Consider the following 56,016-nt stretch of genomic DNA (forward strand, 5'->3'; position numbering starts at 1 on the left):
CCAGCAGGTCGTGGAGCGCGATCAGAAAATTGCGCAAGGTGAGATGCGATAGACGCGTCATCCGACGACCGATGAATATCCCGTTAGGTGCAACCTGACCGCGCTGATAACCCATCTCGACCGGACTTGCCAGCCGCGCGGCCGCTCAGGAACCGGCTTCCCCCACCTTCGCCCCGCCCTGTTGTGCCTGGAGCACGATGCCGCCGGCGACACCGACGCCGATGACGTACATCCAGCCCTCGTGGAAGTCGAACAGATGGGAGTTGAACAGCGAGGTGAAGATATTCTGCACGACGACGAGAAGGCCGACCCAGTTGGCAAGCCCGTCGCCACGAAACAGGAGAAGATGGAGGATCCAGATCGCGTAGAGGACGACGACGCCGATGACACCCCATTGCACGGCGACGTTCAGCGTCTGGTTGTGCGGATTGCCGATCACCTCTGCGGAAGCCAGGTACTGTCCGCTGGGTGTCGCGGCGCGCTCGAACAATCCGCGCGTTGAACCCGTGCCGTGTCCCACGATCGGCGCCTCAACGAAGAAGCCGAGAGATTTGCGCCAGAACTCGAGCCGCAAGCCCGCCGAGGTCGGCTCGCCCTTCTCAACATAGCGCGTGTACTCGTCGGCAAACCTGTCGGCGGTCTTGCGCAATTGCGGCGAGGCCTGCCAGGCGAGAACGGCGCCGGCGATCAGAGCGGCCGCGATGATCGCGATGCTGCGCCACCTCAAATGAAGCAGCGCGAATACGCCGACCATGATCGGAACCGTGACGAGCGCGGTGCGCGACACCACCACGAAGGCCATGTTGACGAAGAAGCTCAGCGCCAGCGCCGCGAGCAGCCCGGCGAACCAGTAGCGCTTCTGGCGCAGCAGCATCACGATCGGATAGGCAAGCGCCACCGCGCAAAGCGTGAATTCCTGGCTCTGGTCGATGTAATTCTTGACGAAGATGCCGCGTTCAACGCGGTCGCTCTTCAGCGCGAGGTCCGGGTAGAAGGCGACGATCCACGACATCACCGACAACAGCGCGCAGGACACCAGGAAGGCGATGAATACCCAGTTTCCGCGCCGCGAGCGCTCGAAATGATAGAGCAGGACCGGAAGCACGAGCAGCTTGACGGTCGGATTGACGGCATAGAAACGCGCGCCCCAGGTGGCGTCCGACCACAGCGTTCCCACCAGCGCGAGCAGGACCAGCGCGATCGGCGCAACGCAGATCGGACGCTTGAGCGACTGCACGAACGCGCGGACGTCGAGGAACGGCACCATGCACAGCAGCATCAGGGCGTTGAAGATGCCCGCAAGCGACGTCGACCAGGGCAGCGAGGCCGCGGTGAGGATGGCAAACAGATCGACGGTCTCGCTCCAGGCCGCCGGGCTGCGCAGGCGCCGCCACAGCATCTGGCTCGCCGTCTCGCGGGCAAGTGCCGTCACTTGGCCCCTCCCCGCGCGCGATGCACCAGCGCCGTCGTGCTGAAACCCTGGAGGATGTCGACCAGCACGACCACACCGCCGGCGGCCTCGACGACCTCATGGCCGACCACCTGCTCGAGGGTGTAGTCGCCGCCCTTCACCAGCGCAGCGGGCTTGATCCGGGTGATCAGGTCGATCGGCGTGTCCTCCTCGAAGATGACGACGAGATCGACCGCTTCGAGCGCGGCCAGCACCTCGGCACGGGCGCGCTCGTCCTGGACCGGACGGTCGGCGCCCTTCAGCCGCCGCACCGAGGCGTCGCTGTTGAGGCCCACGACCAGGCGGTCGCAGGCGCCGCGCGCCGCGGTCAGCACCTTGACGTGGCCGGGATGCAGGATGTCGAAGCAGCCATTGGTGAAACCGACCCGCAAGCCCTGCGTGCGCCATTCCGCGAGCTGCGCGTCGAGCGCCGCCGGCTCGAGCACGATCTTCTCCTCGGCCGCGAGATAGGCGTGCGGCAGGATCTTTCGCCGCAGCTCGGCTGTGCTCACAATGGCGGTGCCCAGCTTGCTGACGGCGACGGAAGCGGCGGCATTGGCCACGCGCAGCGCCGTGTCCCAGTCCGCGCCCGCCGCGAGCGAGACCGCGAGCGCGGCGGCGACGGTGTCACCGGCGCCGGAGACGTCGCGCACCTTCACCGGGACGGCCGGAACGTGAACGGCCGCGCCGTTGCGCGGCACCAGTGTCATGCCGTGCTCGCCTTGCGTGACGAGGATCGCCTCGCAATCGGCGAGCCGCATTACGTCCTCGCTGGCATCGACGATGCTCTGCGGCGTGTCGGCGCGGCTGCGGGTGGCCTCGGCAAATTCCTTGCGATTGGGCGTGAGCAGCGTCGCGCCGCGATAGATCGCCCAGTTCAGGCTCTTGGGATCGACGATCACCGGCTTGCCGAGCTTTCGTGCGGCGTCGATGGTGTGGCGGATCACCCGCGCCGTCAGCACGCCCTTGGCGTAGTCGGACAGCAGCACGATGTCGGCGCGCGCGATCTGCGGCAGGATCGCCTCGATCAGCTTCGCCTCGACCTCGTCGGAAGCAGGCTGCGCCTGCTCCCAATCCGCGCGCAGCATGTGGGTGGAGAAATGCTCGGAGACGAAGCGGACCTTTCGCGTGGTCGGCCGCGACGGATCGCACACCAGCACGCTTTCGATGGCAGCCTGGTCCGCAAGCGCGGCCGCGAGCCGCTTGCCCGCATCGTCCTCGCCGACGAGGCCGACGAAGATGCAGCGCGCACCGAGCGAGGCGACATTGCGCGCGACGTTGCCGGCGCCGCCGATATGGATCTCGCTGCGCTGGGCAACGATGACCGGCGTCGGCGCTTCCGGCGAAATCCGCGACACCTCGCCATAGACGAACTCGTCCAGCATGATGTCGCCGATGCAGAGCACCGTGCGGCCTGAGATCGTTTGCGCGAGGGCGTCGAAATCGAGAATGGGCGTCGGCATGATCCTGGAGCCTCAGCGGAAGCGGTCGGGCCGGTCGAGATAATCCCCGACATAGGCCTTCACCGCATCCTCGAGCGTCGTGAAGCCGCCGTTATAGCCGGCGCGGCAGAGGCGATCGACCTCGCTTTGGGTGAAGTATTGATAGCTGTTGCGGATCTGTTCGGGCATGTCGATATATTCGATGTTGGGCCTCGCCCCGAGCGCCGCATAGGCAGCCAGCATCAGATCCTTGAAGCTGCGCGCCTTGCCGGTGCCGACGTTGAACAGCCCGGACACCGAGGGCGTTGCCAGCAGCCACATGATGACGCGCACGACGTCGTCGACATAGATGAAATCGCGGCGCTGGTCGCCGTCGGCAGTGCCTTCGCGATGCGACTTGAACAATTGCACGACGCGGCCCGCCTTGACGTCGTCGAAGCGCCGCGCCAGCACGCTCATCATCGAGCCCTTGTGGTACTCGTTGGGGCCGAACACGTTGAAGAATTTCAGGCCGGCCCATTGCGGCGGGAGCTTCTCGCCGCGCGCGACCCGTTCGGCTACGGCGAGATCGAACATATGCTTGCTCCAGCCGTAGAGGTTCATCGGCCGAAGTTTTTTCAGCGCAAGGACCGAGGCGTCGTCGTCAAAGCCTGTCTCGCCGTCGCCATAGGTCGCCGCCGAGGAGGCGTAGATCAGCGGCACCGCATTCGCCGTGCACCAGTCGAGCAGGCGCATGGAGAGGCGGAAATTGGTTTCGAACACGAGGTCGCCGTCGGTCGCGGTGGTCGCGGAAATCGCCCCGAGATGGATCACGGCGTCGAGCCTGCGGCCCTTCAGCCAGTCGGACAGCTCGGCCGGGGGGACGATATCCACAAGCTGGCGCTTGGCGAGATTGCGCCACTTGCCGTCGGTGCCGAGGAAATCACAGACGGCGACGTCGCTGCGGCCGGCGTCGTTCAACGCAGCCACGACATTCGACCCGATAAAACCGGCTCCGCCGGTCACCAGCAACATTCCAACTACCCTGCCCGATGTTTGCGGCCCGATCCCTGCCGTAGCGCATCATTTGCCAAAGTGTAAGCATTTTGGGACCAGCGCTCTCCCGGCTTTACCTGCCGGCCCGGAGCGGCTAACCGAACCGCCACATCAGCTCGCCGTCGGTCCTATTAACGAATGAACAGAGATTCGCAACTTAGTGGAAGCGCAGATCGGAGCGACACCCGCCCGATCCTGATCGTTCCCTACATGTGGATCGGCGATTTCGTCCGAAATCACACCGTGGTGCGGGTCCTGAAAGAGCGCTGGCCGAACCGGCCGGTCGATCTCCTGACCACGTCCCTGTGCGCCCCGCTGGTCGACTACATGCCCGGCGTGCGCGCTGGCATCGTCTGGGACCTGCCGCGCAGCCGGCTCGCCGTTGGCCGCCAGTTCGGCCTGGCAAAGCTCCTGCGCGAGCGGAACTACGGCACGGCCCTGGTGCTGCCCCGAACCTGGAAAGCGGCCATCGCGCCCGCGCTGGCCGGCATCCCCGAGCGGGTCGGTTTCGTCGGTGAGTTCCGGTTCGGCCTCCTCAACCGCTGGCGCTGGGGCGAAAAAAAGCTGCCCCGCTTCATCGACAAGAACGCCGCCCTGGCCCAGCCCGACGGCGCGCCCCTGCCCCCGGAATGGCCGGTGCCGCAATTGCGGGTCCCGGCCGAGGACATCGTCCGTTGGCGGCAGGCCAATGGCCTCAGCGCCGGGGCAGCCGTGGCGCTTGCCCCCGGCTCGGTCGGCGTCTCAAAGCGCTGGACCTACTATCCGGAGGCCGCCCGCTTGCTGGTCGAGCGCGGGCTGGAGGTCTGGGTGGTCGGTGGCCCGGCGGAAAAGGGCCTCGCCCAGGAGATCGTCGCGGCCGGCGGCCGGGGGGTGAGAGACCTCACCGGCACGGACCTGCGCAACGGCGTGCTGGCCATGGCCGCGGCGGGCGTTGCCATCTCCAACGATTCCGGCCTGATGCACATCGCAGCCGCGCTCGGCACGCCCACCATGGGCATCTTCGGCCCGACCAGCCCCTACCTCTGGGCCCCCCTCAACGGCCTTGCCGCGACCCTGGTCCAGGACAAGAGCGTCCTGTCGTGCCAGCCCTGCCAGAGCACCATCTGCAAGATGAACGACCATCGCTGCATGCGCGATATCGCGGCGTCGGAGGTGGTGGCGATCGCGCAAAGGGTGCTGAGTGAGGCGAGCGCGCGCGTTACGACTTGAGGCCATTGGGGCTGCGCCGATGATGACATCCTGCCAGTGTCTTGCCCGACGAGTCAAATCGGCTTCGTAAAATCCGCAGCGCGGCGACCCCGCCGCCAAGCCATTGATTCCGCTGGCACCGGCTACTGTGCATGGGGTTGTTTTCGCGGTTTTTGTTTGGGGACGCGACAGCGGCGCCTCAGAGCAGCGGCCGATAGACCTCGCCGATCCGCGCCGCTTCGGCATCGAGACTGAACTTTGCAAGCACCCGCGCCCGTCCGCGCTCGCCCATCGCAGTGGCCGCCGTGACGTCCTGCATCAGCGGCTCGAGCGCCGCTGCGAGCGCATCGGCATCGCCCGTCGGGATCAGCACGCCCGTCACGCCATCCTCCACCACGAGCTCGGCCGCACCGGCGCGCGCGGCGACCAGCGCGCTGCCGGCCGCCATCGCCTCGATCAGCGTGAGGCCAAAGCCCTCATTGCGCGAGGTGAAGGCATAGATCGTCAGCCGCTGGTACCAGCGCTGCACCGCTTCGATCGGCAGCTCGCCGGTGATGACGATGCGCGACTGCAGGCCGGCGGCCTCGATGCGCTTCCTCAGTTCGTTCGCGAAGGGCGTCTGCTCGGGCGTGACCTGACCGACGATGACGGCGGTGAAATCCGGATAGCGCGGCAGCAGCCGGCACATCGCATCGACGAATACGTCGGTGCCCTTCTGCGCGCGCACCCGGCCAAAGCAGCCGATCGCGTAGCGGCCCGGCAGCGCGGCTTCCGCGAAGGCAGCCGTGCGATCGGTCGGCGGCGCATAGACGTCGGTGTCGACGCCATGCGGGATCACGGTGGCCTTCACCTTCAGGAACGAGGCCGAGATGTCCGACGTCGCGATGATCGCGTCCATCCGGCGGATCAGCCATCGCGTGATCCAGCTGTGGTGCCGCTGCGCCGCCGAGGTGAACACGAGCTTCAGCGGCCAGCCGAGCGCGCGCAGCACGACGCCGGCGATCATCTCGTTGTTGCGGCGCGCATGCCAGATCAGCGGCGTCTTGCGGCGCCATAGCTTGAGGAAATCGGCACCGCTCAGGCGCGCGATCCCCTCCGGCGCGTCGGAGCCGAACCACGCCGCGCGATACAGTCTTGCCAGCCGCGGCGCCACCATCCGGTTGGTCGCGGTGACCCCGGAATAGCGCCTGTGCAGATTTGGCACGATCACTTGCAGATCGTCCGGGGGATTCGCCACGTCACGCTCCGTTTAGCGGACCCCCTATACGCAACATTAAGCATAGTGACCAGTTCAGCCGCGCCGAAACCCCCTCTTCACCGCGCAAACGTTAACTTGGCGCGTTGCTCGAAGACGGGTGAGATCAATGACTGTTCTAGTCACCGGCGGCGCCGGCTATATCGGAAGTCACACGGTCCTGGCGCTGGCGGAAGCCGGCGAGGACGTCGTCGTGATCGACGATCTCTCCACCGGTTTCTCCGCCTATCTGCCGGAGGGCGTGCCGCTGTTCATTGGCGACGCCGGCGACGAGAACCTGCTCGAGGGTGTGATCGCCCAGCACAACATCGAGAGCATCATCCATTTCGCCGGCTCGGTGGTCGTGCCGGATTCGATGCGCGATCCGCTCGGCTACTACCGCAACAACTTCATGACTGCGCGCAACCTGCTCAACGTCGCGGTCAAGCGCGGCATTGGCCGTTTCATCTTCTCCTCGACCGCAGCGGTCTACGGCGATCCTGACCAGGTGCCGGTGCCCGAACACGCGCCGACGCGGCCGCTGTCGCCCTACGGCTCGTCCAAGCTGATGACCGAGATCATGCTGCACGACGTCGCCGCCGCCTACGGCATGCAATACGTGACCCTGCGCTACTTCAACGTCGCGGGCGCCGATCCGCAGGCCCGCATCGGCCTTGCCACCGTCGGTGCCACGCATCTGCTCAAGATCGCGGTCGAGGCCGCGACCGGCCAGCGCGCCAAGATCGACGTGTTCGGCACCGACTATCCGACCCCGGACGGAAGCTGCATCCGCGACTTCATCCACGTCACGGACCTCTCGCAGGCGCACCGCTCGGCGCTCGCTTACCTGCGCAATGGCGGCGCCTCGACGACGCTTAATTGCGGCTATGGCCGCGGCTATTCGGTGCTGGAGACCATCGACGCGGTGCGCCGGGTTTCGGGCCGCAGCTTCGCCGTGCAATACGCCCCGCGCCGGCCCGGCGACATCATGACCATGGTCGCCGACACCAGCCGCATCCGCGGCCTGCTCGACTGGAAGCCGCAATATGACGACCTCGAGACCATCGCAGCCCATGCGCTGGCCTGGGAGGACAAGCTGTACCGCGAGCGCCACGGCGAGCTCCGCCACGCCGTCTCGGCCTAGATTCCATCCGGACGCAAGCCCTTAATTGGGCTTGAAAAACCTCGCTTTAGCGGGCACAGAGGCCCTTCGATCCCTGACGCGCGGGCAGGCTTTGTCCTGCGCCGTCAATGGACTACGGATGGCCCAGTTTCCAAAGAAAATCACCGACGATCCCTATACGGCCGCGGTCCTGATTCGCCGCCTGGTCACGGAACAGGGGATCGTCTATTGGCGGCGTTACCTTGCCGCCTTCGCGCTGATGGCGCTTGCCGCCGGATCGACCGCGGGCGCGACCTACGTGCTCGGCCAGGTCATCAACCAGGCCTATGTCGACAAGAACATCCCGGGCATCGCGATGTTCTCGGGCATCACGGTGATCCTGCTGTTCATCAAGGGCGTGGCGACCTACGGCCACATGGTGATCCTGACCAAGATCTCCAACGCGATCCTCGCCACCAACCAGCGCCAGCTGTTCGCCAAGCTGATGCGCGAGAGCATCGGTTTCTTCTCCGAGCGGCATTCGTCCGAATTCCTGGCGCGGCTGACGGCCGGCGCCAAATCCATCACCGACGTGCTCAACATGCTGGTCAACGCCATCGGGCGCGACTTGCTAATGCTGCTCGCCATGATCGGCGTGATGGTGTGGCAGGACCCGCTGATGTCGTTCATCGGCCTCGTTGCAGTGCCGCCGGCGATGCTGGTGCTGCGCAAGCTGGTCAAGCGCATCAAGGGCCTCGCCTTCAACCAGTTCACCGGCACCGCCGACATCATGGAGACGATGCAGGAATCGCTGCAAGGCATCCGCACCGTCAAGGCCTTCACGCTCGAAGAGACCATGCAGAAGCGCATCGACGAGAACATCGCGATCGTCGAGCGCAACGCCAACAAGATGGCCCGCGTCGCCAACCGGTCGAATCCGCTGATGGAGATGCTCGGCGGCTTCGCGGTCGCCGGCTGTCTCCTTTACGGCGGCTACAGCGTGGTCGCGCTCAACGCCACGCCCGGCGCGTTCTTCTCGTTCATGACCGCCTTCCTGATGGCGACCGAGCCGGCCAAGCGGCTGGCGCGGCTCAACATCGACCTCAACAGCCAGCTCGTCGGCGCGCGCATGCTGCTGGAGGTCGTCGACAGCCCGGCGAGCGAGCACTCCGACGACGACAAGCCGGCGCTGAAGCTGTCGGACGCGCGGATCGAGCTGCGCGACGTCAGCTTTTCTTATCGCGCTGGCGAGACCGTCCTCAACCGCATGAGCTTCACCGCCGAGCCCGGCAAGGTCACCGCGCTGGTCGGCCCCTCCGGCGGCGGCAAGTCGACCGTGCTGGGGCTGCTGTTGCGCTTCTACGAGGTGACGCAGGGCGACATCGTCATCGACGGCCAGTCGACCGGCGCGGTCTCGCGCAAGTCGCTGCGGGCTCAGACCGCCTATGTCGGCCAGGACGTCTATCTGTTCCGCGACACCATCCGCAACAACATCGCCTTCGGCAAGCCGGGCGCGACCGAAGACCAGATCATCGATGCCGCGAAAGCGGCCTGCGCGCATGATTTCATCATGAGCTTCCCGCTCGGCTACGACACGCCGGTGGGCGAGCACGGCACACAGCTTTCGGGCGGCCAGCGCCAGCGCATCGCGGTCGCGCGCGCGCTGGTCAAGAACGCACCGATCATCCTGCTGGACGAAGCCACCGCCGCGCTCGACTCCGAGTCCGAGAAGCAGGTGCAGGAGGCGATCGAGCATCTCTGCCAGAACCGCACCACCATCGTGATCGCGCACCGCCTGCACACCATCATGCATGCCGATAGCATCCTGGTGGTCGAGGGCGGCGAGATCGTCGAGCGGGGCCGGCACGACGAGCTGCTGCGCCGCTCGGGCCGCTACGCCTCGTTCTTCCGGTTGCAACATCACGACGCCGGCACTCTGGCGCCGATCAGCGCAACCGCATAGAGTTCCCTTTACCCCAAGAGCAGCGAGACCGCTTCATGAACGCCGCCTCCTACGTCATCCCGCTTCCGCCCCAGGCTTCGCTTCCCGTCGTCGGTGAAAGCGGCCGCTATCCGGTGCGCCGCATCTGGTGCGTCGGCCGCAACTATCTCGAGCACATCCGCGAGATGGGCAATGACGAGCGCGCGCCGCCGTTCTTCTTCGCCAAGCACGCCGACATGCTGGTGCCCGATGGCGCCACCATCCCCTATCCGCCGCTAACCAAGGACCTGCATCACGAGGTCGAACTGATCGTCGCGATGAAGAGCGGCGGGCTGAACATTCCCGCCGACAAGGCGCTCGACCATGTCTACGGCTACGCCGTCGGCATCGACCTCACCCGCCGCGACCTCCAGATCGCCTCGCGCAAGAAGGAGCGTCCGTGGGAGATCGGCAAGTCGTTCGACTATTCCGCGCCCTGCTCCGCCGTGCAGCCGGCCGCGAAGATCGGCCATCCCGCCAAGGGCAAGATCTGGCTCACGGTCAACGGCAAGGAGGCGCAAAAGGGCGACCTCACCGAGCTGATCTGGAACGTGCCTGAAATCATCTGGCAGCTCTCGCAGCAGGTGAAGCTCGCCGCCGGCGACATCATCATGACGGGCACGCCGGCCGGCGTGTCGCAACTCCAGCCCGGCGACAAGCTCGAATGCGGCGTCGACGGCGTCGGCACCCTGAAGGTCTCGATCGGTCAGCCGGAATAGGCTGCACGACATCTCGAAATCGAAAAGGCCCCGGACATGTCCGGGGCCTTTTCTGTTCGGATCGCATCTACCGGGCCTTCACCGGCCGATTGGCGTGGCTCGCCTGCGGCACACCGCGATTGAGCGACATGTGGGAATGCACGCACAGCCAGCCGTCGGCGGTTTTGGAGAACACCATCGTCGCCCGGCCCGGACGCGGAAACGCGCTGCCGTCGGGATGATAGCCCGTGCTCGTCCACGGCGCGATCACGGTTGCCATCGCGCCGTCGGGGGATGCCAGAACCGAGGTCTGCTCGAGCACGAAACGGAAGTCGGCCGTCTTCGGCCAGACGTTGTCCCATTGCGTTGAGACCCATTGGTCGAGGCCCGGGATGACATCGTTGTGCGTGCCGAAAGCAAGCACCTCGGGATGAAACAGCGGCCGCGCCGAAGCGTAGTCGACCTCACGGACATAGCCCGCGAAGGTTTCCAGCCACTGGCGGAAGAATTGCACTATCTCGGTGTTCGCGGTCGGCAAGGGGACCATTCGCACCTCGGTTTACCGCAACGCCGACATCACGATCAGACCGAGGATCAGCGCCGTCAGCGAGTATTTCAGCGTGTAGTAGACGTTGCGGTTCCACTCCTTGACCTTGCGGCTGGCGAGATGGATCTCGTAAAGCTTGCCGAACACCTTGTTGAGCACGCCGACGCTTTCGCCGTCGACGTTCTGGGTCGCCGATGCCTTGACGATGTGATGGCTGACCCAGCGGTTGATCGCGGTCATGAAGCCGAACTTCATCGGGCGCTCGACGTCGCAGAACAGGATGATGCGATTGACGTCGGTCGCGTTCTCCGCGCTGTGGATGAAGGTCTCGTCGAACATGAAGGCCTCGCCGTCACGCCAGACGCATTCGACGCCGTCGACCAGGATGCGGCACTTGTTCGAGTTCGGCGTGACGAGGCCGAGGTGATAGCGCAGCGAGCCGGCAAAGGGATCGCGGTGCGCGCCCAGCCTGCCGCCGGGCGGCAGCATCGCGAACATCGCGCCGTGCACGCTCGGAATCGAATTGAGCAGCTCCACCGTCTTCGGGCACAGCGTGCGCGCCGACGGCAGGAAGTCGTCGTACCATTTCAGGTAAAACCGCTTCCAGCCGCTCTTGAAGAACGAGTAGAAGCCCCAGTCGTTGTTCTTGGCGGCTGCGCGGATGAAGCCTTCGTCGAACAGGCGCACGGCCTCGTCGCGGATGGTCTCCCAATTCTCGCTGAGCGGCTTGAGTTCGGGAAACTGCTCGACCGGGATCACCGGCTTGTTCGGCACCGCCGAGCCCGCATACATCAGCACATTGTAGGGGGCGAGATAGGTCGAGTGATCGCCAAGCTGGCGCGCGAAGCGCAGCCGTTGCTTGCCGCGGAAGTGAACGTAGATTGTCGATGCCGCGAGTACATACAGAATGACGAGTTGCGGCGCAAAAAGCTGTTTCAGCATTTCCCCAGTTCCCGAGTGACCCAGCCGGGGACGTGATCTACTCCGAGCCGGCCCGACCGGCAAGATATTCGCCGGTAGGTTGCAATCACGCTGGGGAGAGCGGGGGTACGGAACCTGGGGCTGAAACCGGCCGAAACGAGCCGAACTACGCCCGCGCCAGTGCCTGGAGACCCTTGAAGGTCAGGCGCTTGGGGTCGGTTACGCCGGCGAGATAGAGCCTGCGGATGAACGCGATGACGGCGTCGCGGTCGCAATCGGTCAGCGCGACGACGGCGTCGACCGCGATCTTCTGGGCTTCCATTGGGCTCACCTCGGCCTTGCGAGTAACCCCGGCCGAGACAGGCTAGGACTCATCCGTTAAATCCGCGTTAACCGTCAGGGCAGCATCGCCGATTCAGCCCGGCAGCCGTATACGCAAAACAACGCATTGCCGGGCGCGCAGCGGCTCAGCGCGCATTGATGCTCTTCTTCAGCAGCGCGAACTGCTTCTTCAGCCGAGGCACGGCAAAGTCGGTGAACGCCCGCACCTTGGGCACCGAGAGCCGCCCCTGCGGGCAGATCAAATGCGCGGGCATCTCCGGATCCTGGTCGGCGGCCAGTACGATCTCGAGCTCGCCGCGCGCGACCTGCTCGGCGACCTGGTACGAATACATCCGCGCGACGCCGCGCCCGGCGACCGCGGACGCCACGGCCGCATAGGTGCTGTTGACGACGAGCCGCGGCGTGAATTGAACCGTGCGGGCTGCCGACGAGCCCGCCTGTGGCGCGAAGGTCCAGGAATTGGGCAGATGCGCCATCGCCACGATCTGATGCTTGGCGAGATCGCCGGGCTCGGTGATGCGCGGATGCTGCTTTAGATAGCGGGGAGCAGCCACCACGACACGGCTGATCTCGCCGATCCGCATCGCCACCATCGCCGAATCCGCGAGATGGCCAATGCGAAGCGCGATGTCGACGCCCTCCTCGATCAGGTTGACCGCGCGGTCGAACAGCAGAAGCTTTGCCGACACGGTCGGATAGGCGTCGAGAAACGCATCGAGGATCGGCCGCAGCACCATCTCCCCCGAGACCACCGGCGCCGTGATGGTGAGCAGGCCGCGGGGAGCCGCGCGCGGCCCGGCCGCGAAGTCGTCGGCCTCCTCCAGCTCGGTGAGCACGCGGCGGCAGATCGCGACATAGCGCTCGCCTTCCTCGCTCAGCTTGATCGACCGCGTCGTCCGGTGCAGCAGCTCGGCGCCGACCCGCTCCTCCAGGAAGGCGATGGCGCGGCTCACCGCCGCCGGCGAGCGGCCGAGCTTGCGCCCGGCGGCGGCGAGGCTGCCCTCGTCCACCGCAAGGACGAACACCTTCATCGCATCCAGACGATCCATACGCTTCCCGCCGCACCATCAAATTCCGGTGACAAGCTAGGCGTTCGCCCGCGCCGCGACAACCGCCGCCGCGGCCGATCCGGCATTCGTTCGCGCCGCGTAACAGTGTCTGCCGGACAACGTGTATTCGCAGCCGGGCCGCCGCGGCGTACCTCAGCGCGCAGGCCAGCAGCCGCTGGCACAGGTTCTGAAACCCAACAACAGGAGTCCGTCATGGGTATCGAGCAGAAGGTCGCCATCATCACCGGTGCATCGCAGGGCATCGGCGCCGCCCTGGTCCAGGGTTTTCGCGATCGCAATTATCGCGTCGTCGCAACGGCGCGCTCCATCAAGCCGTCGGGCGACGACGACGTCCTCGCCGTTCCCGGCGACATCGCCGACCGGGCCACCGCCGAGCGCGTGGTTTCGCAAGCCGTCGCCCGCTTCGGCCGCGTCGACACGCTGGTCAACAATGCCGGCATCTTCGTCGCAAAGCCGTTCACGCAGTACACCGCCGAGGACTACGCGGCGGTGATGGGCACCAACGTCGCCGGGTTCTTCAACATCACGCAGCTCGCCATCGCCGAGATGGAGAAGCAGGGTTCTGGCCATATCGTGCAGATCACGACGACCCTGGTCGATCACGCCAATTCCAACGTGCCCTCGGTGCTGGCCTCACTGAGCAAGGGCGGCCTCAACGCCGCGACCAAATCGCTCGCGATCGAATACGCGAGGCGCGGCATCCGCGTGAACGCAGTGGCGCCCGGCGTCATCAGGTCGCCGATGCATCCGGTTTCGACGCATGCCGAGCTCAGCGCGCTGCATCCGGTCGGCCACATGGGCGAGATGTCCGACATCGTCGATGCCGTGCTCTATCTCGAGGGTGCGTCCTTCGTCACCGGCGAGATCCTGCATGTCGACGGCGGCCAGAGCGCCGGCCACTGAGCGCGAGAGGAGAGACACCATGCCCATCGTCACCATTCAAGTGACCCGCGAAGGAACGACGCCGGGCGCGGCGTCGCTCACGGCGGAAGAGAAGGCCGCGCTGATCAAGGGATCGAGCCAGCTCCTGCTCGACGTGCTCGGCAAGCCGCTCGATTCCACCTTCGTCGTGATCGAGGAAGTCGACACCGACAATTGGGGCTGGGGCGGCCTGCCCGTGCCGGAATTCCGGCGTCGCCGCGCCGCCCAGACTGGATGATCCGCGCGCGATCGAGCGCGCAGGAGGATGACATGACCAACGCAGATACGAAGCAGCAGGTTGAGACCCGGCCGCATCAGCGGCCGGGATCGGAATCATGGCAGATTTGGCGATATGCGGTGGCGGGCTTGTCCGCCTCGCTGGTCGGACTTGGCCTCGCCCGCTTCTCGTACACGCCTCTGATCCCGGCGCTGATCGCGGCAAAGTGGTTCAGCGCGTCGGATGTCGTCTATCTCGGCGCGGCGAATCTTGCCGGTTACCTTGCGGGCGCACTCGCGGCCCGGGCCGTCGCCACCCGCGTCGGCGCGGTCGGCGCGTTGCGTGCGATGATGCTGCTCGCAACGCTCTCTTTCTTTGCCAGCTCCGCCCCGGTGTCGTTCTCCTGGTTCTTCGCCTGGCGCTTCCTGTCGGGTCTCACCGGCGGCGTCATCATGGTGCTGGCGGCGTCCGTCATCCTGCCGCACATTTCGGCCGCGAGGCGCGGCATCGCCGGCGGCGTGATCTTCGCGGGCGTCGGCCTTGGCGTCGCCGCGTCGGGCACGCTGGTGCCGCTGCTGCTGCAACAAGGCCTGCAGCAGAGCTGGTATGGTCTTGGCGCCCTCTCCGCCCTGCTCACCCTCGCAAGCTGGTGGAACTGGCCTGCGGAAACGAAGGCTAGTGCTGCGCCTTTGCATCACGCGAAGCACCACCATGCATCGACGGCGGCCCGCGCGCTGCTGGTCCAATACGGCCTCGACGCGGTGGCGCTGGTGCCGCACATGGTGTTCATCGTCGATTTCGTGGCGCGCGGGCTCGGCCAGGGCATTGCCGCGGGATCGCGCTACTGGGTGCTGTATGGTCTCGGCGCGATCGTCGGCCCGCTCGTCACCGGCCATCTTGGCGACCGGTCAGGCTTCGGTCCGGCGCTGCGCGCAGCCTTCCTGATCGAGGCGGCGGCCGTGCTGCTGCCGACCGTCAGCACCGCGCCGGTTTCGCTGATCGTGTCGAGCATCGTGGTCGGCGGCTTCACGCCCGGCATCGTGCCGCTGGTGCTCGGACGAATCCACGAGCTGGTCCCGCACGCAACCGAGCAGCAGCGCGCGACATGGAGCCATGCCACCACCAGCTTTGCGCTGTTCCAGGCGGCCGCGGCTTACGGCTTCTCCTGGATCTATGCGCAGACCGGGGGCGACTATCTCGTGCTGTTCGGTTTAGGCGGCGGCGCAGCGGTCCTGGCGCTCGCGATTGATCTCGGCCTCGCACTGATCGTCCCGCGCAGATCCTGAGCGCGATGACGGCAGGCGAGCGGTGCTACCCGGCACCGGGCTTTGTCATGATTTGAGCAAGCGATCGCAGCAGCTCGGTTTGCTTCAGGACCAACTCACATTGCTGTCGCGCATGCGTGCTCGACAGCTCAACCAACTCCGCCAGGGTTCTCGCACGGCCCAACTCCCGCGCATACTCCAAGGTCGCGCCCGCATTGACTTTCATCAGTTCGAGCACGACGACGCGACACTCAGCCGCCGTTCCAATTGCCTCGATGAGGTGGCCTTCTCCGGCGGCGATTCCATTGGCCTCCGATGCCACATCGGCCAGCCGTGGCTTGGCGAGGTCCCTGGCATAATCCAGCGCAGCGTGAGCACCAGTCTTCATGCCGTCCAAAGCACGCGCCTGACAATCCTTGGCGATGTCCACCATGAGATCAATGGTGGTAGTGCCCGGAGGTTCAGGTCTTGCAGCGATGACGCCGGCCGCTTCTTGTACCGGAACAGTCATCGGAGCGGGCGCAGCTTGCGCGATCTGCGGCGCATCTTGCAGGACGGCGGAGACCGAGCCCGGCGGCATCGCCAAGCCCTCGTCGACGGCGCGGCTCACTTCGGCCGCCAGCTCCACCAGCGAGCGACGCCCGGCGCGTGCAACGTCAGCAGGCTGTCTTGAGCGCGGCTTGCCCATGATCATTCGACTCCACGATAAGGCGCTCCGAGATCCAACCCCACAGGGCCGCAATTTCCTCCGAGGCTTTTCCCTCCGGCGCGTACTCGGTTACGCCCAGCCCTGCCCCGAGCGCATCCTGGTGGTCGTTGCGCTGCCCAATGAAGGGGAGCGCAAGCAAGCCGAGCGAGTTGAGCGACGTGGCAGCTTCGCTCAACCGGCCCCCCCGTGTGGGCGCCTGATTGAGGATGAAGGCAAACCGGCGATCGAGCCTGCGGGTAGCGATCAGCGTTGGTATTGCGGCTTCGATATCGGCCGGGCTCGGACGAGCCGGGATGAGACAAAGATCGGCACTGGCAATGGCGCGCGCCGCCAAGGCATTGTTCGTGGCAGCTGTGTCGATGATTGCGAGCCCAACCCCTTCGGCCTTGAGGCGGGATATCACCGGCTCGATTTCGCTGGGATCGGTGACGCAATCGACGCGAGGATAGGGCTTCTCACGGCGCCCTTTCCATCTCGAGATCGTACCTTGCGCATCCGCCTCAATGAGAGCGACGCGCTCGCCGCGCTGCATCGCTGCCACCGCCAGCCCAACGGACAGCGTGCTCTTGCCGCTTCCGCCTTTCTGCGTGACCAGAGCAAGGATGTACATGTTCCGCGTTCTCCTCAGGACGGCAACAACGTGGAACTCAGACACCGCCGGAAATAAACTTCTTGCAGCGCAAAAATTCTACCCCAAGTCGCGATTCGTCTCAAGCGATCGCGAGCCTCTCCCGGTAATTTACGTAGCAAGATCAGGAGTATTGCATCACACCGTCGTCGATCCGGCCGAAGCGCAAGGAGACGATGTCGAGGGCATAGTTCTGGTACAGCCGCCACGGCTGCTTCGAGCCCTGCTTCGGCATCTTGGCGACCGAGCGCTGCACGTAACCCGAGGTGAAATCGAGCGACGGCTGCGCGGTGATCGTCGGATCGTCATTGTGCGGCATGCACTGGCGGAAATTGTGCCGGTCCATGTAGTTGATGAGCCGGCAGACATATTCGCAGGTGAGATCGCATTTCAGCGTCCAGGACGCGTTGGTGTAGCCGAAAGCCGACGCCATGTTGGGCACGTCGGCATACATCATGCCCTTGTAAGTCAGCGTATTGGCGAAATCGACAGCGCGGCCGTCGACGCTGATCTCGAGACCGCCGACGACCTGGAGCACCAGCCCCGTCGCGGTGACGATGATATCGGCCGCGAGCTCCCGGCCGTCCTTCAGGCGGATCCCGTCGCGGGTAAAATTGTCGATCTCGCTCGTGACGACGGAAGCCCGCTGCTCGCGGATCGCCTTGAACAGGTCGCCATCCGGCACGAGGCACAGCCGCTGGTCCCAGGGATTGTAGCGCGGCGTGAAATGGGTCGCGACGTCGTAGTCCGGGCCGAGCGCCATCTGCACGCCTTTGAGAATGAGGTCCTTCACCTTCGCGGGCCTGCGCCGGCTGAGCTGGAAGAAGAACATCCCCCACATCACGTTGCGCCAGCGGATCAGATGATAGGCAAGCCGCGCCGGCAGGTTGCGGCGCAATTTGTTGGCGACGGGGTCCTGCGCCGGACGCGACACCACATAGGTCGGCGAACGCTGGAGCATGGTGACCTGCGCCGCCTTCTTGGCGAGCTCCGGCACCAGCGTCACCGCGGTCGCGCCCGAGCCGATCACGACGACGCGCTTGCCGGCGTAGTCGATGTCCTCGGTCCATTTCTGCGGATGCACGATGCGGCCGGCGAAATCCGCCGCGCCCTTGAACTCCGGCGTATAGCCCGCCTCGTATTTGTAATAGCCCGAGCACATGAACAGGAAATTGCAGGTGAAGCGCACGACCTCGGTCGCGCCCTCGCCCGTGATGCGCTCGGCCTCCACGGTCCAGCGCGCATCCGACGTCGACCACGCCGCACGCTTAACGCGATGGCGGAAGCGGATGTGCTTCGCGATGCCGTTCTCGGCCGCGGTTTCGCGCACATAGTTCAGGATCTGCGGCCCGTCGGCGATCGCCTTCGGATCAGTCCAAGGCTTGAACGAATAGCCGAGCGTGAACATGTCGCTGTCCGAACGGATGCCGGGATAGCGGAACAGATCCCAGGTGCCGCCGATGCAGTCGCGGCCCTCGAGAATGACGTAGCTCTTGCCCGGGCACTTCGCCTGAAGATGATAGCCCGCGCCGATGCCGGACAGGCCGGCACCGACGATCAGCACGTCGACATGTTCTTTGGCTTCGGCCATCGCGTTTCTCCCTCCACACAGGATGGGCGGCGCCGCGCCGAATTGCAACCGTCAGGTCGCTGCGGCGACCACGCAGGCCGTATCGAAATACTCGTAGAATTCGATCGCCTTGCCGTCCTTGAAGCGCCAGAAATCGAGCTTGGGCGTTTCGGCGAGTTTTCCGGTCCGCTTGTTGATCCAGGCGCAGGAGCCTCGCGCGACGACCGCGTCGCCCTGCGCCACGTATTCATTTATCGTGTAATGCTGCATGCTCCACTCGGACAGCAGCGTGTCGAAATAATCGCGGAGCTTCACGCTGTCGTGGTATTCCGTGGCAAATGCCAGCGGCTCGACGCCGCGCGGGATCGAGGCAAAGTTGATCTTCGGAGCAACGACGACGTCGAACCAATGGTCGACGCTACCTCCCTTGCTCTCGTTCCACCGGTGATAGGCGTCCTGCAAGATCTTGACGTTAGCGGCCTCGTTGGACATCGCACTTCCTCCACAATGCTTTCGGTGTCAGACAATATGTGCCGGGCAATGGGCCGCCCGCTGCAAAGGTGGCAGGCTTTTTCTGGCTCTACCTGAGAGCGTATCAGACGGGTGGGCAACAAAAAAGCCCCGGATCGCTCCGGGGCTTTGATGTTTCGATGAGGCTGGCTCAGTAGCGGTAGTGATCGCTCTTGTACGGGCCTTCCTGCTTCACGCCGATATAGTCGGCCTGGTCCTTGCGCAGCTCGGTGAGCTTGACGCCGATCTTGGCGAGGTGGAGGCGCGCGACCTTCTCGTCGAGGGTCTTCGGCAGCACGTAGACTTCCTTCTTGTACTTGCCGTCCTTGTTGTTGGCGAACAGCTCGATCTGCGCCAGCGTCTGGTTGGTGAAGGACGCCGACATCACGAAGGACGGATGACCCATCGCGTTGCCGAGGTTCACGAGGCGCCCCTCCGACAGCATGATGATGCGGTGCTTGTCGGGGAATTCGATCTCGTCGACCTGCGGCTTGATGTTGGTCCACTTCAGGTTACGCAGACCCGCGATCTGGATCTCGTTGTCGAAGTGGCCGATGTTGCAGACGATGGCGCGATCCTTCATCGCGCGCATGTGCTCGATGGTGATGATGTCCTTGTTGCCGGTCGCGGTGACGAAGATGTCGGCGCGCGGGGCGGCGTCCTCCATGGTCACGACCTCGTAGCCTTCCATCGCGGCCTGGAGCGCGCAGATCGGATCGACTTCGGAGACCATCACGCGGCAGCCGGCCTGGCGCAGCGAGGCGGCCGAGCCCTTGCCGACGTCGCCGAAGCCCGCGACCATCGCGACCTTGCCCGACATCATCACGTCGGTGCCGCGGCGGATGCCGTCGACCAGCGATTCACGGCAGCCATAGAGGTTGTCGAACTTGGACTTGGTGACGCTGTCGTTGACGTTGATCGCCGGCCACAGCAGCGTGCCGGCCTTCTGCATGTCATACAGACGATGCACGCCCGTGGTGGTCTCTTCGGAAACGCCCTTGATGCTCTTGGCGATCTCGGCGAAGTAGCCCTTCGGCTTTTCCTTGAGCTGCTTCTTCAGAAGCGCGAAGAAGACTTCCTCTTCCTCGGAGCCGGGCTTGTCGAGGAAGGCGGTGTCGCCGTTCTCGGCACGCAGACCGAGATGGACGTACATGGTGGCGTCACCGCCGTCATCGAGGATCATGTTCGGATGACCGCCGCCGTGCCAGTCGAACAGCTTGGCGGTGTAGTCCCAGTATTCGGTCAGCGTCTCTCCCTTGACGGCGAAGACGGGAATGCCGGCGGCCGCGATCGCGGCGGCAGCGTGGTCCTGCGTCGAATAGATGTTGCAGGAGACCCAGCGAATGTCGGCGCCGAGTGCTGCCAGCGTCTCGATCAGCACCCCGGTCTGGATCGTCATGTGCAGCGAGCCGGCGATGCGCGCGCCCTTCAGCGGCTGCTTCGGGCCGAACTCCTCGCGGGTGGCCATCAGGCCGGGCATCTCGGTCTCGGCGAGCGAGAGTTCCTTGCGGCCGAAATCGGCGAGCGAAATGTCCTTGACGATGTAATCGGTGAAGCCGGGCTTCGCGTTCATAGGGGGTTCCTGTTTGTTTGACTCGTCATTCCGGGGCGCTCGCGAAAAGAGCGAACCCGGAATCCGGAGGATCGAGATTCCGGGTTCGCCGCTGTCGCGGCGCCCCGGAATGACGCAAGTGAACTAGAGCGCGCGCTTCAGCTGCTCGACGAGATCGGTCTTCTCCCAGGAGAAGCCGCCCTCGTTGTCGGGTGTACGGCCGAAATGGCCGTAGGCCGAGGTGCGCGCGTAGATCGGGCGGTTGAGGTCGAGATGGCTGCGGATGCCGCGGGGCGTGAGATCCATCGCCTGCGCCGCCGCCTTCTCGAGCTGTTCCTCCGGCACTTTGCCGGTGCCGTGGGTGTCGATGTAGATCGACAGCGGCCGCGCCACGCCGATGGCATAGGCAAGCTGCAGCGTGCAGCGGTCGGCGAGACCGGCAGCAACGATGTTCTTGGCGACGTAGCGCGCGGCGTAGGCCGCAGAACGGTCGACCTTGGTCGGATCCTTGCCGGAGAACGCACCGCCGCCATGCGGGGCCGCGCCACCATAGGTGTCGACGATGATCTTGCGGCCGGTCAGGCCGGCGTCGCCGTCGGGACCGCCGATGTAGAACTTGCCGGTAGGGTTGATGTGCCAGATGGTCTTCGGCGTGATCCAGTCCTTCGGCAGCGCCTCGCGCACATAAGGCTCGACGATGTCGCGCACCTGGCTGGAGGTGAGGTCCGGCACCAGATGCTGGTGGGAGACCACGATCTCGCGCACGCCGACCGGCTTGCCGTTCTCGTACTGCACGGTGACCTGGCTCTTGGAATCCGGGCCCAGCACCTTCTCGCGGCCGGAGTGGCGCGCTTCGGAGATGAGGCGCAGGATCTTGTGGGCGTAGAAGATCGGCGCCGGCATCAAGTCAGGCGTCTCGTTGGTGGCGTAACCGAACATGATGCCCTGGTCGCCCGCGCCTTCTTCCTTGACCTCACCCGGCTGAAGCGCGTCGACGCCCTGGGCGATGTCGGCCGACTGCGGATGCAGCAGAATCTCGATGTCGCAGGTCTTCCAGTGGAAACCTTCCTGCTCGTAGCCGATGTCCTTGATCGCGGCGCGCACGACGCCCTCGATCTGCTCGTTGGTGACGGACTTCGGGCCGCGGGTCTCGCCGGCGATCACGACCTTGTTGGTAGTCGCGAGCGTTTCGCAGGCGGCGCGGATTTGCCACGGGTCGATGCCGGCTTTCGGCCCCTCGCGGTAGAACAGATCGACGATTTCATCGGAGATCCGGTCGCAGACCTTGTCCGGATGGCCCTCGGACACGGACTCGCTGGTGAAGAGATAGGACGCGCGCATCAAGAAACCCCTTGTTCCGCCACTGCACGGCGGTTCGTTTGCGATGTTTACCTTTGGATTATGTCAATCACGCCGGCGCGAGATGACGTAGGATTCGTCAAGAAACCAGAGCCCGTTGTACTTTCTCAGCACGTCCCTGGCGGCATCCAGAGTGCGGCCGTTTTGAGTCATTTCTGCCAACCGGTCGTCCTCGATCTGAGCGACATACACCGCCGCATTCCACGCTGCAAAGGCCGTCGAGGTTCCGATAGTACCCGTCACCTCGTTGGGCAGCGCTTCCATATCATACCTGAAGATCGAGCGGTTGTCCGCGTAGGCATTAAAATTTAGGTCGCGGCCCAACGATCCGAGCTCGTACTTAACTGCGCGCAATAGCTCATGACGACTGACCGCGAAAGGATTTTCTCCGGGCCAGATTGCCTGGATCATTTCCATGCCCGGATCGTGACCATGGGAGTGAATACCGATCAGGCGCCCCCCCGGCCGCAATGCCCGCGCCAGAGGCGCAATGATCCGCTTTGCCCGGAAATTGACCGAGGACAGCGCACGGTATGGCTGGGATGCAATAACGAGGTCGAAATTGGCCTCGGTCTGGCCCGGCCGCGGAATGGTCGAATCCAGCAGGAACCGGTGATCCTCGCGATAGAGCACCAGGACGACCGGCCGCTCGTAGAGCGGCATGGCCGTGCGCGGGCTGATCGCGGCGCGCCAGTTCTGCTCCAGGAACGGCCGCAGCTCTGCGATCTGCTGCTCGAACTCGCCCGACGAGGCGCCACGTAGCGGAACCTCGTGCCAGACGGTGGCGGCCGCCGCTGCGGGCGATGCCGGCGTGAGCCAGGGCGCCTCCGAATAGAACATGTTGGTGAAGACGAACACCGACGCAGGATGCTCGAAAATGCGATCCGGCACCTTCTCCAGCGTCAGGCGCAGGTCCTCGAGACTGAGCTCCTTGCCGGCGACATAGAACGGCATGTGCGGAAAGCGCTGGTGCGTCGCGCGCAGCACCCGCGCCAGCACCGTGCCGTCGCCGACGCCGGCGTCGAACAGGCGCAGCGCCGGCGGGCGCGGATGGATGGCGGCCAGTTCCAGCGCAACCCGGTCCGCGATCACCCGCTTTTCGCTACAGGTGTGGACGAACAGCAGATATTTCTGCCGGTTCTCGAAGAAACGGAAATTACCACGCGGATCGCGCTTTTCCGGAGGCACCTGAAGGCCTCGTGGCGGCGGCACGCCGCCGGCCATCGACGCCGCCATATAGGCCTGGATCCGCTCCAGCGTGTCGATGGTGATGCGCTTTCCCTCGCGCAGGCGATGCACCAGCTTCCCATCGTTCACCGCGCGCCGGCCAAACGTCGATTCCGCCATATCCGCCTTGCGGCAGAACTCGGTGATCTGGCTCAGGATTTCGTCGTTTTTCATGAGTGGGAAGGTGGTGGGCAGCGATGTTGGGTCCCACCTCTTAGCAAAGTCTGCCCACCGGGGGAATACCCTCGCTTGCTTCACCCCAGGTCCAACGACGGGAGCGTGAACCCCGGCGCACCGCCGGGCAACAAACAAGCACTTCTCCTCTTACGGGACGACCGCCATGCGCCGCCTGCTCGTCGCGCTCTGCCTGCTCACCGTCGTGCTGGGGTCGACGTCCGCCCTGGCGCAGGCGCGCAACCAGCTCGGGCCGCTCTGCACCACCGAGACCACCCCGGCGGACAAGATGGTCGACGCCTGCACCAAGATCATCGCGCTGAAGGTGTTCAAGGGCGAACAGCTCGCGACCGTCTATTTCTGGCGCGCGGTGGGCTGGAACAAGAAGGGCGACTACGCCAAGGTCATCACTGATGCCACGGAGGCGATCCGGCTGCAGCCGACCCAGGCGGTCTATAACCTCAGGGGCTCGGCCTATTACGACAAGGGCGACTACGACATCGCGATCGCCGATTTCGACGATGCGCTGAAGCTCGGACCTCCCAGCGGCATCATCTTCCACAATCGCGGCAACGCCTGGCGGGGCAAGCACGACTACACCAAGGCGATCGCCGACTACGACATGTCGATCAAAGCCGATCCGAAATCGGCGTTCTCGTTCCAGAACCGCGGCATCTCGAAAGAAGGACTCGGCGATCTCGACGGCGCGCTCGCCGACATCAACCAAGCGATCCGGCTCGACCCGACGCTGCCGCAGCCGCTGATCAACCGTACCTCGATCTGGCGCGCCAAGGGCGATCTCGATCGCGCCATCGCCGATGGCAGCGAGGCGATCCGGCTCGCCGAGAAAAAGCCGCCGGCCAACATCATGACGCCGCCGAACAGCGTGCTCATCTCGGGCTATACTCATCGCGCGCTGGCCTATGAAGCGAAAGGCGACTACGCCCGCGCACGCGACGACTACAAGGCGACGCTGGCGATCGTGGCGTCGGACGCCGGCAGCAAGGCCAACCAGGCGACCGCAAAAGTGCGGCTGTCGCTGGTGAGCGATGCAGCTGTGCCGATCCCGCGCGATGCGCCCTCGCCCACGACGCAGCCGACAGCGGCCCCTGCCCCGCAGCAGACCGGCGCGGCATCCGCGCCCTCGCCTGCTCCGGCCGTGCGCGGCACGCGCATGGCGCTGATTATCGGCAACGGCGCCTATGCGCATGTGAAGGCGCTGCCCAATCCACCCAACGACGCCCGCGCGGTCGCCAAGAGCCTGCGCGACATCGGCTTCACCGTGTCGGAGGGCGTCGACCTCGACCGCGCCGCGATGCAGAAGATGACGCGCGACTTCCTGCGCGAGGCGGCGCGGGCGCAAGTCGCCGTGGTCTACTATGCCGGCCATGGCGTGCAGGTGGACGGCCGCAACTATCTCATTCCCGTCGACGTCGAACTCAAGCCGGGCACGGCCATGACAGAGGCGATGATCGACATGGACACGATCATGGCCGGCCTCGACGATCAGGTCCGCACCAACATTTTGATTTTCGATGCCTGCCGCAACAACCCGATGGCACAACAGGTGGCTTCAGCCTCTGCCAATCGCAGCATCGAGGGCGCCTCGGGCCTCGCGGCTCCAACGAGCCTCGGCGCCGGGGCGACACTCGGCGCCGGCACGCTGATCGCTTTCGCCACCGCACCGGGCCAGGTCGCGCTCGACGGCGACGGCGCCAACTCGCCGTTCTCCGCCGCGCTGTCCCGTCATATCGGCACGCCCGGGCTGGAGGTGCAGCAGATGCTCACGCGGGTGCGGGCGGAAGTGGTCTCGACTACGAAGAACAAGCAAGTGCCGTGGTCGAATTCGTCGCTGCTGGGTGAGGTCTACCTGGCGGAGAAGTGACGATGCGCTTGCGCATCGTCATCCCGGGATGGTGCGCAAGCACCAGACCCGGGATCTCGAGATCCTCAGGTGCGCAAGCGCGCACCATAGTTCGCGCTACGCGCGCCCCGGGATGACGCTGTGCCTCAGTTGCCCCACACTTCCTTCGCGATCTCCACCGCAAGGCTCAGCTTGGCCCACTGCTCTTCCTCGGAGAGGATGTTGCCCTCCTCGGTCGAGGCGAAGCCGCATTGCGGGGACAGTGCGAGCTGCTCCAGCGGCGCGAACTTGGCGGCTTCTTCCAGACGGCGCTTGATGTCGTCCTTCTTCTCGAGCTCACCGAACTTCGAGGTGATGACGCCGACCACGACGACCTTGTTGCCCTTGGGCAGGAAGCGCAGCGGCTCGAAACCGCCGGCGCGGTCGCTGTCGTACTCCAGGAAGTAGCCGTCGTAATTGGTGCCGGCGAGCATGGTCTCGGCCACCGGCTCGTAGCCGCCCGAGGAGATCCAGGTCGAGCGGAAATTGCCGCGGCAGACATGTGTCGTCACCACCATGTCGGCGGGCTTCTCGGCCAGCGCGTAGTTGATGATGCGCGCATAGATCTGCTGGAGACCGTCCGGATTGTCGCCGCGCTCGCGCGCCTTCTGCAATTCGTCCGGCGAGCAGAGATAGGCCCACACGGTGTCGTCGAACTGGAGATAGCGGCAGCCGGCGTCATAGAACGCCTTCACGGCCTTCCGATAGGTCTTGCCGAGGTCCTCGTAGAAGGCATCGAGATCGGGATAGACGTCCTTGGAGATCGACTTGCGGCCACCGCGGAAGTGCAGCACCGCCGGCGAGGGGATCGTCATCTTGGCGGTGACGTGGGCCTGGTCGGCGCACTTCTTCAGGAAGCGGAAATGGTCCAGCATCGGGTGGTCGTCGGGGAAGTCGAGCTTGCTGATCACGCGGACCGCATCGTGACGGGTCTGCACGCCGGCGAACTGGATGCCGGTGTCGGGGTGAAACAGCTCGCAGCCGGTGAGCTTGGCCAGAAAGTCGAAATGCCACCAGGAGCGGCGGAATTCGCCGTCGGTCGCAAGCTTCAGCCCGACCGAGGCCTGCTTGTGCACGACCTTCTCGATCTCCATGTCCTCGATCTTGCGCAGATCGTCGGCCGAGATCTCTCCCTTCTCAAGCCTGGCGCGGGCTTCCTTGATCTTGGCGGGGCGCAGGAGGCTGCCGACCTCATCGGCACGGAAGGGGGCTTTGGTTCGCTGCATTCTTGAACTCCCGAGGATTTTTTAGTGGGCCGCCGCCCCTGCGACTCCGAGGTGGCGCTCCAGGACCGAGGGGTCGGCCTTCAGCGCGGCGCTCGGGGCGTCGTGGACGATCGTTCCGCGTTCCAATATCACAACACGGTCGGCGAGCCCCAGAATCTTTTGCGCATTCTGCTCGACGATGATCGAGCAGATGCCGCCGGCGCGGGTGATGGCCCCGATCGCCTTCAACAGCTCCTCGACGATGATGGGGGCAAGGCCCTCGGTCGGCTCGTCCAGCAGCAGGACCTTCGGGTTGAGGGTCAGCGCGCGGCCGATCGCCAGCATCTGCTGCTCGCCGCCGGAGAGCTGGTTGCCAAAATTGCCCCGCCGCTCCTTCAGCCGCGGAAACATCTCGTAGACCTTCTCGACCGTCCAGGGACCGGGCTGGGCCACCGCGGTCATGTTCTCCTCGACCGTGAGCGAGCGGAAGATATTGCGCTCCTGCGGCACCCAGCCGATGCCAGCGCGCGCCCGCTGGTCGGGTCGGAGCGTGGTGACATCCGTGCCGGCGAGCGCGACGGTGCCGGAGAAGCGGCGGGTGACGCCGACGATGGAGTTGATCAGCGTGGTCTTGCCGGTGCCGTTGCGTCCGAGCAGCGCCAGCACCTGCCCTTCGGCGAGGCGCAGGGACATCTTCGGCAACACCACCGCCTCGCCATAGCCCGCGCGCAAGGCTTCGATCTCGAGCAGGTCAGACATTGACCGCCTCCTCGCCGAGATAGACCGCCTTGACCTGCGGGTCGCGCGCGACCTGCTCGGGCGGGCCTTCTGTGAGCAGCGCGCCGGAGACCAGAACCGAAATCCGGTCGGCGAAGGAGAATACGAGATCCATGTCGTGCTCGATCAGCAGCACCGTGACGTCGCGCGGCAGGCTGCCTACGACGGCGAGAATGTCGTGGCGCTCGCTCTCGGGCACGCCGGCGGCGGGCTCGTCGAGCAGCAGCACGCGCGGCTTGGCCGCGATCGCGACCGCGATCTCGAGCAGGCGCTGCTTGCCGTAAGGCAGGGTCACGGTCTCTTCGTTCATCACATCGAGAAGATGGAAGCGCGTCAGGAGATCGGCGATCTCGCCGTTGACGTCGCTGCGCGTGCCCATCCGCCGCCACCAGTCGCCGCCATGGCCGAGGCGCTCGGAGACGGCAAGGCCGATGGTCTCGAGCGGGGTCAGGTCGGGATAGAGCTGGTTGATCTGGAACGTGCGCGACAGGCCGCGCAGCACGCGCTTGTGCACCGGCACGTCCGTGATGTCCTGGCCTTCCAGCAGGATGCGCCCGGAGTTCGGCTTCAGCACGCCGGTGAGCTGGTTGATGACAGTGGTCTTGCCGGCGCCGTTCGGGCCGATCAGCGCGTGGCGGGCGCCCTGCTCGATTCTGAGCGAGAGATCGCGGGTGACGCGCAGGCCGCCGAACTGCTTTTCGAGGTTCTGGGTTTCGAGCGCGATGGTCATGCGTCGCTCTCCGGCACGGCGACGACCGCCTTGCGACCGGCAACCTGCTTGATGATCAGGTTCGGCACATACAGCACCCAGCGATGCAGGCGCTGGCGGCCGACCAGCACGATCACGACCAGCACGAGGCCGATCCAGAACTGCCAGTATTGCGGGGTGATGGTGGAGAACAATTCCTGGAGCATACGGAACACCACCGCGCCGACCAGCCCGCCATAGAGATAGCCGGTGCCGCCGATGACGAGCACCAGCATCAGGTCGGCGGAGCGTTCGAAGGCAAACACGTCGAGCGAGGCGATCGCGGTGGTCTGGGTGAACAGCGCGCCTGCGATGCCGGCATAGAACGCCGCCAGCGTATAGATCGCGATCAGGCGCCGGTTGACGGGGATGCCGATCGCCGCGGCCCGCAGCGGATTGTTCTTGATCGCACGCAGCGACAGGCCGAACGGCGAATGCACGACGCGGCGGGCGAACAGGAACAACACGAACAGCACGGCCAGCGAATAGAAGAAGCCGGCCTTGCCGAACATGTCGAACGGAATCTCGCCAAAGATCGGCTGCATCTCGATGCCCTGCAGGCCGTCGGTCCCGCCGGTGATGTTGGAGAAGCGCTCGGCGAGCGCCTCCAGCAGCAGCGCGATGCCGAGCGTCACCATCAGCCGGGTGAGATCGACGCCGCGGATCACGAGGAAGCTGGTGGCGAAGCCCAGCACCATCGCGGCAATGCCGGCCAGGATCAGCGCAAGCACGGGCTCGTTGACGATCCCGTGAAGAGCAAGCAGCCCCGCCGCATAGGCGCCGACGCCGAAGAAGGCGGCGTGGCCGAGCGAGACGATGCCGGCATAGCCGAGGATGAGATCGAGCGACATCGCAAACAGCGCCAGCCGCAGGATGTCGGTCATGATCAGATAGCGCGTGGGAAATGCAAAGCCGCAGGCCAGCACGATCAGCCAGAAGGCGACTTCGCCATAGTGCCAGCGCGCATGGCGCTGGGCGTGATAACCGACGTCGGAGGAGGCGCTCATCGGCGAACTCAACGCGCGGCCGTGCGGCCGAACAGGCCGTTCGGGCGCCAGATCAGGATCACGATCATCATGGTGTAGATCACGAAGGGGCCCATCTTCGGCACGTAGTACTTGCCGGCGACGTCGCCGATGCCGAGCAGGAGCGAGGCCAGGAACGGGCCGGTGATCGAGGACGAGCCGCCGACGGTGACCACGATCAGGAAGTAGATCATGAACTTCAGCGGGAAATACGGGTCGAGGCCGAGGATCTCGGCGCTGAGCGCGCCACCGAGGCCGGCGAGCCCGCAACCGAATGCAAACGTGAAAGCGAACACCTGCGGCACGTTGATGCCGAGGCCGCTGGCGGCGCGCGGATCGTCAACGGCGGCGCGCAGCCGGCTGCCGAAACGGGTCTTGGCCAGCACCATCTGGAGCGCGATGGTGAGCAGACCGCAGATCACGATGATCATCAGCCTGTAACGGCCGATGCCGACGCCGAACAGGTCGAACTGACCCTGGAGCGCGGCCGGCAGGTTGATGAAGACCCGCGACGAGCCCTGGATGTAGTCCACGGCCGCGACCGACATGAAGGTCAGGCCGATGGTGAACAGCACCTGGTCGAGATGGCTGCGCGTATAGAGATGGCGGTAGAGCGTACGCTCGAGCACGATGCCGATCGCCGCCGACGAGACGAAAGCGAGCGGCAGCGCGGCGAAGAACGGCCAGCCCATCCGGTTGACCAGCACCATGCAGACATAGCCGCCGGTCATGGCGAAGGCGCCGTGGGCGAGGTTGACGAAGTTCATCAGGCCGAGCGTGACCGCGAGCCCGCAAGCGAGCACGAACAGCAGCATGCCGTAGGCAACGCCATCGAACAGGTTGGTGAGGATAGAGGTCATCGTCTCAGCTTGGGTTATCGGTCATGGCCGGGCAAAAGCACGAAGTGCGTCTTCAAACAAATGTCCCGGCCATCCACGTTCCTGTTTCGGCTCTCGCGTGGATGCACCGGTCAAGCCCGGGCATGACGAGAGCGGGGCGCGAGATCCCGGGCTCGCGCCAATGCGCGCCCCGGGATGACGCGCTTTCGCGCGTCACTTCTTGGTCTTGCCGAGGTCCTTGACGGCTTCGAAGGTCGCGAACTCGACGTTGTAGAGCTCGCCGTCGACCTTCTCGACCTTGCGGATGTAGATGTTCTGCACGATGTCGCGGGTCTCGGGGTCGATCGAGATCGGGCCGCGCGGGCTCTCCCATTTCTGGCCCTTCATCGCCTCGACCAGCTTGGTGCCGTCGGTGTCGCCACCGGTCTTCTTCAGCGCCTCGTAGATCAGGTGGATGCCGTCATAGCCGCTCACCGCCATGAAGCCCGGACGAGTGCCGAAGGCCTTCTTGTAGGCCGCGACAAAATCCTTGTTCATCGCGGACGGATGCGCCGCCGAATAAAGGTGCGCGGTGACCGTGCCGAGCACGGCATCGCCCATGTTGTTGAGGAGGTCGTCGTCGGTGACGTCGCCCGGTCCGATCACCTTGATGCCGGCCTTGTCGAGGCCACGCTCGGCATACTGCTTCATGAAGTTGCCGCCCTGACCGGCCGGCACGAACACGAAGATCGCGTCGGGCTTGGCGTCCTTCATGCGCTGGAGGAACGGCGCGAAATCGGGATTCGCGAGCGGCGTCTTGACCTCTTCGACCACCTCACCGCCGCCGGCGGTGAAATTCTGCTTGAAGAAGTTCAGCGCGTCGTTGCCCGGCGCGTAGTCCGAGGTCAGAGTCGCCACCTTCTTGATGCCGTTCTTCACCGCCCAGTCGGCGATGATGGTCGAGGACTGCGCCAGGGTGAAGCTGGTGCGCACGATGTAGGGCGAGCGCTCGGTGATGATGGAGGTGCCGGCCGCCATCACGACTTCCGGAATCTTGGCCTGCGTTGCCAGCGGCGCGGCGGCGAGGGCTGCCGGCGTCACGCCGAAGCCGGCGATGAAATTGACCTTGTCGTTGACGATCAGCTCTTGCGCAGCGGTCTTGGTCTTGTCGGGAATCGCGGCGTCGTCCTTGAGGATGATCTCGATCTTCTTGCCGGCGACGGTGTCGCCCTTCTGCTGCATGTAGAGCTTGATCGCGTTCTCGATCTGCTTGCCGGTCGAGGCCTGGCCGCCGGTCATCGGCAGGATCAGGCCGACCTTGACAGTGTCCTCGGCCCTGGCCGGCGCGACGGTTACCAGGCCTGCAACGGCGGCCACCGCGGCTGCCCAAGAAAGTTGTTTGCGTTCGAACATCAGAGTGTCCCTCCCCTTGATTCCTGACCTCTTGTGCGGCGAACCGAGTGCCCGGTCCTTGCCTCACTCTAGCTCATGCGCGAGCCTTATCGCGCGCCACATGGCGTCCTTGGCGCCCCCCTTGTCAATCGGACGTTTGGCGACCATTCGGCGCAAGCCGAGCGTCCCGATTTCCGACGGCGGGGAGTGATGTCGCTGTTACGTCGAGGTGACCCGAACGCCCCGACCTTGGCCGCTTTTATTTGTACGATTGTACAAATAAAATGGACCTGTCAACGAAAAAGCCCCCTCGCCGGGCCAAGCCACGTTGTCGCGAGGCCGGCGCCGCAGTCTAGAAGCGCGACGGGCCGCGTGGATGGAAGATTTCGTCTTTCTTTTGCAGAATTGGTACATCTGGGGCCTCGCCCCGGCTCCAACCCGGTAACTTATTACCTACCTCGAATAAGTCTATTTTACCTTGTTGAAGGCTACTCTCGCGGCGCCAGCCTGACCCGGCGTCCAACCAGACCGAACCAGCGCGCCCCCACAATGCCCAAGCCTTTCCGCTCCCTCCTGCCCCTCCTCGCGCTTGCCGTGGGGCTGTCCGGCTGCGGCACGGTCAATGAGAAGCTGTCGGCCGGCATCGGCGATTACGTCCCGCAATGGGCCGGCGGCCTGCCGGCCGACGCCCCGCCGCGGGCAGGCACGCCGCAATACGACGCCTACATGAAGGAGCGCGAGCGCAAGCGGCTGCTGCCGGCGGCCGATCGCGAGAAGGAAGAGCAGGCGCAGAAGGGCGCGACGGGCACTCCGTCGAGCGGCGCGGTGCGCTAGGTCGGTGCGCTCCCTCGCCCCGCTTGCGGGGAGAGGGTTGGGGTGAGGGGGAGTCTCCACGGGGACGGTGACAGTTGGAGTCGCGGAGAGTCCCCTCACCCGGATTGCATCGTCGATGCAATCCGACCTCTCCCCGCAAGCGGGGAGAGGTGAAACAACATCAATCCATAAACACCACGGTCTTGCGGCCGTTGGGGATGACGCGGTCGTCGAGATGGTAGCGGATCGCGCGCGCCAGCACGCGGCGCTCGATGTCGCGGCCCTTGCGGACGAGATCTTCGGGCGTGTCGCGGTGGCTGATGCGCTCGACGTCCTGGTCGATGATCGGGCCCTCGTCGAGATCGCGCGTGACGTAATGCGCGGTGGCGCCGATCAGCTTCACGCCGCGCTCATGGGCCTGGTGATAGGGTTTTGCGCCCTTGAAGCCGGGCAGGAACGAGTGGTGGATGTTGATGCAGCGCCCCGACAGTTTGGCCGACAGATCGTCCGACAGGATCTGCATGTAGCGCGCGAGCACGACGAGATCAGTTCCGGTCTTGGCGACGAGATCGAGGATCTGCGCCTCCTGCTCGCGCTTGCTCTCCTTGGTCATAGGCAGATGGTGGAACGGGATGCCGCCGAAATCGAGCCCGGCATAGACCTCGCGCGGATGGTTGGAGACGATCGCGGTCGGGACCATCGCCAATTCGCCGGTGCGCCAGCGATAGAGGATGTCGACCAGGCAATGGTCGGACTTCGACACCAGCAGCATCACCTTGCGATGCGCGGCGCGGTCGCGCATCTGCCACTCCATGCCGAAGCGCTCCGCGATCGCGGCAAAGCCGGTCTGGAGCGCGGTGAGCTCCACGGCGAGATCGGCCGCGGTGAACACCACCCGCATGAAGAACTTCTTGGTCTCGACGTCGTCGAACTGCTGGGCGTCGAGAATGTTCTGTCCGTTGTGGGCCAGGAAGGTCGACACCGCCGAGACGATGCCGGGGCGATCCGGACAGGACAGGGTCAGGACATATTGATGATCGGGCATGGCTCTTGATGAAGGTTTGGGCAAATGATGCGGAACAACTCGCGATTTGCGCCCTGCTCTATCACCGACCCCGCCCTTACGCCAATCCCAAGACTTGCTTCTACGTAAAGTGCAGAGTCAGGATGAACGGACCATTGCGATTTGTACCGGAGCACGCCCATGGCCGACCGCTTGAACGGCTACCGCATCCTGATCCTGGAAACGCGCGAGGAGGCGCAGTTCTCAAAGCTCCTCGCCGAGCAAGGCGCCGATGTCGTGCAGTGCCCGATGTTCACCATCCACGATGCGCCGGACCCGGCCCCGGTCGAGGCCTGGATCCGCCGCGCCATCGACAGGCCGTTTGACGATCTCGTGCTGATGACCGGCGAAGGCCTGCGGCGGATCATGAAGCTCGCGCGGACCCGTGGTCTCGACCAGGCTCTGGTCGCGGCCCTCGCCAAATCGCGAAAATTCACCCGCGGGCCGAAGCCCGGCAAGGCGCTGCGCGAGATCTCGCTCGAGGCGCAGCAGACCACGGAGAAGCCGACCACCGAGGGCGTGATCGAGATGCTGGGCAAGCTCGACCTGAAGGGGCGGCGCCTCGGCCTCCAGCTTTATCCGGACAAGGACCACAGCACCCTGACCGGCGCACTCTCGGCGCAAGGCGCCGAGGTCGATACCGTGCTGCCCTATGTCTACGATTCAAAGGCGGCGGATGCCAACATCGTCGCCGCCATCGACGACATGGCGGAGGGACGGATCGATTCCATCGCGCTGACCAATCTCGGCCAGGTCCGCCGCCTGATCGAAGCCGCAAAGGCACATGGCAGCGAAGCGAAGTTGCGCGCAGGGTTGGAGCGGACGCTGATTGCGTCGGTGGGCCCTGCGGTGTCGGGGGAGCTCGCCGCGCATGGCCTGCGCACAGACATCGCACCGGCGGAAGATGCGTATTTCATGCGGCCGCTGATTTCGGCGATGGCCGCGGCGCTCGCCGAGAAACGGCCGAAGGTGGCGGGTTAATCACCAGGCGACGATGCCTAGCTTGCCACCTGCGAGGCGGCCGACATCAACTCCTGGGGGCTCGGAGCCCCGAACATGCGCTGGCCGCCTTCAGGAACCTCGGTAAAGGTCCAGCGCACGATCCCCTCGCGATCGAGCAGGAACTGGCCGAACAGCTGGCCCTGGCCGGTTGCCGCCATGCGCTGATCGGCCTCCATCATCTCGTAGCCGTCCTTGTTGTTGAGGTATTCGGCAGCCGCCAGCCGATTCATCGGCCCCGGCGTTTCGCCGGGCATATCGACCTGCATGCTCATGACGACGTCCATACCCACCTTGCGGGGCCACTCGGTCTCGTGGTCCGTAAACTCGAGATTGGGCAGGCCGAACGCGCGGTGCGAGACCCGCTCGGGGTCGGACGCGGCGAGCAGATTGGGCAAGGGATGATAGCGGAAGTAGAGCCGCGCGCGTTCGATCGGCGTATTCACGACCGTGAGACTTTCGACGCCCTTGTCGCGCAGCGCTGCGCCAAGTTGCGCCTGTGCCGCGATATGGCGCCGACAGAACGGGCAGTGCAGCCCGCGAAACAAGCCGATCAATATCGGACTATGCCCACGAAAATCCTGGAGCGCGATCGTTCCATCGCGTGTGATGGCGTCCAGCACGATGTTCGGTGCGCGATCGCCCGGTTGAAGCGGTCCGTCGACATGAAGTTCTGACATGGTTGAACTCCTTCATATGACCTAGTCGAGAAACGGCAGTACGATCAGCCCGGCGGGATCAAGCCCGTGGCGGGCGCAGACATCATGGGCCAGCGCGAAATATCGGTCGGCCTCGGGCATGTCGCCTCGATCAAGGCTCAGCGTGGCGAGACCATCATAGCATGGAAAAAGCTGCTGCGGTTCGCCGGTTTCGTTCGCCACCTCGATTGCCTCGTTGTAGCAGAGGGCGGCCAGATCGGGGCGGAAATGGCATTGATGGATTTGCCCGAGCACGATCAAGGGCACGGCGAGATGCTCGCGCTGATCGAGCGCGCGGTCGATTTCGATCGCCTTTTCGGCAGCCGGCACCCCTTCTTCGGTACATCTGTCCGTGAAGGTGCAACAAGCAACGGCAAAATTGGCAAGAAGACGCGCCTGGAAGCCAAGATCCCCGATCCGACGCGCGACATCGAGTCCACGCCGGCAGACCTCCACGGCTTTCGCCGCGTCGACAATCGTGTAGAGCACACCGAGATTGGTAAAGCCGCGGCAGGCTACGTTGAGGAGGCCGGCAGTTTCGGCGGCTGCAACACTTTGCTCCACCTCGCGCACCGCCTCCTCGTGTCGTCCAAGCCGCGCCAGCGCAACCCCCTTGGTGTTGAGGGCCTCCGCAATGGCACGTGCCGCCTCGAGCCTTCCCTGCTCGTCCGCGTCCGCCGGTACGGACCGTGCATAGCCGAGCGCCTCGTCTGCCCATCTTGCGGCGGCCACGTGATCGCCCGTCCGAAACGCGAGACGGCCGCGCTCCTGCAAGAGATGCGCCCACTCGATGGGCGCGTCGATCCCTCCAAGCAGGTTGGCCGCCTCGGCGTAATGCGTCTCTGCCTTGATCCGCTTGCCGGCGCCCCACAGCAATCGGCCAAGCTTGCGAAGAATTCGCGCTTCGCTGATCCGGTCCTGTAGGGCGCGGTGCCCCTCCAACGCGCTCTGATAGTGCTCCTCGGCCGTGTTCCGGCGGCCAGCCGCGCCACAGAGGTCCGCGATCCGCTCGTATAGAACCAGACGTTCCGGCTCCCGTTCGCCGCCGGCCAACAGCACGGCGAGGGCCTGTTGGTAGAGACGGATGGCATCGTCATTGGCATAGCTGGCGCGTGCGCGATCGCCGGCCGCGCGCAGATAGCGCGCGCCTTTCGGCTTGCTCGCGCTCAGACTGAAGTGATGTCCGAGCAGTATGAGATCTTCGAGGCGCTCGGGCTCTTGGCCATACAGCCTCTCGAGCGCCCCACCAATCCGTCCATGAAGCTCGATCCGGCGCTGCAGAAGCAGGTTTTGATAGATCACGTCCTGAAGCATGGTTTGCGTGAAGCGGTAGGTCCGCAGCGAAATCGAATTCGAGCCCGCGATCTCCTCGACGATTTCCGCGTCGCACAGAAGTTCGAGCCCTGCTTCGACCCTTGCCGGCTCGGTTGCCGCCGCACCGAGAGCAGCCGCATCAAAACGCGGGCCGATCACCGCGGCCTCCTGTGCCAGGCGGCGCACCTGATGCGGCAACCGGTCGAGACGCGCCAGCAACAACGCCTGAATGCTTGCCGGAATATCGGCGGCGGCTTCATCCGACGTCATCCGCCACTGCACGCCGTCGCGCTCCAGGGCGCCGGCTTCGATCAGGCCGCGTATGATCTCCTCGAGGAAAAGCGGATTGCCGCCGGCGCGATCGAGGATTCGACTGAACAGACGTCCCGGTGGTTCACGCCAACCGTGACTGAAATAGGCCGCGAGCAGCCTTTGTCCGTCGGCGTCCCCAAGCGGGGGCAGCCGGAGGGTTGCGTGACTGATCCTGCTCGAACCGAACTGGTCCAGTTCCAGCATCGGCCGATGCGTAAACAACAGCATCAGCCGCGTCCGCTCCAGTCGGTCCATCAGGAAGCGCAACGCTTCAAGCGACACCGCATCGGCCCAATGCAGATCCTCGACGATGATCAGCAGTGGCGACAGTGCCAGGCGGCGTTCGAAGACGGTGCGAATCGCGAAGAATATCTGCCGGCGGAGCTGTTCGGGCTCGACATGCCTGAGCACGGCGTTGGGGTCGCCGAGGCCGAGTACGTGCAGATAGAGGGGCATCAGGCGGTCGGCCTCGTCGGTCGCGAGGCCCAGCTCCGATAGCGCTTCGGCGACCTTCGCCTCCGCCTCTGTGGCGCCCGCCTTCTGCGCGATGCCATAGGCGCTGCGCAGCACGGCGGCGAGTGTGCCGTAGGACTGTTCGCCGAGCGGCGAGCACGCCGCCTGCCGGATCGCCACGCCTGCGAATCGATCCTGATCGCGGATGCGGGCGACGAACTCCCTGACCAGGCGCGTTTTCCCGATGCCGGCCTCACCGACCAGCCGCACCAGTTGAGCCGCGCCGCCGCACGCGAGATCAAGGCTGCCGATCATGCGCGCAAGCTCGGCGTCGCGCCCGATCAACGGCGCATTGAGGCCCAGCGTGTCGAGACCTCGCGCCGCACGGGGCGTGTCGAGCGGCTCATTCAGACGGTGGACCAGTACGCTGCCCATCTTGCCCTTGAGCGAGACCTCGCCAAGCGAGTCATAGGAGAACGCATGCCGCGTCAGACGGTGGGTCAACGGCCCGACCAGTACCTCGCCCGGAGCCGCCATCGATTGTAGTCGCTGGGCGGTATTCACCGTGTCACCGGTCACCGAATAGGATTTGGCAACGCCCGCACCGAGCCCGCCCGCGACGACGTGCCCGGTGTTGATGCCGACATGGAGCAGCAGCGGTGAACCTGCATACGCCTTCGCGCGTTCGCTGAGGCGCGCCGTCCGGTCGATCATGTCGAGAGCAGCGCGCACCGCCCGCTCTGGGTCGTCCTCGTGCGCCGCCGGCGCACCAAACAGAGCAAGCAGCGCATCGCCGATGAATTTGTCCACGAAGCCGCCAAAGCTTTGCACCGCGGCCGTCAACTCCTCGAACAACCCGTTTTGAAGCGTCTGCATGACCTCGGGGTCGAGCCGCTCGCTCATCGCAGTGAAGCCGCTGAGGTCGGCAAACAGCACGGTGATGGTGCGGCGGTTCGCCTCGCTGTCGATCTTGTCCAACTGAGGTCGAAATGCGGCTTGGGCCTCCTCCGCCGGCGCGAGCGGCGGAGAGGAGGACCGGATCGGGAGCGTCGTCGGGCTCGTCCGCGCCGATGCCTGCCCGCCTGTGGGGGTCTCAGAGACGAAGGCGCCGCATTTCGGGCAATAGGCGAAATCCGGCGCGCATGGAAAGCCGCAGCCAGGGCACGCGTTCGGCTGCCTCGTGCCGCACTTCGGGCAGAAGGCAAAGCCGCTCTGGACCTCTAAACCACAGCAAGAGCAGTTCATGGGTCAAGACCTCGCGGAAGCCGCGATGGTGCCATCTCCTGGACCTGCCGGACGGGCCCAGGAACCCGGCAAGCATGGGCTCGTCGCACGGGAAGAGCAAGCGGTGGTCGGTTAACGGCCGCGCGCGCGGCCTCACCCCTCCCCGCAACCGGACCGTCTTTCGGTGCTGAGGATAGACACCCCCGGCGATCGTCGCCCGCGCTTATTTCGGCCTCTCCGACGAGCTTTCGCGCAAGCCACACCGCCTCGCCATAGCGGGTCTCCTTCGCGAGCGACGTAGTGCGCTGCATCAAGGCGAGCATGTCCTGCGGACCCCCCTGGGAAGGCGACACGACGACGCTCACGAGAAACAGCGACCCCAGAAGCCGCGCGGCAAACCTTGTGGCGTTCGAGCGGGTTGGTATGCGGCAGCGCTGATTGACACGAGCAGTGTCAGCGCTACGTTGCCGGATTAGAAAGAACAAGAATAAGGGCAGGGAATCGCCGTGAAACCCGTCATTGCATCTTGAGCACATCCGCGCTCGCGCCATTCCGCATCCGCAACTATCGCTTCCAGTGGCCGTCCGACCTGCTCACCTCCTGGGCGTTCGAGATCGAAACGCTGGTGCTCGGCTGGTACATCCTGGTCGAGACCGGATCGGTGCTGCTGCTGACCATTCTCGCCTCGCTGCAATATGTGGGAACGCTGGTTGCGCCGGTGCTCGGGATGATCGGCGACCGCATGGGTCATCGCGATCTCCTTGTCGTGCTGCGCCTCACCTATACGGCGCTCGCCTCGACCATCATGGTGCTGGCACTGACCGGCCGTCTGGCGCCACTCAACGTCATGATCATCGTTGCAATCATGGGCCTGATCCGCTCCTCCGATCTCGGCATTCGCAGCGCGCTGCTCGCCGACATCATGCCGGCCAAGCAGCTGGTGGGCGCGATCGGCCTGTCACGGACGACCCAGGACAGCGCCCGCATTGCCGGAGCGCTGACAGGCGCCGGCCTCTTCGCCGTGCTCGGCATTGGGTTGGTGTATGCGGCAGTCGCCAGCCTCTACCTCGTGGCCGCGATTCTCATGTCCTGCCTGACCCGACCGGAAAGGACCGTTGCCACGATGGACCTGCCGGCGAACAGCCGCGCCGTTTCAAAACTGCTCGACGAGCTGAAGGAAGGGATTGTCTACGCCTGGAATGGCCCTGGAATGGGCGCCGCGCTGTGCGTCGCCTTCCTCGCCAATCTCACCGCATTTCCCTTCACGGGCGGATTGCTGCCCTACATCGCGCGGGACATCTTTCATACAGACCAGACCGGGCTCGGCTATCTCTCGGCCAGCTTCGCCGTCGGCTCGCTGATCGGCTCCATCACGCTCAGCCTGGTCGGCGGCCTGCGCATTGCCCGGCTTCTGATCGGCGCGACGCTGGCCTGGTACGCCATGCTGCTGGTGTTCGTCGAAATCAGGACCATGCCGGTGGCCATGGCCTGCCTCGCTCTCGCCGGCATCGCCCAGAGCATGTCGATGATATCGGCCGCCGTGATCCTGATGCGCACGGCGAGCGCGCATCTGCGCGGCCGTGTCATGGGCGTCCGCATGATGGTGATCTACGGCTTGCCGCTCGGATTGCTCGCGGCCGGCAGCCTGATCGACCTCATCGGCTATTCCGCGACGGGCTCGCTCTATGCCGTCTCGGGGTTCATCGCGATGGCGGCGATCGCGGTGCGCTGGCGCGCGGACCTCTGGCCCCTGCACGCCCCCGCCAATGCGCGATGACGGGGCGCCCTAGTCCCCGTACCCGCGCAGCCGCTCGATATCGAGGATGGTGACGCCGCCATATTCGAGTCGCAGCAGGCCCTCCTTCTCCAGCCGGTTCAGCGCGCGATTGGCGTTCTGGCGGGACATGCCGGAGAGCGCCCCGATCTCCTCCTGGGTGATCTCCAGATGCGCGGTCGATTCCGGATAGAGGATCGGGTTGAACAACGAGGCGATGCCGCGCGCGAGGCGCGAGGTCGCATCGAGCGTACGGTTGACCTCGAGCATGCCGATGAACTGGCCGAGCCGCTCGTTGAGCTGGCGGACCAGGAAGCGGTTGAAGCCGACGCTGTTCTCGAACAGCCACATGAAGGCGCTGCGCTCCATCAGCGCGACACGGCTGTTGCGCAGCGCGACCACGTCGTAGCGGCGCGGCTCGTTCTTGAGCACGCTGCCCTCGCCGAACCAGGCCCCCGCAGTCAGCCCGGCAAGGCTCGCCTCCTTGCCGTCGCGCGACACCCCGCCCATCCGGGCAAGGCCAAAGACCATGCCGGCCCAATAGCCGAACGTGTCGCCGCGCATGAACACAGCCTCGCCGATGCCGTAGGACCGCTCCGTGATTCCGGCGCGAGCGACCTCGATCTCCGCTTGCGTGAGCTCGCGCGACCAAGCGGCGATGCGCTTCAGTTGATCCTCTGAAATCATGATCCCGAAGCCAGCCGCACCGTTTCGTCACTCCGCCCTTCTGTTGCACTGCAACACGACCGCATCGACCGCCATCCGACGAAAGATGAAGGCCGCCTCGCCTGAAAAACTTTGTCGCAGAATTGTCAGGCCGGAGACATTTCAAAATAGCGCTTTCCCCTATTGAGGGCCACCTCGGGCGATGCGGCTTTTGATCCCTAACGGGAGCGAGAGCCTCGCGGGTCCGGTCGAGACCAATAGCTGCATGGTCTGGCCGGCACGACCGTACTAGGATCGCCCGACAGGAACCGACGAAGAGCGCCACAGAAAGCGCCATCACCGGGGAGGGACTTGTTTGGTGGCTACCAGTCTTGAAGTGCGCGGCGTGTCTTTGCGGTTCGGCGGCGTCCGTGCGCTGACCGATGTCGGCTTCGCCATCAAGGAGGGCGAGCTGTTCTCGATCATCGGCCCCAACGGGGCCGGCAAGACCTCGATCGTGAACTGTATTTCCGGCCGCTACAAGCCGACCGAGGGCCAGCTGTTCTATCAGGGCCGCGACATCACCGGCCTGACGCCGAACGCCCGCGCCTCGCTCGGCATCGGCCGCACCTTCCAGAACCTAGCCCTGTTCCACCACATGAGCGTGCTCGACAACATCATGGTCGGCCGCCATCACCTGTTGAAGAACAATTTCCTCACGGGCTCGCTCTACTGGCTCACCGGCGCGCGCAAGGAAGAGCTCGCGCATCGCCGCAAGGTCGAGGAGATCATCGACTTCCTCGACCTCCAGTCGGTGCGGAAAGCGCAAGCCGGCACCCTCTCCTATGGCCTGCGCAAGCGCGTCGAGCTCGCCCGCGCCATGGCGCTGGAGCCGCGCCTCATCCTCCTCGACGAGCCGATGGCCGGCATGAATTTCGAGGAGAAGGAGGACATGGCCCGCTACATCGTCGATCTCAACGAGGAATTCGGGATGACGGTGGTGATGATCGAGCACGACATGGGCGTGGTGATGGACATCTCCCACCGCGTCATGGTGCTGGATTTCGGCCGCAAGATCGCCGAGGGCGATCCGGGTGCGGTGCTCGCCGATCCCCACGTCAGGCGCGCCTATCTCGGCGAGGAGGACGAGGTGCTGGTCGATCCGGACGATGCGCCGCCGGCGCAGGAGAGCGCGGCATGATGGATTATGCAGGCCGCGTCGCGCAGGCCGATACCTATCCCAAAATGCTCCGGCTCAACGCCAGGGAGCATGGCAACGAGATTGCGCTGCGCGAAAAGGATCTCGGGCTGTGGCGTGTCTTCACCTGGAACGACTACCAGACGCGCGTGCGCGATTTCGCGCTCGGCCTCGTCGAGCTCGGCCTTGGCCACAACGACGTCATCGGCATCATCGGCGACAACCGGCCGGACTGGGTCGCCGCGGAAATCGCCACCCACGCGATCGGCGGCCTGAGCCTCGGGCTCTACCGCGACGTGCTGGACGAAGAAGCCTCCTATCTCCTCAATTACGGCGAGGCGCAGCTGGTCTTCGCCGAGGATGAGGAGCAGGTCGACAAGTTGCTCACCCTCGCCGACCGCGTGTCGCGGCTGAAGCACATCATCTATTCCGACCCGCGCGGCATGCGGAAATATGACGACCCCAGGCTGCTGTCGGCGGAGAAATTCGCCGAGCTCGGCCGCGCCCGCGCTGCGCGCGAGCCTGGGCTTTACGACAAGCTCGTCGACGCCACCAAGGGCGAGGATGTCGCGATCCTCTGCACCACGTCAGGCACCACCTCGCATCCAAAACTCGCAATGCTCGCCGCCGGCCGCGTGCTCGGCCATTGCGCGACCTATCTCGCCTTCGATCCGAAGGGACCCGACGACGAATACGTCTCGGTGCTGCCGCTGCCGTGGATCATGGAGCAGGTCTATGTGCTCGGCAAAGGCCTGCTCTGCCGGATGAAGATCAACTTCGTCGAAGAGCCCGACACGATGATGAACGATCTGCGCGAGATCGCGCCGACCTTCGTGCTGTTCGCCCCGCGCGTCTGGGAATCGATCGCCGCCGACGTCCGCGCCAAGGTGATGGACGCCACGCCCTTCAAGCAGCGCCTGTTCGATATCGGGATGAAGTCGGGCCTGGCCGCGCTTGCTGACGGCAAGCGCTCGGGCTTTGCCGACGCCATCCTGTTTCGCGCGCTGCGCGACCGGCTCGGCTTCACCCGCCTGCGCTCGGCTGCGACGGGCGGCGCGGCGCTCGGGCCCGATACCTTCAAGTTCTTCCAGGCGATGGGCGTGCCGCTGCGCACTCTCTACGGCCAGACTGAGCTGTTGGGAGCCTACACGCTGCATCCCGAGGGCAAGGTCGATCCTGACACCACGGGCGTGCCGATGGCCGACAGCGTCGAGATCCGCATCGACAATGCCGACGTCCACGGCGTCGGCGAGATCGTGGTGCGGCATCCCAACATGTTCCTCGGCTATTACAAGAACCCGGAGGCAAGCGTTGCCGACATCAAGGACGGCTGGATGCTGTCGGGCGATGCCGGCTATTTCAACGCCAACCGGCAGCTCGTCGTCATCGACCGCATCAAGGATCTCGCCGAGACCTCGCGCGGCGAGCGCTTCTCGCCGCAATTCATCGAGAACAAGCTGAAGTTCTCGCCCTATATCGCCGAAGCCGTGGTGCTCGGCGCGGGCCGCGACGCGCTCGCGGCGATGATCTGCATCCGCTACTCCATCATCTCGAAATGGGCGGAGAAGAACCGCCTCTCCTTCACGACCTACAGCGACCTCGCCTCGCGGCCCGAGGTTTACACGCTGCTCCAGAAGGAGGTCGAGACCGTCAACGCCACGCTGCCGCCGGCGCAGCGCATCTCGCGCTTCCTGCTTCTCTACAAGGAGCTCGATGCCGACGACGGCGAGCTCACCCGCACGCGAAAGGTTCGCCGCAGCGTCATCAACGAGAAATACGCCGGCATCATCGACGCGATCTACCGCGGCGATGCCGTCATCCCCGTCGACACCGTGATCCGCTTCCAGGACGGCACCACGCAGAGGGTGCGCACCGCGCTGCGGGTGGTGGATCTGGGCCGACCCGGGCAATTGGCGGAGGCGGCGGAGTGATGTCGCTTCCAATGCAGACCGCACCAGCAATCGATCCCCCCTCCCTGCGCAAGCGGGGAGAGGCGAAGGATAGCATAACATGAACACCGCCTTCCTCATCCAGCTCCTGGTCAACGGCCTCGTGGTCGGCACGCTCTATGGCGTGGTCGCGATGTCATTCGTGCTGATCTACAAGGCGACGCAGGTCGTCAATTTCGCGCAAGGCGAGCTGCTGCTGGTCGGCGCCTGGGTGTGCTGGGCCTTGCTTGCGAAATACCAGGTGCCGTTCTGGATCGGCATGCCGATGACGCTGGTGTTCATGTTCGTGTTCGGCATCGCCATCCAGGTCCTGATCCTGCGGCCGATGATCGGCGAGCCCATCATCTCGGTGATCATGGTGACGATCGGCCTCTCGACGGTGCTCCAGGCCACGCTGAAATGGATGTTCGGCGTCAACCCGCAGCCGTTCCCGCGCGTGTTCGAGAGCCAGTCCGTCAGCTTGTTCGGGCTTCAGATCCAGACCGTCTATGTCATGAGCCTGGTGGTCTCGGTCGCCATGATGATCGGCATGGCCTGGTTCTTCCGCGCATCCAAATACGGCCTTGCGATGCGCGCCACCGCGTTCAACCAGCAGGTCGCGCAGTCGCTCGGCATTTCCGTGAAAAGCGTGTTCGCGATGGCCTGGGCGATCTCGGCAACGGTGTCAGCGGTCGCCGGAGTCGTGGTCGCCGTGGTGAACGGGGTGTCCTCGGGCCTCGCCGCCTACGGCATCAAGGTCTTTCCGGCGGCGATCCTCGGCGGGCTCGATTCCGTCGGCGGCGCCGTGCTCGGCGGCATCATCATCGGCTTGCTCGAGAACGTCGCGCAATATGTCGACAGCGAGTATCTGCACTGGGGCAATCTCTACGAGATCGCACCGTTCTACGTCCTCATCATCGTGCTGATGATCAAGCCCTACGGCTTGTTCGGCACCCACGACATCGAGCGGATCTGACCCATGGCCGGCCCTGCCCTCATACCTGCTGGTGATTTCCGCACCTCCTATGCGGCCGACACCACGATCTTCCCGACGGCGACCAGCCGCAATTTTGCGATCGTAGGCGTGCTGCTGCTCTGCCTCGTGCCGCAATTCCTTGGCGGCTACTGGCTCAGCATTCTGATCCAGATCGGCATCTTCTCGATCGCGGCGCTCGGGTTGAACATCCTGGTCGGCTTCACCGGCCAGATCTCGATCGGGCATGCCGCCTTCTTCCTGCTCGGTGCCTTCACCTCGGCCTACATCTCCAACAATGCGCCGATCCCGGTGTTTTTCGCGATCCCGCTCGCAGGCGTCGTCACCGCGCTGGTCGGGCTGGTCTTCGGCATTCCGGCGGCGCGGCTGAAGGGACTCTACCTCGTCATCGCGACGCTCGCCGCGCAATATATCCTGCTCGACTTCTTCTCGCGCGCCGAATGGTTCACCGGCGGCTCGGTGCCGGCCAGCGCCAATCCGTTCTCGATCTTCGGCTTCACGTTGCGCGGCGACAAGCAGTATTTCTACGTCGTGCTGGCCTATGTGCTGGCGAGCTACATCCTCGTCACCAATCTGATGCGCACGCGCGACGGCCGCGCGCTGGTGGCGATCCGCGACCATTATCTCTCCGCGGAGATCATGGGCATCAACCTCACCAAATACCGCACGCTGTCGTTCGGCCTCGCCGCCTTCTTCGCCGGCATCGCCGGCGCGCTCTATGCGCACTACCAGCTCGTGGTCTCGCAGGAAGGTTTCGGCATCGAGCGCTCGATCCTGTTCCTGGCGATGATCATCATCGGCGGCACCGGCTCTATCATGGGCACGCTGATGGGCACCGCCTTCGTGGTGCTGCTGCCGGAGTCGATGGAATTCCTCAGCATCTACTTGAAGGGCGGCGCGATCGACAAGGCGCTGTCGCTCAACAACAACATCACCTTCCTGCGCGAGATCGCGATCGGGGTGATCATCATCGCGTTCCTGATGTTCGAGCCTGACGGGCTCGCGCATCGCTGGCGGCAGATCAAGGCGTACTGGAAACTCTACCCGTTCTCGCATTGAGAACGGGCAACTTACTAACCAACGAATAAACAGGAGGAGGCAACCAATGAAGACAAAATCCTTTTTGAGCACTGCATCGCTCGCGCTGGTGATCGCATTCTCGGCGAGCGCGCAGGCGCAGATCGCGATCGGGCATCTCGCCGACTATTCCGGCGGCACCTCCGACGTCGGCACGCCCTACGGCCAGGCGGTCGTCGACACCTTCGCCTGGGTCAACAAGAACGGCGGCGTCGGCGGCAAGCAGCTCAACGTCGACACCAACGACTACGGCTACCAGGTGCCGCGCGCGATCGCGCTCTACAAGAAATGGTCGGCTCCGGACAGCAAGGTCGCAGCGATCATGGGCTGGGGCACCGCCGACACCGAGGCGCTGACCGGCTTCCTCGCCCAGGACAAGATCCCCGATCTCTCCGGCTCCTATGCCGCCGCGCTGACCGATCCCGAAGGCGTCAGCGGCAAGGCCAAACCCGCTCCTTACAATTTCTTCTACGGCCCAAGCTATTCGGACTCGCTGCGCGCGATGCTGATGTGGGCGGCCGAGGACTGGAAGGCCAAGGGCAAGCCCGGCAAGCCGAAATTCGTGCACATGGGCGCCAACCATCCTTATCCGAACGCGCCGAAGGCCGCAGGCGAAGCCATGGCGCAGGAGCTCGGCTTCGAGGTGCTGCCGCCGCTGGTGTTCGCGCTCACACCGGGTGACTACAGCGCGCAGTGCCTGAGCCTGAAATCCTCCGGTGCCAACTACGCCTATCTCGGCAACACCGCGGCTTCCAACATCTCCGTCCTGAAGGCTTGCAAGACCGCCGGCGTCGAGATTCAGTTCCTCGGCAATGTCTGGGGCATGGACGAGAACGCCGCCAAGACCGCCGGAGACGCCGCCAACGGCGTGATCTTCCCGCTGCGCACCGCGGTGAGCTGGGGTGGCGATGCGCCCGGCATGAAGACGGTGATGGAGATCTCCAAGATATCCGACCCCACCGGCAAGGTCTACCGGCCCGTGCATTACGTCGCGGCGGTCTGCTCGGCGCTCTACATGAGGGAGGCGCTCGAGTGGGCTGCCAAGAACGGCGGAGCGACCGGCGAGAACGTCGCCAAGGGCTTCTACCAGAAGAAGGACTGGGTGCCGGCCGGAATGGACGGCGTCTGCAATCCCTCGACCTGGACCGACAAGGACCACCGCGGCACGCTGAAGGTCGACCTCTATCGCACCAAGATCGCGGGTGCGACCGACGGCGACCTCAACGATCTCATGGCCAAGGGCACGATCAAGCTCGAGAAGGTCAAGACCGTCGAGCTGCCGCGCAAAGCGGAATTGCTGGGGTGGTGATTTCGATCTCGGACGTCATGGCCGGGAAAAGCGCGAAGCGCGTCTTCGCGCAGACGTCCCGGCCATCCACGTCTGACCAATCGGCACGAAGAACGTGGATGCCCGGGACAAGCCCGGGCATGACGAGCGCACCAAATTGGCGGCACACCTAATGACCGAAATTCACGAAGCCACTCGTCCCTCGCCCAGTATAGTGCCCGCGCCACCCCTTCTCGGCGTGCGTAATATCGAGGTCGTCTATGACGACGTCATCCTGGTGCTGCGCGGCCTCAGCCTCGACGTGCCCAAGGGCGCGATCGTGGCGCTGCTCGGGGCCAATGGCGCCGGCAAGTCGACGACGCTGAAGGCGATCTCGGGGCTGCTTAAGACCGAGGACGGCGAGGTCACGCGCGGCGAGATCCTGTTCGAGGGCGAGCGGATCAACGGCACCGATCCCGACAAGATCGTCCGCCGCGGCATCTTCCAGGTGATGGAGGGCCGCCGCATCATCGCCGACATGACGTCGCTGGAGAACCTCAAGCTCGGCGCCTTCACCCGCAGGGACCGCGAGGTCGATGCCGACATCGACATGGTCTTCAACTATTTCCCGCGCCTGAAGGAGCGCACCGGCCTTGCCGGCTATCTCTCCGGCGGCGAGCAGCAGATGCTCGCGATCGGCCGCGCGCTGATGGCACGCCCCAAGATGATCCTGATGGACGAACCGTCGATGGGCCTGTCGCCGCTGCTGGTGAAGGAGGTGTTTTCCATCATCCAGAAGATCAACCGCGACCTCGGCGTCACGATCCTGCTGGTCGAGCAGAACGCGCGCGCCGCGCTGTCGGTGGCGAGCCACGGCTACATCATGGAGCAGGGCAAGGTCGTGCTCGACGGCACCGCGGACGAATTGCGCGACAACGAGGACGTCAAGGAATTCTACCTCGGCGGCGCCGGCGACCAGCGCAAGAGCTTCAAGAACCTCAAGAGCTTCAAGCGGCGCAAGCGCTGGCTTTGACAAAGCGTTTTCAAGCGAAGTGGGAACCGGTTCGCGTGAAGAAAACGCGTCAAAACAAAAGAGTCTTACTCCAACACCTGCTCCGCTTCCGTGACTGCGCAGAGAACATGATAGAACGACGACGCAGGAATGGTGTCGACCAGCGATTTGCCGTCGCGATCGAACTGGTCGTACCAGCCGCCCCGCACGGGATGGCTGAGATAATGCCGCTCGAGCCGCACCAGGGCCGCGCGGGCCTCATCCGCGGCGCCCGCCTCGCCGGACTCGGCCTGTGCAATCCACGCCTTCGCGATCTCGGTCTGCGGCCACAGCCGGCGCGTGCTGCGGCGGATGTTGCCGGTGGCATCACCCTCGTCGATCAGGCAGCCCGTCGCCTCGTCGCGATAGCGCAGCGCGGTCGCCAGCAGCTCCGCACGCCGCTGCCCGGTCGGGCAGCCCGTGATGCGCTCAAATCCCTTCAGCAGCCAGACCCACTCCGCCTGATGGCCAGGCTCGACGCTGACCGGCTCGATCTTCGACCAATCCTCCTCGAAGTACTCCGACAAGACGTGCCTCTGCTTGTCGTAGAGGTTGGCGAGGAACAGCGCGAAGAACTCGCCGGCGCGATTCTGGAACGACAGATCGTGGGTCGCGTCGAAGCACGCGATCATCGCCTCGAACAGGTGCATGTGCGGGTTCTGCCGGCGCGGCAGCGAGATCGGCAACCCCTCGTGGACGCCGCCGTGCGGCGAGCGCAGGTGGCCGTCGAGGAAGGCGAGCAGCGTGTCGATCTCGGCGCGAACCTGCGCGTCCTTGTCGAGCACATAGACGGTCGCAAGCGCAAACAGAATGAAGGCGTGGTCGTAGGCGTCGCGCCGACCATCCATCACAGCGCCCTCCGGCGTCAGCCGGTGCACATAGCCGGGCCTGCCGTCGGGCGCCTTCGCGCGTGCCAGCAGGTGCTCCAGCCCCTTCAGCGCGATGGCGCGCCCCTCGGGATACCAGCCCATCTGTGCCGCCTTGGCGTAGCAGTAGATCTGGCGGGCCTGCACGAACACGCGCCGCGGCGCGGCGGCATCCGCCGTGCCGTCGCGGTGCAGCCGGTCGATGAAGCCGCCCGCGACAGGGTCCCAGCCGACGGTCGACCACAGCGGCATGGCGTCGTCGATCATGCGGCGCTTCAGGCGCGCGACGACGCCAGCCGTCTCCTCCGCCGCCTTGATCCGTTCGTCCGCCATCTCGCGCTCTCCACATCCCGACAATGGCCGTCTGATACCCATGCCAGCGGCGGCGAGCAACGGATGCCAACCCGGAAAGATCAGCCATGACCGCCCATTACGACGCCCTCGAGACGCGCGAGCAAGCCGCGCGCGAGGCCGAGCTGTTTTCGCGCCTGCCGGGCGTGCTGCGCAGCGCGATGACGGCGCCCGCCTATGCCGAGCGGCTCAAAGGTGTGGATCCGGCCACGGTGACCACGCGCGCGGCGCTGGCGCGCCTGCCGGTGCTGCGCAAGTCGGAACTGCCGGCCCTGCACAAGGCCTCCGCGCCCTTCGGCGGCTTCGTGGCGGCGGCACCGGGCTCGTTCGCCCGGCTCTTCACCTCCCCGGGCCCGATCTTCGAGCCGGAGGGCCGGCAGGCCGATCCCTGGCGCGGGGCACGGGCGCTGTTCGCGGCCGGGTTCCGGCCCAATGACATCGTGCTCAACACCTTCAGCTACCACCTCACCCCCGGCGGCTTCATCTTCGATGCTTCGGCGCGCGCGCTCGGCTGCGCGGTGATCCCGGCCGGGCCCGGCAATACCGAGCAGCAATTCGAGCTGATCGAGGCCTACCGGCCGGTCGGCTATAGCGGCACGCCCGACTTCCTGAAGATCCTGCTCGATGCAGCGGCGACCGCGGGCCGCGACGTCTCCTCGATCAAGCGTGCGCTGGTCTCGGGTGCGGCCTTCCCGCCCTCGCTCCAGGCCGAGATCAAGGCGCGCAGCATCGACGCCTACCAGGCCTTCGGCACCGCCGATCTCGGCCTCATCGCCTTCGAGACGGAGGCGCGCGAGGGCATGGTCGTGAACGAAGGCCTGATCATGGAGATCGTCAAGCCCGGCACCGGCGATCCCGTTGCGGAAGGCGATGTGGGCGAGATCGTCGTCACCTCGCTCGACCCGCACCATCCCTGGATCCGCCTCGCGCTCGGCGACCTCACCGCGGCGCTGCCGGGCCCGAGCAGATGCGGTCGCACCAACATGCGGATCAAGGGCTGGATGGGCCGCGCCGACCAGACCACCAAGGTCAAGGGCATGTTCGTCCGTCCCGAGCAGGTCGCCGAGATCAGCAAGCGGCATTCCGCACTCGGCCGCCTGCGTCTCGTCGTCACGCGCCAGGACGAGACCGATGCGATGACGCTGAAGGCGGAAACGGCGGCAGCAAGCGAGGCTCTGCGCGAGGAGATCGCGGGCACGCTGCGGATGGTGACCAAGCTCGGTGGCGCGGTCGAGCTGGTCGGCCCCGGCACATTGCCGAATGACGGCAAGGTTATCGCGGACGAGCGGTAACGCTAGAAACCCAATTCCCCGCGAACAGGGAATTCTGCAGGGAAAAATATCTCGCGCAGGGGCTGCGACGGCGTCAAACATGCGCTAATTGCCTTGAAATCTTGAGCATCTGGGCAGCGAAGCCGCGAAACGGAACAGGGAAATTGCGGTGGAGAACAAGGAATCTGTTCGCTGCGAGCACGGAACAGTATTCGCACGATTAGACCGTCGTTCTACGGTCCGCATTAGCCCGGTGCTGAGCTCATGGGTACGGCACCAAGAAGCCGAAATAGGGCGATGGGCACGGGCTGCATCTGAAATTGAGTTTCATCGAGCGGATCGCGCTGGCCCCGGGAATGGACACGTGCCACGCCCTTTGCTGTTGGTGAGAGCTCGGGCATGACCAGGTTATGGAGCGACGCTTGGCTAATTGCGCATCCCTTGGTCAGCCATCCGGCGTATCGGGCAGCCGGGTCTCCTGTCTCTTGCAGAACGCCCGCACCATGATTAGGAGCCCTCGTTGTCGCCCCCTGAGGATGCTTCGTATTCCTTGCGGGGCTTCGTGAGGATCGAGTCGAGCGTCCCTGGCTGGCTCTCGCTCTGGTCGACCTCTTGTCCTCTCATCCGGCGCGCCCATCGCCTCAGCGCGTCGTAGCCCTCAAGCAACGGCGGCGTTAACGAGAAGAACATTCCAAGGCCCATTGCGATGATTATGTGCCGCAGCGATGGAGGAGGATCATCGTCCGGTTGGCGATCGTCGGCCCTGACGGCTGCCAGCCTGAAAGCTCCGGCTCTTTGACCGGAAGCTCGTGGCTTGCGCGGCGGGATCATGAAAACGACGAACAAGACGTTAATCAACACCCAGACACCGAGTACGATCAATAGCGTCCGCATCAACTAAATTCCAGTTTGGGCGATGGAGAAAGAGACTGGTTCTGAACTAAAATATTTTAGTACCGAAGTATTTCTAATGCCAACGCAATACTGACAAACCGCTATCACGAATGATCTTAAGCTTACTGCTGCTCAATCGGTGTGCAGGTATTTCTCGCGGTCTTCGTCGCCCGATTCAGCTGCCTTCGCGTACGGCTAATCGGATCGGCGCGCCGACGCTTGTCCAGTTCGTGCTCACGCCGATCGAGCAGCGGCCCACACTTTTCGCCCTGGCGAGGATGCGGGCGACCATAAGTACAACGAGATATCGAGCGAACACGCTATTCGGGGCACTTACGTTGACCGCTTAGTGACCGTGGATGGTGAGAGGCGCTTTCCAATCGAAGCAAAAGCAATCGGCGTTGAGCTAAAAGACAGTCATGTGAAGCAGGCGATAGTCGGCTATCTGAAACTCGAATCGGGCCAGTGAGGAACCTCATTGGTGGGCCGGGATCGACGCAAGCTCTGGCGCACCATCGCGTAGCGCACAAAAAGGCCGATGGTGATGGCGACAGCCAGCAATGGGAAGATATAGTTCATGTAGGTCTCCAAGACATCGAAGTAGCGATACATACCGTCCAATTGGGTCGATTCCACAGGCTCGACAGTTAATCAGCTGCCTGGGGGCCATCGATCTTGTGGTCCTCGTCAGTTGTTCCGCTTCCCGCGTTTGAGCCTGCGGCTGTCGGGAAAGGGCAACTCCCCCCTGAACGTTCAAGATCGACAGAGCTCTCATTGTTAGCCCCAATCACCGCCGAGTTCAGACGTAGCCTAAAACCTCTCAGGGAATCCTGAGCCCTGGCTAATCCGGATCTTGAAAAGATAGCCATGCCTTTATGCAAGGACTGAATGAATTCGGCAAAACCAGAACCTAAAGTACATTCCATAAGGTAAGCCCTGCCGATAAGTCTCAATCCGCTGTTCCCGCGGCCCGCGGTGTGACCGTGCGGGAATCGTTGGACCAATCAGCCAACAACGGGGTGATGAACGTATGGAGGTTTGACCCATCGAACAGATAGGCTGGAAGTCCGGCCGCTTGCGCCGCAGCAAGGTCACTCTGCTTGTCCCCGATCATGAAGCTAGCATCGATATTCACCTCGTACCGCTCAAGCAGGCCTCTAATCATCCCTGGCTGCGGCTTACGACAGTTGCAGAGGACACGGTAGCGCTCAATCAGGCCGTCGGGGTGGTGGGGGCAGAACTCAAACGCATCGATATGCGCACCAACGATAGCAAGCTCGCGCGACATCCATTCGTGAAAATTGCGAACATGCCGCTCCTCGTAAAACCCCCTCGCAATTCCTGATTGGTTCGTTACGACAAAAGCAAAATACCCGGCGTGATTAACTGCTCTTACGGCCTGTTGGGCTCCTTCTACCCACCGGATCTTGTCCGGATCAAAAGCATAGCCATCGTCCTCGTTGAGGACGCCATCGCGGTCAAAAAAAACTGCTGGACGCATTAAATCTCACTGGCCCAAGTTGGATGGGAACACGGGCGATCTTCCGACAATCCCTGCTTCATATCAATACTGCAGGGCTCTTCAATATCAAGGCAAGGCGCCCGCGCCTGGAGGCGGTCAGGCCGTCGATATGTCGACCGCCCATCAACGGGCCGGTCTTGCAGCGATCTACCTTCGAACCCGGCGCGCGGCTACATGGCCAAACTTTCCTACCACATAGCAGCGCTGCCGCATGCTGCGGCACAAGCTACTCAGCGCATACCGCCAAAAGGCCGTCGAGAAGTCACCCCGACGCATCGATATGCCGGGCATGCCTTGGCACTTACAAGACGCCGCGGAGATCGAGACGGTCAAGAACGTACTTGATTTGCAGCTCAGCCCATCTTCCGCAGCCGACATTGAAGCCAAGCTTCGATCCTACGGATTCGATCAGCGCACCCTGAACACAGAAGTCTGTGTCCAGGCCAGAGAGATCTTGTCCCTGTGTTTGAAGCGCCGCTGAACGGAACTAAACTACGACGTCTGCTGCTGCTAAAGGAGATCTCGGGCGCCCGAGCACCGCTATGCATGGATCTAGATCGTCTTTGACATGGAACGCTTTTACCATGTCGTTGCTTCTTGGCATCTTGCAAAGCTTACCTTTTCAAGGAGAAATCGACGGAAAGATAAGCAGCCAAAGCGATATCCGTGCCGCGCAAAGCACATTAAGATCACGGAAGATTTGTCGCGAATCTGGCGGAATGATCCGTTCGAGAAATCGATCATCTTTCGCAATCATGATCACTCGCAATCGCTGCATTTACTTATGCGACAAATACGTTGCATAGGCGAGCTTCAGGCCATGCTCAAGGGATGTCGTTGCGCGCCAGCCGAGCTTTGCGAGCCGGCTGACGTCGAGCAGCTTGCGCGGCGTACCGTCGGGCCGCGAGGTGTCGAAAGAGATCTCGCCGCTGTAACCAACGACCTCGGCAACGACGCGCGCGAATTCGGCGATGGTGATGTCCTCGCCGGTGCCGATATTGACCAGTTCCGCACCGGAATAGGTCTTCATCAGGTGCACACAGGCATCGGCCATGTCGTCGACATAGAGGAACTCGCGCCGCGGCGTGCCGGTGCCCCACACGACGACACCCTTGGCACCCGCAACCTTCGCCTCGTGAAAGCGGCGGATCAGCGCGGCGACGACGTGGCTCATCTCAGGGTGATAGTTGTCGCCGGGGCCGTAGAGATTGGTCGGCATCACGCTGATGAAGTCGCATCCATACTGGCTGCGATAGGCCTCGGCCATCTTGATGCCGGCGATTTTTGCAATTGCATAGGGCTCGTTGGTCGGCTCCAGCGGACCTGACAGGACCGAGTCCTCGCGCAGAGGCTGGGCTGCCAGCTTCGGATAGATGCAGGAGGAGCCGAGAAACATCAGCTTTTCGACGCCGTTCCGATGCGCGGCGTGGATCACGTTCGCCGCGATCGCGATGTTGTCGTAGATGAACTCGGCGCGCAGCGTGTTGTTGGCGACGATGCCGCCGACTTTCGCCGCCGCGAGGAACACGACCTGCGGCCGCACCTTTGCGAACCAGTCGAACACGGCGGCCTGGTTGCAGAGATCGACCTCGCGACGGTCCGCGGTGACGAGCTTGACATCCTCTCCTGCGAGCCGGCGCACCAGCGCGCTGCCGACCATGCCGCGATGGCCGGCGACGTAGACGCTTCTGCCCTTCAGCTCAAACGGAGCGTTTGTCATGGGCAGCGTCCCGTTTCGCCTGTGCCAGATCGCTCGCCATCATCTCCTCGACGAGCTGGGCAAAGCTCCGCTTCGGCTTCCAGCCGAGCACCTCGCGCGCCTTGCTGGCATCACCGATGAGGAGATCGACCTCGGTCGGGCGGAAATAGGTCGGATCGATCTTCACCACCGTCTTGCCGCTCTTGGCATCGACACCGGTCTCCTCGACGCCTGCGCCACGCCAGGCGATGCGCCGGCCGACCTGCGCGAACGACAATTCGACCATCTCCCGCACCGAGCGCGTCTCACCGGTCGCGAGCACGAAGTCGTCGGGCTTGTCGGCCTGGAGGATCATGTGCATGCCCTCGACATAGTCCTTGGCATGCCCCCAGTCGCGCTTGGCCTCGAGATTGCCGAGATAGAGCGTCTCCTCCAATCCCACCTCGATGCGGGCGACGCCGCGCGTGATCTTGCGCGTGACAAAAGTCTCGCCGCGGATCGGGCTCTCGTGGTTGAAGAGGATGCCGTTGGAGGCGAACATGCCGTAGGCCTCGCGGTAGTTCACCGTGATCCAGTAGCCGTAGAGCTTGGCGACGCCGTAAGGAGAGCGCGGATAGAACGGCGTCGTCTCCTTCTGCGGGATCTCCTGCACGAGACCGTAGAGCTCGGAGGTCGAAGCCTGGTAGAACCGCGTCTCCTTCTCCATGCCGAGGATGCGGATCGCCTCCAGGAGGCGCAGCACGCCGATCGCATCGGCATTGGCGGTGTATTCCGGGCTCTCGAAGCTCACCGCGACGTGGCTCTGGGCGGCAAGATTGTAGATCTCGGTCGGCCGGATCTGCTGCACCAGGCGGATCAGATTGGTCGAGTCGGTCATGTCGCCGTAATGCATCAGGAACGGCACGTTACCGACATGCGGGTCCTGATAGAGGTGATCGACCCGCGCGGTGTTGAACGACGATGAACGCCGCTTGATGCCGTGCACGACATAGCCGAGCGATAACAGATAGTCGGCGAGATAGGCGCCGTCCTGGCCGGTCACGCCGGAGATCAAGGCCACCCGCTTCGTCATACGTTCCTCTGAGCGCGAAATACAATGCTAAATTTGCCACTGATACCATTTGAACATTACCGCGGTCTCGTCAACCCGGAGCACCACCTCCAAATGGAACACTCGAGGTCCGGAACAGCGGTAAAGAAGGAGGTCGGACCAGCTTAACGATTCTCCCGAGCAAGCGGCGTAGCCGGGCTGTGAGGCTCACTCGATGAAGAGGCGATACCGTCAGGAAAACTTCTATACGCGACCTATCTAGGGGCCTTAAGCCGGCGATAGAGAGCACGCTGACCGATAAATTGACTACCGAGAAAGTTCGCGCTGGCATCCGGCGGAGCCTGCAGGTAGCATAGTTGTAACGACATCAATAGTTGTCTCCTCATTCCTGCTTAATTGAGCCAATTGCGGCAGCTACGGGTTCGGGGCATTTAGCCCTTGAGAACCTTGCAACCGCCGATGGATCGTGAGATTTTCAGATACCTTTTTCTCTTTGGGCAAAGCCGTCGCACCGGTAGATGCGAATCCGAGATGAGCGCACT

General features: G+C 64.4%; 50 protein-coding genes. 19 read left to right on the forward strand and 31 right to left on the reverse strand.

The window, feature by feature from the left end:
• Positions 1–145 precede the first annotated feature (145 nt).
• Genes WN73_RS15890 through rfaD form a run of 3 tightly spaced genes read right to left on the reverse strand, consistent with a single transcriptional unit; the run spans position 146 to position 3,906 of the window.
• Complete coding sequence (locus tag WN73_RS15890) at positions 146–1,432, reverse strand: O-antigen ligase family protein (RefSeq protein ID WP_271553665.1); 1,287 nt, start codon at positions 1,430–1,432, stop codon at positions 146–148.
• Positions 1,429–2,913 (reverse strand): D-glycero-beta-D-manno-heptose-7-phosphate kinase, encoded by a 1,485-nt coding sequence (gene rfaE1 / locus WN73_RS15895; protein ID WP_271553667.1) that lies wholly within the window; start codon positions 2,911–2,913, stop codon positions 1,429–1,431. Before rfaE1 ends, WN73_RS15890 begins: the two co-directional genes overlap by 4 nt.
• Positions 2,914–2,925: 12 nt before the next feature.
• Positions 2,926–3,906, reverse strand: coding sequence for an ADP-glyceromanno-heptose 6-epimerase (rfaD, locus tag WN73_RS15900; RefSeq protein ID WP_271553669.1), 981 nt, complete (start codon positions 3,904–3,906; stop codon positions 2,926–2,928).
• Positions 3,907–4,065: 159 nt separating this feature from the next.
• Here rfaD and waaF point away from each other — a divergent pair, with 159 nt between their 5' ends.
• Complete coding sequence (waaF, locus tag WN73_RS15905; RefSeq protein ID WP_271553671.1) at positions 4,066–5,136, forward strand: lipopolysaccharide heptosyltransferase II; 1,071 nt, start codon at positions 4,066–4,068, stop codon at positions 5,134–5,136.
• 178 nt (positions 5,137–5,314) lie between these two features.
• Here waaF and WN73_RS15910 read toward each other — a convergent pair whose 3' ends face one another.
• Complete coding sequence (locus WN73_RS15910; RefSeq protein ID WP_271553673.1) at positions 5,315–6,352, reverse strand: glycosyltransferase family 4 protein; 1,038 nt, start codon at positions 6,350–6,352, stop codon at positions 5,315–5,317.
• Positions 6,353–6,479: 127 nt separating this feature from the next.
• On the opposite strand from WN73_RS15910, the gene galE reads away from it, so the two are divergent.
• From galE to WN73_RS15925, 3 genes are all read left to right on the forward strand, one after another.
• A complete protein-coding gene (gene galE / locus WN73_RS15915) occupies positions 6,480–7,493 on the forward strand; it encodes a UDP-glucose 4-epimerase GalE (RefSeq protein WP_028173210.1) in 1,014 nt (337 codons plus the stop codon).
• A 118-nt stretch (positions 7,494–7,611) separates the two neighbouring features.
• Positions 7,612–9,414, forward strand: a complete 1,803-nt coding sequence (locus WN73_RS15920; RefSeq protein ID WP_271553676.1) for an ABC transporter ATP-binding protein — start codon at positions 7,612–7,614, stop codon at positions 9,412–9,414.
• A gap of 35 nt (positions 9,415–9,449) precedes the next feature.
• On the forward strand, positions 9,450–10,151 hold the full coding sequence (locus tag WN73_RS15925) for a fumarylacetoacetate hydrolase family protein (RefSeq protein ID WP_110116673.1): 702 nt from the start codon (positions 9,450–9,452) through the stop codon (positions 10,149–10,151).
• Positions 10,152–10,218: 67 nt separating this feature from the next.
• On the opposite strand, the gene WN73_RS15930 is transcribed toward WN73_RS15925, so the two are convergent.
• From WN73_RS15930 to WN73_RS15945, 4 genes are all read right to left on the reverse strand, one after another.
• Positions 10,219–10,677: a YybH family protein gene (locus WN73_RS15930; RefSeq protein ID WP_162603656.1), complete on the reverse strand. Its 459-nt coding sequence runs from the start codon at positions 10,675–10,677 to the stop codon at positions 10,219–10,221.
• 12 nt (positions 10,678–10,689) lie between these two features.
• The gene (locus WN73_RS15935; protein ID WP_028173206.1) at positions 10,690–11,619 is read right to left on the reverse strand and encodes an aspartyl/asparaginyl beta-hydroxylase domain-containing protein; all 930 of its coding nucleotides are present in this window, start codon (positions 11,617–11,619) and stop codon (positions 10,690–10,692) included.
• A gap of 145 nt (positions 11,620–11,764) precedes the next feature.
• Entirely contained in the window at positions 11,765–11,920 is a 156-nt protein-coding gene (locus WN73_RS15940; RefSeq protein ID WP_165448167.1) for a hypothetical protein, read from the reverse strand.
• A gap of 145 nt (positions 11,921–12,065) precedes the next feature.
• A complete protein-coding gene (locus WN73_RS15945) occupies positions 12,066–12,989 on the reverse strand; it encodes a LysR family transcriptional regulator (protein ID WP_271553681.1) in 924 nt (307 codons plus the stop codon).
• 213 nt (positions 12,990–13,202) lie between these two features.
• Here WN73_RS15945 and WN73_RS15950 point away from each other — a divergent pair, with 213 nt between their 5' ends.
• Genes WN73_RS15950 through WN73_RS15960 form a run of 3 tightly spaced genes read left to right on the forward strand, consistent with a single transcriptional unit; the run spans position 13,203 to position 15,434 of the window.
• On the forward strand, positions 13,203–13,913 hold the full coding sequence (locus WN73_RS15950; RefSeq protein WP_110116677.1) for an SDR family NAD(P)-dependent oxidoreductase: 711 nt from the start codon (positions 13,203–13,205) through the stop codon (positions 13,911–13,913).
• Between the two features lie 19 nt (positions 13,914–13,932).
• Positions 13,933–14,169 carry a tautomerase family protein gene (locus tag WN73_RS15955; RefSeq protein ID WP_028173203.1) on the forward strand — a complete coding sequence of 79 codons (237 nt, stop codon included), beginning with the start codon at positions 13,933–13,935 and terminating at the stop codon, positions 14,167–14,169.
• A 32-nt stretch (positions 14,170–14,201) separates the two neighbouring features.
• The gene (locus WN73_RS15960; RefSeq protein ID WP_271553685.1) at positions 14,202–15,434 is read left to right on the forward strand and encodes an MFS transporter; all 1,233 of its coding nucleotides are present in this window, start codon (positions 14,202–14,204) and stop codon (positions 15,432–15,434) included.
• 25 nt (positions 15,435–15,459) lie between these two features.
• On the opposite strand, the gene WN73_RS15965 is transcribed toward WN73_RS15960, so the two are convergent.
• From WN73_RS15965 to WN73_RS15995, 7 genes are all read right to left on the reverse strand, one after another.
• Complete coding sequence (locus WN73_RS15965; protein WP_028173202.1) at positions 15,460–16,107, reverse strand: phasin family protein; 648 nt, start codon at positions 16,105–16,107, stop codon at positions 15,460–15,462.
• Positions 16,070–16,732, reverse strand: a complete 663-nt coding sequence (locus WN73_RS15970; protein WP_271553687.1) for a nucleotide-binding protein — start codon at positions 16,730–16,732, stop codon at positions 16,070–16,072. The genes WN73_RS15965 and WN73_RS15970 overlap by 38 nt, the downstream gene beginning before the upstream one ends.
• A gap of 142 nt (positions 16,733–16,874) precedes the next feature.
• The gene (locus WN73_RS15975) at positions 16,875–18,341 is read right to left on the reverse strand and encodes a flavin-containing monooxygenase (RefSeq protein WP_271553688.1); all 1,467 of its coding nucleotides are present in this window, start codon (positions 18,339–18,341) and stop codon (positions 16,875–16,877) included.
• 51 nt (positions 18,342–18,392) lie between these two features.
• On the reverse strand, positions 18,393–18,812 hold the full coding sequence (locus WN73_RS15980) for a nuclear transport factor 2 family protein (protein WP_011088684.1): 420 nt from the start codon (positions 18,810–18,812) through the stop codon (positions 18,393–18,395).
• A 169-nt stretch (positions 18,813–18,981) separates the two neighbouring features.
• On the reverse strand, positions 18,982–20,403 hold the full coding sequence (gene ahcY, locus WN73_RS15985; protein ID WP_011088685.1) for an adenosylhomocysteinase: 1,422 nt from the start codon (positions 20,401–20,403) through the stop codon (positions 18,982–18,984).
• Between the two features lie 123 nt (positions 20,404–20,526).
• Entirely contained in the window at positions 20,527–21,723 is a 1,197-nt protein-coding gene (gene metK / locus WN73_RS15990) for a methionine adenosyltransferase (protein ID WP_011088686.1), read from the reverse strand.
• A 63-nt stretch (positions 21,724–21,786) separates the two neighbouring features.
• Positions 21,787–23,142: a hypothetical protein gene (locus tag WN73_RS15995; protein WP_028173200.1), complete on the reverse strand. Its 1,356-nt coding sequence runs from the start codon at positions 23,140–23,142 to the stop codon at positions 21,787–21,789.
• 166 nt (positions 23,143–23,308) lie between these two features.
• Between WN73_RS15995 and WN73_RS16000 the strand changes: the two genes are divergently transcribed.
• On the forward strand, positions 23,309–25,027 hold the full coding sequence (locus WN73_RS16000; RefSeq protein ID WP_271553692.1) for a caspase family protein: 1,719 nt from the start codon (positions 23,309–23,311) through the stop codon (positions 25,025–25,027).
• A gap of 125 nt (positions 25,028–25,152) precedes the next feature.
• On the opposite strand, the gene WN73_RS16005 is transcribed toward WN73_RS16000, so the two are convergent.
• The 6 genes from WN73_RS16005 to WN73_RS16030 form a co-directional block, all read right to left on the reverse strand.
• Positions 25,153–26,271: a cobalamin-independent methionine synthase II family protein gene (locus tag WN73_RS16005; protein ID WP_011088689.1), complete on the reverse strand. Its 1,119-nt coding sequence runs from the start codon at positions 26,269–26,271 to the stop codon at positions 25,153–25,155.
• A 21-nt stretch (positions 26,272–26,292) separates the two neighbouring features.
• On the reverse strand, positions 26,293–27,009 hold the full coding sequence (locus tag WN73_RS16010) for an ABC transporter ATP-binding protein (protein ID WP_110116682.1): 717 nt from the start codon (positions 27,007–27,009) through the stop codon (positions 26,293–26,295).
• A complete protein-coding gene (locus WN73_RS16015) occupies positions 27,002–27,757 on the reverse strand; it encodes an ABC transporter ATP-binding protein (protein ID WP_271553694.1) in 756 nt (251 codons plus the stop codon). The genes WN73_RS16010 and WN73_RS16015 overlap by 8 nt, the downstream gene beginning before the upstream one ends.
• Complete coding sequence (locus tag WN73_RS16020; RefSeq protein ID WP_271553695.1) at positions 27,754–28,782, reverse strand: branched-chain amino acid ABC transporter permease; 1,029 nt, start codon at positions 28,780–28,782, stop codon at positions 27,754–27,756. The genes WN73_RS16015 and WN73_RS16020 overlap by 4 nt, the downstream gene beginning before the upstream one ends.
• Positions 28,783–28,790: 8 nt before the next feature.
• Entirely contained in the window at positions 28,791–29,660 is an 870-nt protein-coding gene (locus WN73_RS16025) for a branched-chain amino acid ABC transporter permease (protein WP_011088693.1), read from the reverse strand.
• Between the two features lie 192 nt (positions 29,661–29,852).
• Entirely contained in the window at positions 29,853–31,031 is a 1,179-nt protein-coding gene (locus WN73_RS16030) for an ABC transporter substrate-binding protein (protein WP_271553698.1), read from the reverse strand.
• A 528-nt stretch (positions 31,032–31,559) separates the two neighbouring features.
• Between WN73_RS16030 and WN73_RS16035 the strand changes: the two genes are divergently transcribed.
• Positions 31,560–31,844, forward strand: a complete 285-nt coding sequence (locus WN73_RS16035; RefSeq protein ID WP_271553699.1) for a hypothetical protein — start codon at positions 31,560–31,562, stop codon at positions 31,842–31,844.
• Between the two features lie 160 nt (positions 31,845–32,004).
• Here the strand turns inward: WN73_RS16035 and purU are convergent, their stop codons facing one another.
• On the reverse strand, positions 32,005–32,868 hold the full coding sequence (purU, locus tag WN73_RS16040) for a formyltetrahydrofolate deformylase (RefSeq protein WP_271553700.1): 864 nt from the start codon (positions 32,866–32,868) through the stop codon (positions 32,005–32,007).
• 159 nt (positions 32,869–33,027) lie between these two features.
• On the opposite strand from purU, the gene WN73_RS16045 reads away from it, so the two are divergent.
• The gene (locus WN73_RS16045; protein ID WP_011088697.1) at positions 33,028–33,867 is read left to right on the forward strand and encodes a uroporphyrinogen-III synthase; all 840 of its coding nucleotides are present in this window, start codon (positions 33,028–33,030) and stop codon (positions 33,865–33,867) included.
• 17 nt (positions 33,868–33,884) lie between these two features.
• Here the strand turns inward: WN73_RS16045 and WN73_RS16050 are convergent, their stop codons facing one another.
• Both WN73_RS16050 and WN73_RS16055 read right to left on the reverse strand, forming a co-directional pair.
• Positions 33,885–34,565, reverse strand: a complete 681-nt coding sequence (locus WN73_RS16050) for a redoxin domain-containing protein (RefSeq protein WP_028173193.1) — start codon at positions 34,563–34,565, stop codon at positions 33,885–33,887.
• 21 nt (positions 34,566–34,586) lie between these two features.
• The gene (locus tag WN73_RS16055; protein ID WP_271553701.1) at positions 34,587–37,907 is read right to left on the reverse strand and encodes an adenylate/guanylate cyclase domain-containing protein; all 3,321 of its coding nucleotides are present in this window, start codon (positions 37,905–37,907) and stop codon (positions 34,587–34,589) included.
• Positions 37,908–38,412: 505 nt separating this feature from the next.
• Between WN73_RS16055 and WN73_RS16060 the strand changes: the two genes are divergently transcribed.
• Positions 38,413–39,663: an MFS transporter gene (locus tag WN73_RS16060; protein ID WP_271553702.1), complete on the forward strand. Its 1,251-nt coding sequence runs from the start codon at positions 38,413–38,415 to the stop codon at positions 39,661–39,663.
• Between the two features lie 9 nt (positions 39,664–39,672).
• Here the strand turns inward: WN73_RS16060 and WN73_RS16065 are convergent, their stop codons facing one another.
• Complete coding sequence (locus WN73_RS16065; protein ID WP_011088702.1) at positions 39,673–40,347, reverse strand: Crp/Fnr family transcriptional regulator; 675 nt, start codon at positions 40,345–40,347, stop codon at positions 39,673–39,675.
• A 337-nt stretch (positions 40,348–40,684) separates the two neighbouring features.
• Here WN73_RS16065 and WN73_RS16070 point away from each other — a divergent pair, with 337 nt between their 5' ends.
• From WN73_RS16070 to WN73_RS16095, 6 genes are all read left to right on the forward strand, one after another.
• On the forward strand, positions 40,685–41,506 hold the full coding sequence (locus tag WN73_RS16070; RefSeq protein WP_011088703.1) for an ABC transporter ATP-binding protein: 822 nt from the start codon (positions 40,685–40,687) through the stop codon (positions 41,504–41,506).
• Entirely contained in the window at positions 41,503–43,434 is a 1,932-nt protein-coding gene (locus WN73_RS16075) for a long-chain fatty acid--CoA ligase (RefSeq protein ID WP_271553703.1), read from the forward strand. The genes WN73_RS16070 and WN73_RS16075 overlap by 4 nt, the downstream gene beginning before the upstream one ends.
• 79 nt (positions 43,435–43,513) lie before the next feature.
• Positions 43,514–44,407, forward strand: coding sequence for a branched-chain amino acid ABC transporter permease (locus tag WN73_RS16080; RefSeq protein ID WP_011088705.1), 894 nt, complete (start codon positions 43,514–43,516; stop codon positions 44,405–44,407).
• Positions 44,408–44,410: 3 nt separating this feature from the next.
• The gene (locus WN73_RS16085; RefSeq protein ID WP_011088706.1) at positions 44,411–45,484 is read left to right on the forward strand and encodes a branched-chain amino acid ABC transporter permease; all 1,074 of its coding nucleotides are present in this window, start codon (positions 44,411–44,413) and stop codon (positions 45,482–45,484) included.
• A gap of 46 nt (positions 45,485–45,530) precedes the next feature.
• Positions 45,531–46,811 (forward strand): ABC transporter substrate-binding protein, encoded by a 1,281-nt coding sequence (locus tag WN73_RS16090; protein ID WP_271553705.1) that lies wholly within the window; start codon positions 45,531–45,533, stop codon positions 46,809–46,811.
• Between the two features lie 151 nt (positions 46,812–46,962).
• The gene (locus WN73_RS16095) at positions 46,963–47,802 is read left to right on the forward strand and encodes an ABC transporter ATP-binding protein (protein WP_271553706.1); all 840 of its coding nucleotides are present in this window, start codon (positions 46,963–46,965) and stop codon (positions 47,800–47,802) included.
• A gap of 65 nt (positions 47,803–47,867) precedes the next feature.
• Here the strand turns inward: WN73_RS16095 and WN73_RS16100 are convergent, their stop codons facing one another.
• Positions 47,868–49,019, reverse strand: coding sequence for an AGE family epimerase/isomerase (locus WN73_RS16100; RefSeq protein WP_271553707.1), 1,152 nt, complete (start codon positions 49,017–49,019; stop codon positions 47,868–47,870).
• Positions 49,020–49,105: 86 nt separating this feature from the next.
• Here WN73_RS16100 and WN73_RS16105 point away from each other — a divergent pair, with 86 nt between their 5' ends.
• Positions 49,106–50,329, forward strand: a complete 1,224-nt coding sequence (locus tag WN73_RS16105) for a phenylacetate--CoA ligase family protein (protein ID WP_271553708.1) — start codon at positions 49,106–49,108, stop codon at positions 50,327–50,329.
• A 486-nt stretch (positions 50,330–50,815) separates the two neighbouring features.
• Here the strand turns inward: WN73_RS16105 and WN73_RS16110 are convergent, their stop codons facing one another.
• The 3 genes from WN73_RS16110 to WN73_RS16120 form a co-directional block, all read right to left on the reverse strand.
• Positions 50,816–51,202: a hypothetical protein gene (locus tag WN73_RS16110; protein ID WP_271553709.1), complete on the reverse strand. Its 387-nt coding sequence runs from the start codon at positions 51,200–51,202 to the stop codon at positions 50,816–50,818.
• Between the two features lie 441 nt (positions 51,203–51,643).
• The gene (locus WN73_RS16115; protein WP_271553712.1) at positions 51,644–51,781 is read right to left on the reverse strand and encodes a hypothetical protein; all 138 of its coding nucleotides are present in this window, start codon (positions 51,779–51,781) and stop codon (positions 51,644–51,646) included.
• 370 nt (positions 51,782–52,151) lie between these two features.
• Positions 52,152–52,703, reverse strand: a complete 552-nt coding sequence (locus tag WN73_RS16120) for a D-glycero-alpha-D-manno-heptose-1,7-bisphosphate 7-phosphatase (protein ID WP_271553715.1) — start codon at positions 52,701–52,703, stop codon at positions 52,152–52,154.
• A gap of 232 nt (positions 52,704–52,935) precedes the next feature.
• Between WN73_RS16120 and WN73_RS16125 the strand changes: the two genes are divergently transcribed.
• Complete coding sequence (locus WN73_RS16125; RefSeq protein ID WP_271553716.1) at positions 52,936–53,205, forward strand: hypothetical protein; 270 nt, start codon at positions 52,936–52,938, stop codon at positions 53,203–53,205.
• Positions 53,206–53,502: 297 nt separating this feature from the next.
• Here WN73_RS16125 and fcl read toward each other — a convergent pair whose 3' ends face one another.
• Together fcl and gmd are read right to left on the reverse strand one after the other, a co-directional pair.
• Complete coding sequence (gene fcl, locus WN73_RS16130) at positions 53,503–54,444, reverse strand: GDP-L-fucose synthase (RefSeq protein WP_271553717.1); 942 nt, start codon at positions 54,442–54,444, stop codon at positions 53,503–53,505.
• Entirely contained in the window at positions 54,425–55,495 is a 1,071-nt protein-coding gene (gene gmd, locus WN73_RS16135) for a GDP-mannose 4,6-dehydratase (protein WP_271553718.1), read from the reverse strand. Before gmd ends, fcl begins: the two co-directional genes overlap by 20 nt.
• Positions 55,496–56,016 lie beyond the last annotated feature (521 nt).

The organism is Bradyrhizobium sp. CCBAU 45394 (assembly GCF_028128655.1).
In the GTDB taxonomy this organism is placed as follows: Bacteria; Pseudomonadota; Alphaproteobacteria; order Rhizobiales; family Xanthobacteraceae; genus Bradyrhizobium; species Bradyrhizobium diazoefficiens.

Coding starts and splice junctions, on each gene's coding strand:
- rfaE1 (WP_271553667.1), bottom strand. CDS start 2,913: ATGCCGACGCCCATTCTCGATTTCGACGCCCTCGCGCAAACGATCTCA.
- rfaD (WP_271553669.1), bottom strand. CDS start 3,906: ATGTTGCTGGTGACCGGCGGAGCCGGTTTTATCGGGTCGAATGTCGTG.
- waaF (WP_271553671.1), top strand. CDS start 4,066: ATGAACAGAGATTCGCAACTTAGTGGAAGCGCAGATCGGAGCGACACC.
- galE (WP_028173210.1), top strand. CDS start 6,480: ATGACTGTTCTAGTCACCGGCGGCGCCGGCTATATCGGAAGTCACACG.
- WN73_RS15920 (WP_271553676.1), top strand. CDS start 7,612: ATGGCCCAGTTTCCAAAGAAAATCACCGACGATCCCTATACGGCCGCG.
- WN73_RS15925 (WP_110116673.1), top strand. CDS start 9,450: ATGAACGCCGCCTCCTACGTCATCCCGCTTCCGCCCCAGGCTTCGCTT.
- WN73_RS15930 (WP_162603656.1), bottom strand. CDS start 10,677: ATGGTCCCCTTGCCGACCGCGAACACCGAGATAGTGCAATTCTTCCGC.
- WN73_RS15935 (WP_028173206.1), bottom strand. CDS start 11,619: ATGCTGAAACAGCTTTTTGCGCCGCAACTCGTCATTCTGTATGTACTC.
- WN73_RS15940 (WP_165448167.1), bottom strand. CDS start 11,920: ATGGAAGCCCAGAAGATCGCGGTCGACGCCGTCGTCGCGCTGACCGAT.
- WN73_RS15945 (WP_271553681.1), bottom strand. CDS start 12,989: ATGGATCGTCTGGATGCGATGAAGGTGTTCGTCCTTGCGGTGGACGAG.
- WN73_RS15950 (WP_110116677.1), top strand. CDS start 13,203: ATGGGTATCGAGCAGAAGGTCGCCATCATCACCGGTGCATCGCAGGGC.
- WN73_RS15955 (WP_028173203.1), top strand. CDS start 13,933: ATGCCCATCGTCACCATTCAAGTGACCCGCGAAGGAACGACGCCGGGC.
- WN73_RS15960 (WP_271553685.1), top strand. CDS start 14,202: ATGACCAACGCAGATACGAAGCAGCAGGTTGAGACCCGGCCGCATCAG.
- WN73_RS15965 (WP_028173202.1), bottom strand. CDS start 16,107: ATGATCATGGGCAAGCCGCGCTCAAGACAGCCTGCTGACGTTGCACGC.
- WN73_RS15970 (WP_271553687.1), bottom strand. CDS start 16,732: ATGTACATCCTTGCTCTGGTCACGCAGAAAGGCGGAAGCGGCAAGAGC.
- WN73_RS15975 (WP_271553688.1), bottom strand. CDS start 18,341: ATGGCCGAAGCCAAAGAACATGTCGACGTGCTGATCGTCGGTGCCGGC.
- WN73_RS15980 (WP_011088684.1), bottom strand. CDS start 18,812: ATGTCCAACGAGGCCGCTAACGTCAAGATCTTGCAGGACGCCTATCAC.
- ahcY (WP_011088685.1), bottom strand. CDS start 20,403: ATGAACGCGAAGCCCGGCTTCACCGATTACATCGTCAAGGACATTTCG.
- metK (WP_011088686.1), bottom strand. CDS start 21,723: ATGCGCGCGTCCTATCTCTTCACCAGCGAGTCCGTGTCCGAGGGCCAT.
- WN73_RS15995 (WP_028173200.1), bottom strand. CDS start 23,142: ATGAAAAACGACGAAATCCTGAGCCAGATCACCGAGTTCTGCCGCAAG.
- WN73_RS16000 (WP_271553692.1), top strand. CDS start 23,309: ATGCGCCGCCTGCTCGTCGCGCTCTGCCTGCTCACCGTCGTGCTGGGG.
- WN73_RS16005 (WP_011088689.1), bottom strand. CDS start 26,271: ATGCAGCGAACCAAAGCCCCCTTCCGTGCCGATGAGGTCGGCAGCCTC.
- WN73_RS16010 (WP_110116682.1), bottom strand. CDS start 27,009: ATGTCTGACCTGCTCGAGATCGAAGCCTTGCGCGCGGGCTATGGCGAG.
- WN73_RS16015 (WP_271553694.1), bottom strand. CDS start 27,757: ATGACCATCGCGCTCGAAACCCAGAACCTCGAAAAGCAGTTCGGCGGC.
- WN73_RS16020 (WP_271553695.1), bottom strand. CDS start 28,782: ATGAGCGCCTCCTCCGACGTCGGTTATCACGCCCAGCGCCATGCGCGC.
- WN73_RS16025 (WP_011088693.1), bottom strand. CDS start 29,660: ATGACCTCTATCCTCACCAACCTGTTCGATGGCGTTGCCTACGGCATG.
- WN73_RS16030 (WP_271553698.1), bottom strand. CDS start 31,031: ATGTTCGAACGCAAACAACTTTCTTGGGCAGCCGCGGTGGCCGCCGTT.
- WN73_RS16035 (WP_271553699.1), top strand. CDS start 31,560: ATGCCCAAGCCTTTCCGCTCCCTCCTGCCCCTCCTCGCGCTTGCCGTG.
- purU (WP_271553700.1), bottom strand. CDS start 32,868: ATGCCCGATCATCAATATGTCCTGACCCTGTCCTGTCCGGATCGCCCC.
- WN73_RS16045 (WP_011088697.1), top strand. CDS start 33,028: ATGGCCGACCGCTTGAACGGCTACCGCATCCTGATCCTGGAAACGCGC.
- WN73_RS16050 (WP_028173193.1), bottom strand. CDS start 34,565: ATGTCAGAACTTCATGTCGACGGACCGCTTCAACCGGGCGATCGCGCA.
- WN73_RS16055 (WP_271553701.1), bottom strand. CDS start 37,907: ATGAACTGCTCTTGCTGTGGTTTAGAGGTCCAGAGCGGCTTTGCCTTC.
- WN73_RS16065 (WP_011088702.1), bottom strand. CDS start 40,347: ATGATTTCAGAGGATCAACTGAAGCGCATCGCCGCTTGGTCGCGCGAG.
- WN73_RS16075 (WP_271553703.1), top strand. CDS start 41,503: ATGATGGATTATGCAGGCCGCGTCGCGCAGGCCGATACCTATCCCAAA.
- WN73_RS16080 (WP_011088705.1), top strand. CDS start 43,514: ATGAACACCGCCTTCCTCATCCAGCTCCTGGTCAACGGCCTCGTGGTC.
- WN73_RS16085 (WP_011088706.1), top strand. CDS start 44,411: ATGGCCGGCCCTGCCCTCATACCTGCTGGTGATTTCCGCACCTCCTAT.
- WN73_RS16090 (WP_271553705.1), top strand. CDS start 45,531: ATGAAGACAAAATCCTTTTTGAGCACTGCATCGCTCGCGCTGGTGATC.
- WN73_RS16095 (WP_271553706.1), top strand. CDS start 46,963: ATGACCGAAATTCACGAAGCCACTCGTCCCTCGCCCAGTATAGTGCCC.
- WN73_RS16100 (WP_271553707.1), bottom strand. CDS start 49,019: ATGGCGGACGAACGGATCAAGGCGGCGGAGGAGACGGCTGGCGTCGTC.
- WN73_RS16105 (WP_271553708.1), top strand. CDS start 49,106: ATGACCGCCCATTACGACGCCCTCGAGACGCGCGAGCAAGCCGCGCGC.
- WN73_RS16110 (WP_271553709.1), bottom strand. CDS start 51,202: ATGCGGACGCTATTGATCGTACTCGGTGTCTGGGTGTTGATTAACGTC.
- WN73_RS16115 (WP_271553712.1), bottom strand. CDS start 51,781: ATGAACTATATCTTCCCATTGCTGGCTGTCGCCATCACCATCGGCCTT.
- WN73_RS16120 (WP_271553715.1), bottom strand. CDS start 52,703: ATGCGTCCAGCAGTTTTTTTTGACCGCGATGGCGTCCTCAACGAGGAC.
- WN73_RS16125 (WP_271553716.1), top strand. CDS start 52,936: ATGCTGCGGCACAAGCTACTCAGCGCATACCGCCAAAAGGCCGTCGAG.
- fcl (WP_271553717.1), bottom strand. CDS start 54,444: ATGACAAACGCTCCGTTTGAGCTGAAGGGCAGAAGCGTCTACGTCGCC.
- gmd (WP_271553718.1), bottom strand. CDS start 55,495: ATGACGAAGCGGGTGGCCTTGATCTCCGGCGTGACCGGCCAGGACGGC.